Raw genomic sequence first — 56,482 nt, 5'->3', positions numbered from 1 at the left:
GGCTTCGAGACTTTCGCCGAGCGGCTGGCGCTTTTCCTGGCCGGACGCGGCTGGAAGGTCGGCGTCTACTGCCAAAAGGAGGTCGAGCGCGTCGGCCGAAGGGTGACGAGCGAGACCTGGCGCGGCATCGAGCTCATCACCATCGAGGTCGCCTCCAAGGGTCCGCGCGCAACGCTGGAATTCGACTGGCAATGCGTGCTCGACGCCGCCAGGCGGCCGGGCGTGTGCCTTGTGCTGGGCTATAATGGCGCGGTGTTCCTGACCTGGCTCCGGCTCATGCGGCGCAGGATCATCACCAACATGGACGGGATCGAGTGGCGGCGGCCGAAATGGGGACCGGCGGCGCGCAGCTGGTTCTGGCTCAACGAATGGATCGGCGCCTGGCTTTCGCACAGGCTCGTGGCCGACCACCCGGCGATCGCCGATCACCTGGCGACCAGGCGGCCGCGCAGCGCCATCGCCACGATTGCTTACGGCGCGGACCCGGTGACCTCGGCGCCGGAGGAACCCATTCGCGCGCTCGGGCTCGAACCCGGCAGATACCTGGTCTCGATTGCGCGGATCGAACCCGACAACAACATCCTGCCGATCGTCGAAGCCTTCCGCCGCCGCGATCGCGGCGACATGAAGCTGGTGGTGCTCGGCACGCTCAACGACGAGATCCCCTATCATCGCGCGGTGCGCGAAGCGGCAGGTTCGGTGGTGATGCTGCCGGGCGCGATCTACGACCAGGCGGTGGTAAAGGCTCTGCGCTATCATGCGCGCGCCTATATGCACGGCCACACGGTGGGCGGCACCAACCCCTCGCTAGTCGAGGCGCTGGCCGCCGGCAACATGGTGATCGCGCATGACAACCGCTACAACCGCTGGGTCGCCGGCGATGCGGCAATCTATTTCAGCGACACCGACAACCTGAGCCAACGGATCGATGAGGCGCTGGCCGACGACGCATTGGTGGCGCGCTGCAGCCAAGCGGCGCGGGCACGCGCCCGCGAGGCTTTCCGCTGGGAAGACGTGCTTAGCGCCTATGAAAAGGAAGCGCTGCGGCAGCTCGGCGTTGCCAGCGCCGCGCCTGCGCAAGCCGATCGCGCCAAGCACGCATGACCGGCCCACGCATGACCGGTTGGTCGCGCCGGCGGATCCTCGGCGCGGCGCTGGTCGCGGCAACAGCACCACTGGCGACTACGGTTCCACCGCTCGAATCTCGAGCGCGAGCCGCCGGTGCATGGCCTTTCAGGCGCGGCGTCAACACCTGGCCATGGTTTGCCCTGACGCGCGAATTTCCCGCGCCCCGCACCGACTATGACTGGCCGCCCTTCCAATCGCAGCGGCCCGTGCCGACGCCGGCCGACCTTGCCCGGCTGCGCGCCAGCGGGCTCGATTTCATTCGCCTGCCTGTCGATCCGGGGCCGTTCCTTGCCGCCGACGCGGGCCAGCGCGCCGAGCTGATGGACATGCTCGACGCAGCCGTCGATGCGGCTCTCGCTGCCGATCTGGGCGTCATCGTCAATGTCCAGGCCAATGGCGCTACGCATTATTGGAATCCCGACCGCATGTATTCCAGCACCGCGGCGCCGGAATTCGAAACCTATCGGGCGCTGGTGAGTGAAATCGCCGGGAGGCTGCAGACAAAGACGTCCGGCATGGTGGCGCTGGAGCCTGTCAACGAGCCGCCGCAGGACTGTTCTTCCGAGGCATGGCGGGCCGTGCAGGCCTCGCTGCTGACGGCCGCCAGGGTTTTGGGGCCGAGCGTCCCGCTCGTCGTCACCGGTGGCTGCGGCTCCATGGTGCGCGGCTTGACGGCGCTCGATCCCGCGCCATTGGCGGATTTCGAGCCGATCCTGTTCACCTTCCACTTCTACGAGCCCTATCTGTTCAGCCATCAGGGCGCCCCATGGATGCGAGAGCCGGTATACCGCGCGCTGAACAACGTGCCGTGGCCGGCCTCCGCCGGGACGCTGGAAAGAACACTGGCCTCGGTCAGGGCAAGGATAGCGCAGGATTCCGAGAGGTCCGACGAGGAGAAGAAAACCGCCTACCAAGAAACCGAAAAGGTGCTCAAAGTCTATTTCGATGCGCAACCCGATCGCCGCTTCATCGATGGCTATCTCAAGCAGGTGAGCGACTGGGCGCAGACCCGTGGCATCGCGCGCGAGCGCATCATCATGGGCGAGTTCGGCGCGTTGCGCACCGATGCTCGCTACACCGCAGCACCCAATCCCGACCGGGCCCGCTACATCGCCGATGTCCGGCAAAGCGCCGAGGCCTTCGGCTTTCCCTGGGCGTTCTGGGACCTGTTCGATGGCATGGGCATGATGGACGACACCACGCGCGCGCTCGATCCGGCGATGGTCGAGGCGCTCGGGCTGAGGATGCCGCGCGCTTGATTGTTGAATCAGCAAGCCGCGCTAAGGGTTTGGTTTCCATCTGGCGGCGGCTGCTTAGCGGGAATCGCTGGGATCCTTCGCGCCCCTTTTCCTGCAGGACAGAGGGGCGCCGTAGAGCGCTACGCCCGTGTGCTTTGACGCACCATCGTCCTCACCGGCCGGTAAAGCGCCAGCGCGATCACCACGAATTTGGTCATCAGCGTCGTCTTGGAGGCGATGCTTTCGGAGGTGTTGAGCAGGATGAGCCAGCCCAGCATCGGCAGCCAGATGCCCGGATGGCAGCGGCGCGCGACCTCATGCATGAACAGCGCGAAGCCGAAGAAGATCAGAAGCGTGAAGAAGGCGCCCTGGTAGAGCGTCAGGCGCAGGATCGGATTCTCGATGCCCTGCTCCAGGCCGCTGATGCGGCGCATGCTGTCGAGCAGGTCGACATCGGGCCCAACGATCAGGTCGCGCAGTTCCAGATGCTTGAAAAGATCGAACATCTCGACGCGGGCATTGGCGCTGCCGCTGTCGGAGACGAAACGTTCGAGCAGCGCGTCGAAGAAGCCGTAATAACCGGCAAGCGCGATCGCCAGCGGCAGCAGCGCGGCGAGCATGATCATCAAGGCCGCGCCCAGAAGGTTGACGCGCCCGGTCCTGAGCTGCGCCAGACCCTGGATGAGCAGATAGACGCCGCCGAGCAGAACCGTCAGCACCATGCCAGAGCGGCCGCCGAAGGCGACCAGTGCGCAAAACTGCAGGCCGACGAGCGCCAGCCTGAGCAGCGTCGGCAAGGCGCGCGAGCCCGACAGCAGCGACAGCACATAGATCGAGGTGACCGTGGCGTTGGAGAGCGGGTGCCCCTGCAGCGCCGTCGAGCGCAGATCGTTGACGAACACCGCGCCGTCGAACCTGTAGGGGAACACCAGATGCTTGGTGCCGAACTCGAACAGCGCCAGCAGCGCATTCGCGGTCATGACGACATGGATGACGAGCTGCAGCCAGGCAAAGGTCTTCTCGTCGTCCTCGCTGAGCAGCAGCACGGCCAGCGCCGGGGCGACGAACGTGTCGATCATGCCGGCCATGCCGGGGCGCTGCCTGAGGATGACGACGAAGAGAAGCACCGTCGAGATCACCGCCATCAGCATCGTCGCCGGCCGCTTGTTGGTGACATGGACGACATAGCCGACTGGATTGCCGAAGGTGCAGGAGCGCCAGACGAACACCAGAACGAAGAGATAGGTGGACGGGTGGATCTTGCTCAGCGGACTGCCCTGCAGGCCGTCGTAGTTGTAGCCGGCCAGCCAGAGCATGCCGCCGGAGACGGAAAACAGGAGCAGCACTGCGCCAGTGATGCCGAGGCGGGTCAGGGTGTCTACCGGGACAGTGCGTGGGCCCGCCATGCCGTAGCCCGGAGCCGGGACAGCCCGGGCCGGGCCAGCCAGGATCGAGGCCATGTCAGGCCGCCTCGTCGACCAGCATGGCGCCGGTCGGCAGCCGCCCCATGACGGAGACCGCTTCGGAGGTCGAGGCGACGTCGCGCATCGGCGTCGCATTCAGCCTGGCGACGAGCAGTATCTCGTCGGCCATGGCGACCAGCGGCAGGACGTTGAGGTCGTCGGCCAGCGCGCCGCCGTCGACTACGACGAGCTCGAAATTGCGGTTGGCTTCGGCCAGCATGCGGTGGGCAAAATAGAGCGCCTGCGCTTCCTGGAACACCGCCGTCGGCCGGCCCCGTCCGACAAGCGCCACGGAACTGCCCGGCGCGTAGCGGCTGACCGCGTCGAGCGCATATTCGCCGCGCAGCACGTCGAGCACGCCGGGCTGCGGGTCCTTCTGGCCCTTGCCGGCATTGATGTCGATGAACAGCACGCGACGGCCCCTGGCGGCCGCCGCGTTGGCGAGCTGCCATGCAACCCTCGAGCGCTGCGCCTTGTCCTCAGGCGGCGACGCCACCAGGATCGAGGGCACCAGCGGCCAGTCGGCCGGGCGCCTGGTGGCGGCGGCGATGCGCTGCAGCGCAAGGCCCGCCACGGCGTCGGTCTTCTGGGCCGCGGCGCCTGAGCGGCCCCAGCGGCGGCGCGGCGCCTTGCCCGGCAACACGCCCAGAACCGGCGCCTCGATGGCCGACTGCATCTGATTGGCGGAAAGCACGGTCGGCGAAATATATTCGGCGATCAGCGCCATTCCGATGCCCAGCGCCAGGCCACCGAAAATGGCGCCGAACACAAGCAGCCCCTTCGGCGGCCAGCTCTTCTTCAGCGCCGGCATGGCATATGAGATGATGCGGGCATTGGTGCTGTTGACGTTGGTCTGCTCGCGCGTTTCCTGGGCGCGCTGCAGGTAGTTGGCATAGACGGTGCGCACGGCATCGAGGTCGCGCTGCAGCTCGCGCAGCCTGACCGATGCCTGGTCGGTGTCGAGCGACTTGCCCTTCAGCGACGCCACCTTGGCCTCCAGTTCCTTCTGGTTGGCCAAGGCGCGCTGGTAGTCCGTCTCCGCTGCGGTGACGAGGCGGCCGAGTTCGCGCGAAATCAGCTTGCGCAGATCGCTCAGTTGCTGCTGCGCCGAGATCATCGAAGGGTGGCGCGGCCCAAGCGCGGTGCCGAACTGCGAGATCTGATCGACGAGCGTTGCCTCCTGCGCCCTGAGGCTGGCGATCACCGGCGAGCGCATCGCCTCCGACGTCGCATCCGGCGCGCTGCCCTGACGGCGCAGCTGGTCGACTTGCGCCTTGAGCTGCGCGGTGCGGGTCTGGGCGGCGGTCAATTGGGTGTTGAGGTCGGTTAATTCCTGGTCGCTGACCAGGTTGCCGGCGGCCATCACCATGTTGTGCTCGGCCTTGTAGGCCTCGACGGCATTGGCGGCCTGCTCGACGCGCTTGCGCTGGTCCTCCAGCCGGGCGCTGATCGCGTCGGATGCGGCGGCGGCCGCCTTCGACCGCGCTTCCGCTTGGTCGTCGAGATAGGCCTGCGCAATGGCGTTGGCGAGCTCGGCCGCCAGATCGGCGCTCTTGGCGGTGATGATGATGTTGAGGACCAGCACCTTGTCGTCGCGCTTCACCGCCAGGCGGCGGCGCAGCGAATCGAGCGTCTGCGCCGTCCTGTCGCCGTCGTCGGAGCCGAACAACAAGCCGAGCCAGCGGCCGAGCCCGCCCTGCCCGTTGAAGTCCGGGTTCTCGGTCAGGTTGGTGGCCTTGATAGCACGCAGCAGGACCCCGTTCGACTGGGCCACGCTCACCTGGCTTTCGACCTGGGTGATACCGCCATCGGGCGAAATGCGGCTTGGATTGACGTCGTTGTTGATGACTTGAAGGTCCTGCGGATCGATGATGATCTGCGCCGTCGAGGAGTAGAGCGCCGGCGTCAGCATGGCATAGACAAGCGTCACGGCGGTGAGCAGCGCGGTGACGGCAAGGATCAGGAAGCGGCGCCGTAGCAGGATGCGGCCGAGATCGCCAAGCTCGACCGTGGCTTGCGCAGGCGCGTGCGCGTAATAGGCCGGCGCCGGCGCAATCGCCTCCGGAGCGTTCTGCTGAGGCACCATGAGCAGGGGTGGTTGCAAAGGTCGCTCCGACAACGCTCCATCGGCCGGCAAAGATGAGAATGCGGCGTTGGCCTAGCTATTCCCGGCAACGATTAAAACACTGTTAATTATGTTCATAAATTGATGCCGCGCTGGCACGAAGTTTGCACCTACACAGTGGAATTTGAGTGCAGCCTAAATTGGAGACATCGCGCGCATGCGGCGGAAGCTTGACCTGGCCAGCCGGGCCGCCGACACCCGATATGAGTCGCCCGGGGATCGGTCATGCGCCTGACGCTGCGCCTCAACGGGGATTGCGTGCGCGCTTTCCATGTGGCGCTGGCCGAACGGCTGTCGCGGCTGCCCCGCGTGGAGCTTGCCGTGGACGCCAGTCCGGCGCCCGGCGGCGTGCCGCGCAGTGCCGAAGCGCTGTTCCAGCTTGAAACGCTCATCCATCGCCTGCCCGCCAATGGGACGGCAAAGCGTGTGCCAGTTTCGACACTGACCAGCCATGCGAGACCATCCGCGCCGGCCGATCTCACGATCGATCTCGTCGGCGATGTCGAGCTGCAGGGCCGGCGGGTCTGGCGCCTTGCGTATGACGGCGTCTGCGGCGAAGAGGCCCTGCTGGCGCTCATCCTTGCCGGCCGCACGCCGCTCGTCCGTCTGGAACAGCACGGCGCGACGGTCTCCGAAGGACGGCTCGGCACCGAATATCACGGTATCGCGCTGGCCTCCTTCCAGGACATGCTGGCCCGCACCGCCAGCCTGATCGTCGCGGCGGTCGGCGGCGCGGCGCGCTCGTCGCTTCCGGTGCTGCCCGAACCGTCATCCGAGGCGCCGGCCCCGGCCATGCCGTCGGCCACGAAGCTCGGTGTGCGGGCGGCCAAGGCAACGGCGCGCCGCATCGTCCAGCAGATATACCATCTGTGCTACAACGCCCCGCATTGGCGGGTCGGCTGGCGCGAGGCCGGAGGCAAGGACCTCTACGAGTTGCGCGCCCATCCGCAATCCGGCTGGCGCGACCTGCCCGACGACGGCAGCCGCTTTTACGCCGACCCTTTCCCGGTGCTTTATCGCGGCCAGGTGACGCTGTTCGTCGAGGACTACATCCATCGCACCGGTAAGGCGATCCTGTCGGCGGTGGCCTTCGGGCCGGACGGACCGATCAGCCGGCCGAAGCCGGTGCTGGAGCTGCCCTATCACCTCTCCTATCCCTGCGTGTTCGAGCGCGACGGCGAGATGTGGATGGTGCCGGAAAGCTCCGCCAACCGGACTGTCGACCTCTACCGCGCCACCGCGTTCCCGGGCGGCTGGGTCAAGGAAGCGACGCTCCTGGCGGATATCGTCGCCAGCGACGCCACGCTCGTGGAGCATGGCGGGCGCTGGTGGATGTTCGCCACCGTGCGCGATGGCGGCGGCGCCTTCTCGGATCAGTTGCATCTGTGGTCGGCGCCGGACTTCCGCGGGCCGTGGACGCCGCATCCGAAGAATCCGCTGCTGATCGACATCGCGTCGGCGCGGCCGGCGGGCCGCATGGTCAGCCGCGGCGGCCAGCTTTTGCGCCCGGTGCAGGACTGCCGCAGGAGCTACGGCGCCGCGCTTGGGATTGCGCGCGTCACACAGCTTGACGACAGCGGCTTCGAGCAGGTCGTCGAAACGATCCTCAACCCCGGCGCGGGCTGGGCCGGCCGCAAGCTGCACACGCTCAACGAGGCGGGCGGACTGGAATTCATAGATGGTTCGGCAATGGCGCCCCGCTGGAAGCAGACCCAGCGGCGTGACGCTATGCCTGCCGACCATGGAGACAAGACATGAGCATCGCAGAAGATCGCGAAACGCCTGCCGTGCCGGCCAGCCGCACCGAAGTCGAAGTGGCGATCGTCGGTGCCGGCCTCGCCGGAACCGTTCTGGCGATAACGCTCGCCAATGCGGGCCGCAAAATAGCGCTGGTCGATCCGCATCGCATCCACCACAACGAATTCCGGGCCGAGAAAACCCGCGCGGAGCAGATGAGGCTGTTCGAGAAGCTCGGGCTCGGCCCGGTTTTCAGGTCGCTCGTCACGCCGATGACCGATCTCCATGTCTTCCGCTTCGGCCAGTTGTTCGAGCGCAAGCAGGCCTGGGAATACGCGTTTTCCTACACGCCGCTGGTCAATGGCCTGCGCGCGGCGCTGCCGCCGCAAGCGCCGCTGACGGTGGGCAAGGTCGCCGAGGTCTCGACCGGACCGGACCGGCAGCGCCTGGTGCTCACCGACGGCTCCGTCATCGAGGCCCGGCTCTTGGTGGTGGCCACCGGCTACAGCGAGGCTGTGCGGCGCGCCATCGGCGTCGAGCGCATCGAGGAATCGAAGGCGCATTCGCTGTCGATGGGATTCGATTTCGCGATCTCTCCGCAGGAATTCGGCTTGCAGTCCCTCACCTTCTACGCAAGGAGGGTCGTCGATCGCATTGCCTTTCTTACCATCTTCCGGATCGGCGAGCGGATGCGGGCCAACATGTTCGTCTACCGGACCGTCGCCGATCCGTGGGTGCGGGCGTTCCGCGAAAACCCGCAAAAAATCCTGCTCGAGCTGATGCCGGAGATTGCCGCGCGATGCGGCAACTTCGCGATCGCCAGCGAGGTGGACGTGAGGCAGGTCAGCCTGACGACGACGCAGGGTCACCGCCGCGACGGCGTCGTCTTCATCGGCGATGCGTTCGCCACGACCTGCCCGGCGCAAGGCGACGGCATCCACCGCGTGCTTACCGATGTCGATCGCCTCAGCTCGACGCACATACCCGTCTGGCTCGCAACGCCCGGCATGGCGGCCGACAAGATCTGCGCCTTCTACGACGATCCGATCAAGATCGCCGCCGACGAAAGAGCCATGCGCGCCAGCATATATGCCAGGCGGATTACCACCGAGACCGGGCTGGAGTGGCGCCTACGCCGCCTGCGCAACAACACCGCGCGTCATTTGATGATCTTTGCCCGCCGGTTCCGCGAGGCGGGAAAGCCGAGTGACGCCGGGGGCGCAACAGGAGTTGCTTTCGACCACACCGACAAGGCAGGTCAGGAATTGCCCGCCGGGCCTGGGAACATAATCGTGAGTGAGCTTACGAATCCGTAAGTCGTGATTCCCGGCGAAGCCGGTTTAGATCGCCTTGAGCAGTGTCTCCTGCTCGGCGGGACAGCACTCCCGTCGCATCAATGGCCCGCTGCCGCCTCTATCGGCTCGGCAGCGGGCTATCGAGTGGCGGCTCTCACAAGCGGATTAACCTAATTTTTCATTGCTACCCGGCTCGCGCCTGGGTTGCTTGAGATTGTTCCTACCACCCGGGATATTCATAGCGTAAGCTATGGAGCACAAAGATGAACACCGCGCAGGGCCACGAAACACCTGCTTTCCAGGCTGGTCCGGCCGAAGTCGACGTGGCGATCGTTGGCGCCGGGCTGGCGGGCACGAGCCTGGCCACGGTGCTGGGGAAGGCCGGCCGCAAGGTGGCGCTGATTGATCCGCATCTGGTCCATCACGAGGAGTTTCGCGCAGAGAAGATCGGCATGCATGAGATGCAGGCATTCGAGAAGCTTGGCCTCGGGCCTGCTGTCAGGCCTTTGGTCACGCCGGTGACCGGCACCCATGTGTTCCGCCTCGGCCAGCTTTTCGAGCGCGAACGGAAATGGGAATTCGGCTTCTCCTACGGCGCGCTGGTCAATGGGATGAGGCAAGCCCTGCCGGCCCAAGTTCCGCTGACCGTGGGCAAGGTTGCCGAGGTCTCGACCGGGCCGGACCGGCAGCGCCTGGTTCTTGCCGGCGGCGCCGTGATAGAAGCTCGCCTGCTGGTGGTGGCGACCGGTTACAGCGAGGCTGTGCGGCGCGCCATCGGCATGGAGCGCGTCGAGGAATCGAAGGCGCATTCGATGTCGATCGGGTTCGACCTTGCGATCACGCCGCGGGAATCCCCCTATCCGGCGATCATCTGCTACGCCAGGAACCCGGCGCATCGGATTGCTTATCTCAGCGTCTTCCCGATCTGCAACCGCATGCGGGCAAACCTCTTCCTCTACCGCACCGTGGCGGAAGAGTGGACGCGAGCGTTCCGCGAAAATCCGCAAGCCGTGCTTTGCGAGGTCATGCCGGAGGTGGCCGCGCAATGCGGAAATTTCGCCGTCGCCGGCCCGGTCGAGGTGAGACAGGTCAGCCTGACGACGACCAGGGCGCATCGCCGCGCCGGCGTCGTGGCCATCGGCGATGCGTTCTGGACGACATGCCCGACGCCCGGCGTCGGCATCAACCGCGTGGTAACCGATGTCGACCGACTTGTTTCGACCTATATTCCCGCCTGGCTCTCGACGCCAGGCATGGGCGCCGAAAAGATCTGCGCCTTCTACGACGACCCGGTGAAGGTCGCGACCGACACAGCCGGCATGCGTTCCAGCATCTACGCCAAGCGCATCACCACCGAGACGGGACTCGAATGGCGGCTGCGCCGCTTGCGCAACAACACCGCCCGCCAGCTGATGATCCTCGGCCGCAAGATAAGCCGCCGCAAAGAGCTGCCGACGCCGAGCGCCGCCTGAGGAAACGCCCTGCGAAGTCCCCCTCTCCGGCCGCTTCGCAGCCACCTCTCTCCCCGCCTCTGGCGGGCGAGGACCCAGGTCTGCGAGCGCCGAGATTGGCTATATCGGTCGCGTCGCCCTATTTTCGAGATTCCAACGAGGGTGACGACCATGACCCGCATCCGGGCGATGACGAGGAACGACCTTGCCGACGTGTCACGGCTGCTCGGCCAATCCTGGCGGCGGACCTATGCACCGATCATGGGCGACGAGACGGTGGCCAGGCTCTCCGACGAAAGGCACGCGCCGGAACGGCTCGCGGCCGAGCTCGACGACGAGGACAAGATGTCCTTTGTCGCCGAACGCGCCGACGGCTCGATCGCCGGCTATGCCATGGCGGCGATGGACGAGAAAGGCGACGTGATGCTGGAGCGGCTGCATATCGAGCCGCAGGCTTTCGGCAGCGGCCTCGCGGTCGACCTTCTGCATGCGGTGCTTGCCGCCCATGCCGGCGTTCCGAGCATCGCGCTGGAGGTGATCGAGGGCAACGACCGCGCGATCGCCTTCTATCGCAAGCACGGCTTCGAGGTGGTCGAACGTCGGGAAGCGGCCCATGGCGTCGGCGGCCACGCCTCGCTGATCATGCGCCGCCTGCTGCCGATGGCATAGGGCTTTGTTTTTGCCGCAACTCCAGGCGGAAAACCGCTCACACCTTTCCTGGAATTGCTCTAGATCAGGCGGCGGCGCGAATGCGCAACGCCTGCATGACGCTTTCCTCAAACGCCCCAGCCGTCCGGCCTGCTTCGGCCAATTGGGCCGCATCCCAGCTCCGGCTCAGGCTCCCCTCGGCCATCAGCACCGCGCGGTTGCAGAGCACCGGGACGGCCTCCACCACATGGGTCGAGATGATGGCGGCGTGCCGCCCGCTTGCGCAGAGCGCGGTGATGACGCGCTTCACCTCCCAGGCGGCGACCGGATCGAGGCCGTTCAACGTCTCGTCGAAGATCAGAAGCGGCGGCCGGCCGAGAAGCGCTGCGACGATCGCGGCCTTGGCTCGCGTGCCAAGCGAATATTCGGCGATCGGGCGGTCGATCCAGCGCCCGAGCTCGAGCCGCTCCAGGAGATCGCCGCTCGGCAGCTCGTCCGGCGCGCAGCCACGGATCGAGGCGACGAGCTCGATATACTGGCGTCCCGAAAGCGACGCCGGCAGTTCGTGCGGCTCGATGGCGAGGCCGAAGCCGGCCTTGGCGCGCTCCGGCGCGGCGGCGAGGTCGATTCCGTCTATCGCCACGCTGCCGCCGATCAAGGGGATTTGGCCGGTGATCGCCCTGATCAGCGTCGACTTGCCCGAACCGTTGGCGCCGAGCAGGCCGAGGATGTCGCCCCGGCGGAGCGAAAGATCGATGCCGCGAACGACAATGCGTCCGCGATAGCCGGCGCTGAGCTCTTCGATGCTGAGGACTTCAGCCATTGCGATACCTTTGTCGGGTTCGATGCCACAAGAAGAACACGAGCGCTGCCAGACCAATGAGGACGGTGCGGCCATATTCCAGCGTCTCATAGCTGGCATAGGCAAGCGCGCCGGCAAAGCTCAGCATGGCGACGAAGGGCGCGTTGAGGAAATAGGCGCCGAACACCGCATAGGCGCCGTTCAGCACCAGCAGCCAGAGCCCGCTCGCGACCGGCACCGACCAGGCCGACGGCTCTGCCGCGAGTGCCGCGCCGGCCGGCAGCAGGAAGAAGGCGAGCGACAGCTGCAGCGGCAATCGCACCAGCCGCAGCCATACGCGAACAAAGCCGATGGGCGCCGTGCGCAGCACCGGCGAGCCGAGCGGCTGGCAGCGCAGGCTGAGCATGAAAACAAGAATGCCGCCCGCCAGGCCAGCGACCGCCGCCGGCGCGGCCGAGCGGCCGGCCAGGCTGGCCCAAGCGCCGAGGATGGCGCCAAGCGCAAGGAGCAAGCCGGCGGCGGTCAGCTTCCATGAAGGCCGCACATGACCGGCCGGCAGCTTCCAGGCCCAGCTGGTTAACCAGCGCGGCCGCGCGCGGTCGAGGCAGCGCAGCCAGGGCTTTCCGACCGGAGCCACCTCCCTTGCCGCCTCATCAAGGAGAAGGCGTGGCCGCCGCCGCAGGCGCCATAGGGCTGCTGTGCCGAAGCCGAGGGCAAACAAGATCGCCGCGCTCAAGCCCCAGGTCGGCGCCAGCGGCTTTCCAATGACGGCGCAGGCGAAGCCGACCGAAAGAGCAACCAGCAGCACAAGCGGTCCGGCAAGCACGAGGGTCGCCTCGCCGGCCAGTCGGCGGCGCCGTCCAGCAGCGAGCGGCAGCGCCTTGAGGAAGGGCGCGAAGGCGCGTCGAAGGCAGAGCCCCGAGACCGCGTTTCCGGCGAGCGCTCCGAGCACCGCCAAGACCAATGGCAGCCCAAGCATCCACAGAAGCTGGTCGTTCCGCAGTTTCGGCGCCGCGGCATGCAGCGCGACGATGACATCGGCGATCGCATAGGCCAGAAGGCCGCCGCCGCCGAGCGCAATCCAGGCGAGGTCGCGGCGCCGCATCGCGCGCAAGCCGGCGACCAGCTCACGCCAGAGCAATATCAGGACAAGCCTGTCGTGCCGCATCGATCCGTCATCATGGTTCCGACACCAAATTAGTCATGGCAATTGTGCCGTGAGTTAGGCGACAACCGTTCTGACGCAAGCCAGAAAGGAGATCATCCGTCCAGATTTGCGCAGCGAGCGCCCTCAAGCCGAACGGCGCAGCATCAGTTCGGCGTTGAGCAGGACGCGCGCGTTGTCGCGCTTGGCCGCCGGTGCATTCTCGTCCAGTCGCCGCAGCAGGAGCTCGATCGCCAGGCGGCCGATCTCGTTGTAGTTCTGTGCCACGGTGGTGATCGGCGGACAGGCATAGCGCGACAAAGGATGGTCGTCATGGCCGGCGACGCGCAGATCGCAGTCGGCCCCATGCCCCACCTTCAGGCCGAGCTCATAGGCGGCGCTGATGACGCCGAAGGCGATGCGGTCGTTGGCGCAAAGCACGGTCCTTGTGGGGAAGCCCTGCCCTTTCAGGATGCGCAGTGCCTCGTCATGGCCGAATTTCTCGAAGTCCCAGGACCCGACATCCTCGACCGCTACGATCGAGGGCGTCATCTTGAACCCATGCATGGCCTCGACATAGGCCTGCTGCCGGGCGGAAGCGTTGTTGTTGACCAGCGGCATGGCGAAGTAACAGGGCGGCTCGCCGGAACGGCAGAGATAGTCGACGATCAGCCGGAAGCTCTGCCGGTTGTCGGTGCCGACGAAGGACGAGGTCTCGTCGAGCGGGGAATCGACATAGATCAGCGGGATCGAAGCGCCGAGCTCGGCAAGCACGCGGTGGTGCGAGCGCACGCCGAGCGGCGCGATGATGGCGCCAGCGATATTCATCGAGCGGAACGTCTGGATCGCCTGGTCCTCCATCTCGGCGCGGCCGTCGGAAGACAGCACGAAGGCGAGGAAGCCGGCCTCGTTGGCGATCGTCTCTATGCGTCGCGTCAGCGCCATGTAGAACGGATCGGTCGAATTGGGGATGATGACGCCGAGGATGTTGGAGCGGCGGCGGTTCAGATTGACCGCGAACATGCTGGGGCGGAAGTCGGACTTCTTCAGCGCCGCCTCGATGGTGCTGCGCGTGTTCTGCCGCACCGAAGCGGGATCGTTGAAGTATTTCGAGACCGTGGTGCGGGACAGGCCGACAAAGGCGGAAAAATCCTCCATCGTCCTGATCGTCTTTGCCATCCTTCTGCCCCTGTCGGTACCGCCGTCACGACTGTCTATTTGAGTCACTCCGCGACGCAAAGGCAAGCAATCGTGCTCTCCCGTTCAAGCCTCGGCTGAGAACTGGACCTTCATCATCGCCGGATTGCCGCTCTTGGCGAAGAAAGGCAGCACTTCGCCGAGCGGCAGGCGGTGGCTGACCAGCTTTGCCATGGTGCCGTCGTCGCGGCTTAAGATCTCCAGCGCCTGCGGAATGTTGCGGTTCAGCGAATGCGAGCCGGCCAGCCTTATCTGGCGGCGGAAGATCTCGAACGGGGCGACCGCAATCCTGGCATCGGGCGCGCAGACGCCGAAGACCAGCGCCGTGCCGCCCTCGGCGGTGAGGCCGATTATGCCTTCGACGACCTTGGCGATACCGGTGGCGTCGGCGACGAAGTCGAAACCTCTCGCCCGCGCCGCAAGGTCTTGCGAGCCGGACACCAGCGGCTCCAGCCCGAGCGAGGCGGCGAAGGCGAGACGCGGCTCACTTATATCGGCCACCGCCACTTTCGTCACGCCTCTCGCCTTGAGCGACAAGGCCATTAGAAGCCCGATCGGCCCCGCGCCGAAGACGAGCGCGTTGCCGGGCACGTGACCGCCGGTCCCTACCCCGGCCGCGCCGAGGCCGTTGAGCACGCAGGCGAGCGGCTCGGCGAGCGCCGCCGTCTCGAAAGCGAGATGGCCGATGGGGTGGAGATGATCGACGGCAACAAGGCTGTATTCGGCAAAGCCGCCATTCTCCGTCACGCCATAGGCCTTCAGCGTGGCGCAGAGATTGGTGAGACCCTTGGCGCAGGACGGGCAGTGGCCGCAGGGGATGTTGGGATCGACGGCGACGCGGTCGCCAGGCTTCACCGCCGTCACGTCCTCGGCGACGGCCTCGACCGTGCCGGCATATTCATGGCCGGGCACCAGCGGAAACGCGCCCGACCCATAACGACCATGCAGCACGTCGATATCGGTGTGGCAGAGCCCTGCCGCGTGCACCCGCAGCAGAGCGTGGCCGGGCCTGATTGCGGGCATTTCGAGCTCCGCCATGCAGGCATCGCCGGCCGCGGCAAATCGGATGGCCTTCATTGTCATCTCCCTCGAAACCAGATGATTGCCCTCAGCTCATCCAGTTGCCGCCGTCGACATTGTAGGTCTGGGCCAGGATGTAGTCGCTGTCGGACGAGGCGAGAAAAACGGCGAGTCCGGCAATGTCTTCGGGCCGCGCGAAACGGCCGATCGGCACCGACTTCGCCACCGCCGCCTTCTTCTCGCCCGGCTTCAAGCCTTCCCATTTGGCGAAATGCGCATCGACCGCGTCCCAATGCTCGCCGTCGACGACGCCAGGCGCAATCGCGTTGACATTGATGCCGTGCTTGACCAGCGCAAGCGCGGCCGACTGCGTGGCCGAGATGATCGCCGCCTTGGAGGCGCAGTAGAGCGTCACCAGTGCCTCGCCGCGGCGGCCGGCCTGGCTCGCCATGTTGATGATCTTGCCGCCACGGCCACGCGCGATCATGACGTTGGCCACCGCCTTCATCACGAAGAGCGGGCCCTTGAGATTGATGCCGAAGACGCGCTCATAGCTTTGTTCGGTGATGTCGGTGATCGGCGCCATGTCGAAGATGGCCGCATTGTTGACGAGAATGTCGATGCCGCCGAATTCGCGGTCGATTTCGGCGACGACATTTTCGATCGCGGCAAGGTCCGTGACGTCGAGCTTCCTTGCGCTTGCCGCCGGACCGATTTCCCTGGCCGCCCGCGTTGCGCGTTCGATGTCGATGTCGGCGATCACCACTTTGGCGCCTTCACGCGCAAAGGCCTGCGCGAAGCCGAGGCCGATACCGCGCGCGCCGCCGGTGATCAGGGCGATTTTGTCCTTCAGCTTCATTGCAGTTCCCAATTCTTCCGCGTTTCGAAAATGTTTGCCGGGCGCGGGGGGCAGTTTGTCTGATCCGCTATCGAGGAAGGCACGGATCCACCTTTGTTCAGGCAATTCCGAACAAAGAAACGCCACGCGCTTCTCCTCGAATTGCCCAGGCGGATCCGCGCATCCTCCGGCCAGCCGCAGGGGAGTTCCGCGGCGGGCCGGATGGCCGGAGGCGGCGCACGTTCCGCTTCCCGGCTTGAGCGGCTGCGCCTATTTGATGTAGCCCGCCTCCTCCATCGTCTTCTCGACGGAAGCCTGGGCCTCGTTCAGCGCGTCGTCCACCGACTGCTCGCCGGTGACGGCCGCCGCGATCGCCTGGCCTACCTGCGTGCCGATGCCCTGGAACTCGGGTATGGCGACGAACTGGATGCCCGTATAGGGCACCGGATCCTTGGTCTGCTTGGTCGGATCGGCGGATTCAATCGCGGCAAGCACGGTTGCGGCAAAGGGCGCCGCCTTCTGGTAATCCGCGCTGGCATAGGTGGATTTGCGCGTTCCCGGCGGTGCCGCAACCCAGCCCTCGGTCTCGCCGACGCGCTGGACATAGGCCTTCGAAGTCGCCCATTTGACGAAGGATTTCGCCGTGTCCGCCTTCTTGGTCGAGGTCGGGATGGCCAGGCTCCAGGCCCAGCCCCAGGCCGAACCGTTTGGCGTGACCGCGACCGGGGCCTTGGCGAAGGCGACCTTGTCGGCGACCTTGCTCTGCTTCGGATCATAGACCCGGCCGGCGGCGGACGTGGCGTCGATCCACATCGCGCAATGACCCGAGGCAAACAGCGTCTGGTTCTCGTTGAAGCCGTTGGAGCTGATGCCCGGAGGGCCATCCTTCTTCATCGTGTCGACATACCAGCCGATCGCCTTCTTCCACGCTTCGGAATTGAGCTGCGGCTTCCAATCCATGTCGAACCAGCGGCCGCCGAAGGTGTTCACCAGCGTGCCGATATAAGCCATGTTCTCGCCCCAGCCCGGCTTGCCGCGCAGGCACAGCCCATACTGTTCCTTCGACTTGTCAGTGAGCTTATTGGCGAATTCAGTGATTTGGTCGTAGGTCGGCTGCTCGGGCATCTTGAGGCCGGCGGCGTCGAACAGGTCCTTGCGGTAGAGCGTGAAAGAGCTCTCGGCATAGAACGGCACCGCATAGAGATTGCCGTCGACGGTCAAACCACTGCGCACCGGCGCGATGAGATCGTCATAGTCGTAATCGGCGCCGAGATCATTGAGCGGCGTCAGCCAGCCGGCCTTGCCCCAGATCGGCGTCTCGTAGCCGCCGATGGTCATCACGTCAAACTGGCCGCCCTTGGTGGCGATATCGGTGGTGACGCGCTCGCGCAGCACGTTCTCTTCGAGCACCACCCAGTTGATCTTGTTGCCGGTCGCCTTTTCCCACTCCGGCGCCAGTTTCTGCATGATGATCATGTCGCCGTTGTTGACCGTGGCGACCGTGATTTCCTCCGACAGGGCAGCGCCTGCCATCAGCGCCGAGGCCGCAGTAGCCGCGGCGAGAGTTCCCATAAGCCTACGCATTGGCATTCCGTCTCCTCCTTTACGAATGCGCATGCAAAACTGAACATGCGTTCATATTCTATCGCGCTACAGGATCATATAGTCAAGCCCCGTGATCCTAGCTTTCGCAAGAAGTCCCTATACGACGGGGCTTCTCGTTCAGATGAGCAATGCACCTCACGTGACACGAAAGTGAACACGCGTATAGTTTTTATTGACATCATCGCTGCCACGTTTTACCTCGATCGAGTCCGGCGCAATCGTGGACCGCTGGCGCCGGTCCGGCTGGGGAGAAGGAATTGCATCGATGAGCCGAGGGGAGATTGCCGCCGAAGCGACCGGGCCCACCATCGTCGCCGGCGAAATCCTGGTCGAGATCATGGCGAGCGAGCGCGGCCAAGGCTTCCTCGAGCCGCTGGCGCTGACCGGCCCCTACCCCAGCGGCGCGCCAGCCATCTTCATCGACCAGGTGGCGAAACTCGGTGGCGGCGCCGGCATCATCGCCTGCGTCGGCCGCGATGATTTCGGCACCATCAACCTGGAACGGCTGCGGCGCGACGGTGTCGACGTCTCGGCCGTGTCGATCAGCGAGCGCTATCCGACGGGAAGCGCCTTCGTGCGTTACAGACCCGACGGCGGCCGCGACTTCGTCTATAACATCGCCGAATCCGCCGCCGGGCGCATTGGCCTGACGGAAGAAGCGCGGCGGCTGGCCGACGGCGCCGGTCACCTTCACGTCATGGGCTCGGCCCTGTCGATCGCCGGGCTGAAGGAGATCGTCGCCTATGCCGCGAAGGCCGTGCGCGCCCGCGGCGGCTCGACCTCCTTCGATCCGAATGTGCGCAAGGAATTGATCGACGGCGCAGACGGCGCGCAGTTTTCCGCGCTGGTCGACGACGCCGACCTGCTCTTGCCCTCCGGCGACGAACTGCTCGCGGCGGGCGGCGTCGCGGACGAGCGGCAGGCGGTGGCAGCGCTGATTGCGCGCGGTGTCGGTGAGATCGTGCTGAAGCGCGGCGCTGCAGGCTCTACCCGCTTCGGCGCCGATGGCAGCCGCACCGACTGCGCCGGCTTCCTGGTCGAGGAGATCGACCCGACCGGCGCCGGGGACTGTTTCGGCGCAACCTATCTCACCTGCCGCCGCAAAGGTATCGAGCCCGGCAAGGCGCTGCTTTACGCCAATGCCGCCGGCGCGCTCAACGTGACGCGGCTCGGGCCGATGGAAGGGCTGGCCGGCTTCGACGCGCTCGATCGGTTCATAGCCGGGACGGACCGGGCCAAATGACGATGACGGCCAACCCGCTTCAAGGCCTGGCGACTGCCCGCCGCAACGGCAGGCCCTACGGCATCACCTCGGTCTGCTCGGCGCATCCGCTGGTGATCCAGGCAGCGATCCGGCGCGCCGTCGCCGACAAGGACGCCATGCTCCTGATCGAGGCCACCTGCAATCAGGTCAACCAGTTCGGCGGCTATACCGGCATGACGCCCGATCTGTTCGTCGCCTTCGTGCAGGAGATCGCAGGCCGCGAAGGACTCTCCGCCTCGCGCGTCATCTTCGGCGGCGACCATCTGGGGCCGAACCCCTGGAAGGCCGAGCCGGCGGCGCAGGCGATGAGCAAGGCCGAAGCGATGGTTACGGCCTATGTCTGGGCCGGTTTCAGCAAGATCCATCTCGATGCCTCGATGGGCTGTGCAGGCGAACCAGCGGCGCTCGACGACGAGACCATCGCGACGCGCGCCGCGCGGCTTGCCAAGGCGGCGGAAAAGGCGGCGCGCTCGCGTGGCGGTGCTGCGCCGCTCTACATCATCGGCACCGAGGTGCCGGTGCCGGGCGGCGCCGATCATGCCATCAGCGACCTGAAGCCGACGGAGGCGACCGCCGCGCGCCGCACCATCGACATCCATCGCGAGATCTTTTCCCGTGAGGGGCTGGAGGAAGCATTCGGCCGTGTCATCGCCGTGGTCGTGCAGCCGGGCGTCGAATTCGGCAGCGAAAATGTCGTCGCCTACAGGCCAGAGGCATCCGCTCCGCTGACCGCCCTCCTCGACCTTGAAACCGCTCTCGTCTACGAAGCGCATTCGACAGATTACCAGAGCCGTTCGGCGCTGACGGCGCTGGTCGCCAATGGTTTCCCGATCCTCAAAGTGGGGCCCGGCTTGACCTTCGCACTGCGCGAGGCGCTTTACGGGCTGGATCTCGTCGCCTCCGAAATGGTCTGCGGCTATGGTGAGCGCTCGCTTGCCAAGGCGATGGAAACGCTGATGCTGTCCGCGCCGGGCAACTGGCGCAGCCACTACCATGGTAACGACAGGCGCCTCTATCTGCAGCGGCATTACAGCTACAGCGACCGCATCCGCTATTATTGGAGCAACCCCGCGGCAAGCGTCGCGGTCGCGCGCCTGCGCGAAGCGCTGAGCGGCGTCGCGATTCCCGAGACGCTGATGGGGCAGTTCCTGCCGACGCTGCCAGCGAAGGTCGGCGCCGCCGGCGATCCCGAGGCGATCCTGCTCGCGGCCGTCGACCTGGTGCTTGCCGATTACGACGCCGCCTGCCGCCAGGCCTGACGCTGGACGCTTCCTCCCCCAGCCCTATAATTTAGCCGGATTTAAAATTCGGCTGGAGAAAAGAGCATGAGCCTCGGCAAACGGAAACTCGGCAGCCAGGGGCTCGAAGTCTCTGCCATCGGCCTCGGCTGCATGGGCATGAGCCAGGCTTATGGTCCGGCCGATGAGGCGGAGTCGATCGCGACGATCCACCGGGCGATCGAACTCGGCTGCACCTTTCTCGACACGGCCGAGGTCTACGGGCCCTTCGCCAACGAGGAGTTGCTTGGGCGCGCGCTGAAAGGCCGGCGCGACGAGGTGACGATCGCGACGAAATTCGGCTTCCGCATTGTCGACGGCAAGCAGGCCGGCCTCGACAGCCGGCCCGAGCATATACGCGAGGTGGTCGACGCCTCGCTCTCGCGGCTCGGCACCGACCGCATCGATCTGCTCTATCAGCACCGGGTCGATCCCGCCGTGCCGATGGAGGACGTCGCGGGCACGGTCGGCGAACTGGTGGCCGAGGGCAAGGTGCGCTTCTTCGGCCTGTCGGAAGCGGGCATTGCCAACATTCGTCGCGCGCATTCCGCGCATCCCGTTTCGGCGCTGCAGAGCGAATATTCGCTGTGGGAACGCAACCTCGAGCCAGAGATCATCCCGGCGCTGAAGGAGCTCGGCATCGGTCTGGTCCCGTTCGCGCCGCTCGGCCGCGGCTTCCTCGCCGGCGACGTCAAGCGCGCGGAAGACTATCCGGAGGGCGATTTCCGGCGCGGCGACCCGCGCTACCAGGGCGAGAATTTCGACCTGAATGTCGCGGCAGCGGCCGCGGTGCGCGACATTGCCGACGCCAAGGGTGTCAAGCCCGGCCAGATCGCGATCGCCTGGCTGCTCGCCAAGGGCCCGGATTTCGGCATCGACATCGTGCCGATCCCCGGCACCAAACGCCGGGCCTATCTGGAGGAGAATGTCGCGGCGGCCGACGTCACGCTGGACGCCACCGAGATGCTGGGGCTCGACATGGCGCTGACGCCCGACAAGGTGTCGGGGCCGCGCTACAACGAACGGACGATGTCGTTGGTGGACCGGTAGGCGTTATCCAGCGCCTACTTCTTCTTGCAATCCGCCATCGCCTCCATCGCTTTCCTGGCCTCTCCCTCGCTGGCGTATTTCTTCTTCCCAAGGTCGACGACAAGCGTGCCGTCGGGCTTCTTGGGCACGATCTCGCACTGCTTCGATACCGCGTCCCGGGCGACCCAGTATTGCTCGGCCGCCATGGCAGGCATGCTCATCATGCCGGTGGCGAGGATTGCGACGGTGACGGTGCGAACCATTGCGGACCTCCATGCCTTTGAGTGGAAGGCAACGCAAAACGGCGGGCGCCGATCGAGGCGACGCCCGACACACTGCTATTTGGAGAACGCCCTGTCCGCCGCTGTGTTCCGGCGGCTCAAGCGTGCGAGTGCAGATCGATGCTGTAAGGATGCACCGGATAGTCCGGCCCGATCGCCTCGCCGACCCTCTCCACCCAGGCTTCTACCGCCGGATAGTCGGCAAGCGAGAAACCGCAATCCTCGGCCCGGTGACCGTAGGCGTATACCGCGATGTCGGCGATGGTGAGCGTATCGCCGACCAGGAAAGGCGCGTCCTGAAGGCTGCGCTCCAGCGCGCCAAGTGCCCGCACGCCCGCGTCGCGCTTGCCGGCAACCAGGGCCTGGTTGCGCTCCAGACGGCCGGTCAGCGTCCAGAAGCGCAGCGAACCGATGACCGGCTCGACATAATACTGCTCGAAAAACAGCCACTGCATCACCTTGGCCCGAGCAAGCCGGTCCGCAGGCAGATAGGGCGTTCCTTCCGCGACAAGCACAAGGATCGCGTTCGACTCGGCTATCGCCTGGCCATTCTCGACGGCAAGCACCGGGACCGCGCCGGCCGGATTGAGCTTCAGGAAAGCCTCGGTGCGGCTCTCGCCCTCGAAGATCGAGACGATGCGGGTTTCGTAGGCGATGCCGAGCAAGCCGAGCAGGACGCGAATTTTCCAGGCATTTTGCGACGGGAGATAATCGTAGAGCGTGAGCATGGCGCATCCCTCCTTTGGTCAGCAATGGCTTCGCATCCGGTGCCGAGATGCGCCACCCGATTCAGGCATTCGAGGCATCAAGCAAGCGGGCGGTCAGCGCTAGGCACCTTCCTCTGTCCCGCCGTCATTCGCCAGAACGCGATTGCAGCTCGTGCAATTGCTACGCCCGCGCCGCAATATCCTTCGCCACCGCCTGCGCCTCGATGCCGATCTCGCGCAGCAGGCCGGTGACCGGATTGTAGAAGCCGACGAGATAGACGCCGAGCTCCGTCGCGCGAGCGTTCACCCCGCTTTTATCCGGGCTAAGCTCCGCCGGCAGGAAGGCGCCGTAGTCGGGACGGTAGCCGGTGGCGAAAATCGCCGCATCGAATTTCTTCTCCACCCCGTCGGCGAATTTCACGCCGTCCCCGGTGAAGTTTGCGATATCCGGGCCGATGCCGATCCGGCCCTGCTTGATCGCCGCCACCGTGCCGACGTCGATCACCGGAATGCGGCCGGCCTCGATCCCTTGCAGGATGCCCTGTTTCGGCCGCACGATGCCGTATTTCTCCAGCCGGCCTAGCGCCAGGTCGAGGATCTTGGGAAACATCCAGTCGTTCAACGCCTGCGGCATAGGCCGGCTGGCGATGCCCACCATCTGGATCGGTACGCCGAACAACTGGCGCGGCACAATGTGGACACCCTTGCGCACCGAGATGGTCGGGCGGGCGCCGCTCTCGGCAAGATCGAGCGCAATCTCCGCGCCCGTGTTGCCCATGCCGACGACCAGCACGTTTTTGCCGATATAGGGTGCTGCCTCCGTGTAGGCGGCGCTGTGCAGCACCTGGCCCCTGAAAGCTTCGACGCCCGGGAAGCCCGGCATGACCGGTTGGGCATTGTTGCCGGTGGCGACGACAATTTTGCGGGCATTGAAGAGCCCGGCATCGGTCTGGACCAGCAGCCGATCGCCTTCGCGGCGGATGGATTTCACCGTTACGCCGAAGCGCGGCTCGAGGCTGAAACGCTCGGCATAGGCATCGAGGTAGGCCACGACCTTCTCGCGCGGCACATAGCGCGGATGGCTTTTCGGAAACGGCACGAAGGGCAGCGACGAGAAGGATTTCACCGTATGCAGATGCAGCCGCCGGTAATGCCGGCGCCAGGAGGGCGCAACCTCATCGGCCTTTTCAAGGATGATAAAATCCTGCCCCGCCTGTTTCAGGCAGGCTGCGACCGCGAGCCCGGCAGGGCCGGCGCCGACAATGACGACATTGGTATCCAAAGACCTCTCCTCCCGCCCACGCGGCAAAAGCTATGACGGGAGGTGGGCGGGCGACAAGTAGGGAGAAGCACCTAGAGGGCGGCGCCGGCTTCTCTCCTCCGTTGCGGAAAGACAAAGCGCCGGCCTACTCCATCGCGGGCTCGTCCTCGGGGGGATCGAGGATCTCGATCAGCTTCGCCACGCGGGCGCCGGGCATCGCGCGGCCTTCATTGACCAGCGCCTCGTCGGCGCCGATCCAGGCCAAGGCCTCGCGCAGTTCCTCGACGCTGGCGCCGGTGAGCGCGATGTCGGCGATGACGGCCTCGTCGACCGGTCCAAGCACGGAAATGATCTCGTTGCGGGTCATCTTGTCCTCCCCCACGGGTCGGGATGATTGCCCAGAGAAACGAGCGGCGGGTGGAGCGGGTTCCGGCGCGGTTGGAAAAGCCGGTGCGTGGAAATCCCCTCTTGCGATCTCTAACACTTAGCTTCGCCAAGCAGTTGAAATCGCTTTCTCGCCCGCAAGGGGGAAGATAGAACCGCACGTCTCGCTTGCAATCCCACAGGGCATCATGAAGTTCGCCATCCTGCTTGCCGCTCTGTCAATTTCATCTCCGGCGCTTGCCGACTGGGAGCCCATCGAGAAGATCGAGACCTATGCCGTCTCAGGCGAAAGCGCGGAGCAACTCTATCTGTCGATCGGCGAGAAGGGACCGGTGATCGGCAAGGATTCGGCCGGCAAGGCGCGGCGTGTTATCGCGCACACTTTCTTCAAGCTGACCTGGCAGCGCGACTACCAGCCGCAAGGCAATGCCTGCGTGCTGAAATCAGCGCGGCCGAGGCTCATCATCACCTACACGCTGCCCAAGCCGGCGGGAAAACTTCCGCCCGCTTTGCAGGCGCGCTGGGATGTCTTCGCCGCCGGGCTGATCGCGCATGAGAAGGTGCACGGCGCCGGCATCGTCGACATGGTGGACAAGATCGTCGCCTTCAGCACGGGTCTCACCGCCGAAAACGACCCCGGCTGCAAGAAGGTCAGGGCGGAGCTGACGGCCTATCTCGACCAACTCTCCAAGGCGCAGCGCCAGGGCAGCCACGACTTCGACAGGATAGAGTTCGGCCGGGACGGCAACATGCTGAAGCTGATCGCGGCGTTTTTGGACGCTCCGCCTAAAAACTGATCTCCACCGCCGCGGCGCTTCGCTTGGCCTCGCCGTGGAACACCGCCTCGATATTGTTGCCGTCGGGGTCGAGCAGGAAGCAAGCGTAGTAGCCCGGGTGATAGCGGCGCTCGCCCGGCGCGCCATTGTCCTTGCCACCGGCGGCGAGGCCGGCGTGGTAGAAGGCGTCGACCATGGCGCGGTCCTTCGCCTGGAAGGCGAGATGGTGGCGGCCGGTGAGCACGCCGAGCGCGGCGCGGCTGTCGGCGCTGGAGATGAACAATTCGTCGGCCCAGAAATAATCCTGCGCCTCGCCGCCGATCGGGATGCCCAGCACCCCGAACAAGGCGCCGTAGAAACGCCGGCTGGCCTGAAGGTCGCGCACCACGAGCTGGATGTGGTCGATGAGCCTGCCGCGATAGAGTTCCATGTATGGCGCTCCTCCTGAATGTTGCGGCTCAATCTAGAAGGCTCCCCAGCCCGGTCAATGTGGGGCTCGCAGGCTGCTGACAACTGGAGACGCTGGCGCAATAGCGTCCGCCTCAGGCGATCGACGATCGCTGCTCTCAAAAAATCCGGATAAAAAATGCAACCGGATTTGTAGGATCGGTTCCCGCCCCAGCGTCCTTCGGACGCAAACGGCCGGTGGACTGGAAAAACCGTGCCGCATCAAACAGGATGCCTTACGGCATGGGAGCAGAACCATGAACCATTCCTATCGTTGGGTCATCGTCGCGGCCGGCGCGCTGATGACCTGCGTGGCGCTCGGCGCCATGTTTTCGCTGGCGATCTTCCTGGAGCCGATGTCGCTCGACACCAATTGGTCGCGTACCGGCATTTCCAGCGCCATGACCTTGAACTTCCTGGTGATGGGCCTCGGCGGTTTCGCCTGGGGGGCAATCTATGACCGCGTCGGCGCGCGGCCGGTCGTGCTTGCCGGTGCCGTGTTGCTCGGCCTGTCGCTGGTGGTGGCGAGCCGCGCCACCTCGCTCATCGTCTTCCAGCTGAGCTACGGAGTCATCGTCGGCCTTGCTGCCAGCGCCTTCTTCGCGCCGATGATCGCGCTCACCACCGCATGGTTCGACACCAACCGAAGCCTCGCCGTCTCGCTGGTCTCGGCCGGCATGGGCGTCGCGCCGATGACGATCTCGCCTTTCGCCCGTTGGCTGATCACCGCCTATGACTGGCGCACCGCCATGTTCGACATTGGCGTGATGGCCGGGGTGCTGCTGCTGCCCGCCGTGCTGCTGGTGCGCCAGCCGGCGGCGGCGGTCGCGGCAAGGGACGGCGCGCCGGCGCCCGTCACCGACGATCCCGGCATGAGCGTCGGCCAGGCATTGCGCTCGCCGCAATTCATCGTGCTGGGCCTCACCTTCTTTGCCTGCTGTGCGGCGCATTCAGGCCCGATCTTCCACATGGTGAGCTACGCCATGTCCTGCGGCGTCGCTCCGATGGCAGCCGTATCGATCTACAGCGTCGAGGGCTTGGCCGGCCTTGGCGGGCGTGTTCTTTATGGCGTGCTCGGCGACCGGCTGGGCGTCAAGCCGGTTCTGGTCGCCGGCCTCGCCATCCAGGGACTGGTGATCGCCGCCTACCTCACCGTCGGCCAGCTCGAGCAGTTCTACCTTCTAGCCGTCATCTTCGGCGCCACCTATGGCGGCGTCATGCCGCTTTACGCCGTGCTGGCGCGCGAATATTTCGGCCTGCGCATCATCGGCACCGTCCTTGGCGCGGCCACGATGCTTTCAAGCCTCGGCATGTCGCTCGGGCCGCTCGCCGGGGGCATGATCTACGACGCCACCGCCAGCTATCATTGGCTGTTCATCGGCTCGGCGCTGATCGGACTGGGCGCGGCCGGCATCGCCATCGCCTTCCCGCCGCAGCCAAGCCGGCAGAAGCTGCAGATGGCGTGAAAAACTGCTGATCTCCCCCTGGGAGATCAGCCGCTCACCCGGTGCCTGTGCCCGTGCGCACGGCCTCGCGGTCGCTCTCGTCGCGTTTCACCCGTTCGTCAGAGATCAGCACAACCGGGCATGGGCTGCGGCGCAGGACGCCCGTCGTCGTCTCGCCGAAGATCAGTTCTTCGCCCTGGCGCCGCGCCACGCCCATGACGATCAGCGCCACGTTTCGGCCGGCCTGGCGAGCGATGGCATCGGCGGCGGCGGCCCTCGAGCGGATCGCCGTCTCGATCTCGACGCCATAGCGGTCGGCGAGCGCGACGATATCCTTCAGCACGGCCTCCCTGCGGCGATGCGAGACGATGTCGCGCGGTTCCTCGCGGCCGGCGCGCGCGACATAGAGCATCTTGACCGGCGCGCCGGTGACGGCGGCGATGGCCAGGGCCAGCTCGGCGCCGCGGCGGGCAACCGCCGTGCCGTTGACAGGCACCAGTATCTTGCCTGAATCCGGGCCGAGCTGCGGGATCTGGCGGCCTGCCGTCGCCGGCTTCAGGACAAGACAGAGCGGACCGTCGAAGGAGCCCGTCACCTCGTTCATCCGATGCGAGAAAGCACCCTTGGAGGTGACCGCGCGGCCGAGGCCGACGAGCAGCATGCCGTAGCCCTTGCGCGCCTCCTTCGCGACCGCCTCGGCGGAAAGCACTTCGTGTTGGCGGCGCGTGACCGGCGCTTCGCGCACCGGCGTCTCGTCGGATTTCTTAGCCGCCTCGCGGCTGTCCTCCGCACCTTTCTCCATTTCTTCCAGATGCAGGCCTTCCGTCGGCTCGGCATCGATCTCGCCGCTGGAATGCAGCACCGTCGTCGGCTTGCCGGCGCCGATGACGCCGGCGAGATAGGCGGCGAAGCGGCCGACCACACCCTCGTCGACCACTACCAGCAGCCGCTCCAGATTGGCGACGAAGCCCCGCTGGTCGATCTCCTCGCGCTCCAGCCGCTTCTTTTCCCGCTCGCCGATCGGCAGCCGCCGCAGCGCCCAGCGCAATGTCGGCGGCATGGCCAAGGTGGTGATGACGGCCATGGTGACGATCATGGTGAAGAGGTTGTGCGAGAGCACGCCCATCGACAAGCCGATCGAAGCGACGATGACCTCCGTCGATCCTCGCGCATTCATGCCGCAGCCGACCGCGATGCCCTCGGCGCGGCTCATGCCGGCGACCTCGGCGCCAACGAAGGCGCCGCCGAACTTGCCGATCGAGGCGATCACCACCAGGGCAGCCGTAAGCATTGCAAGCTGCGGGTCGACCAGCACGGTGAGATCGGCCGACAGCCCGGCGACGCCGAAGAACACCGGCATGAACAGAGCTGTGATGATGCCCCGCAACTGTCCTTCGATGTGGCGCGACAGGATCGGCGACTCGCCGACCAATATGCCGGCGACGAAGGCGCCAAGCACGGTGTGTACGCCGATCAGGTCGGTGATCAGGGCCATCACGCCCATAATGGCGAGGATGACGGTGACCACCGCATATTCGGAGCGGAACGTGTCGTTGGTCCAGCGGATGGCGTCGAAAACGATGCGGCGTCCGAGCGTGAAGGAAAACGCCATGAAGAGGGCGACGCCGGCGATGGTGAAGGCCAGGCTGCCGAGCTCGATGCGCCCATTGGTGGCGATGCCGATGGTGATGGCGATGATCACCCAGCCGATGGTGTCCTCGATGATCGCCGAGGAGACGATGACCTGGCCGAGGTCGCGGCGCATGAAGTTCATGTCGCGCACCACCATGGCGACGATCTTGACCGACGAAATGGAGAGCGCGGTGCCGAGGAACAGCCCGGCGACGATGCGCTCGCTGCCGGCGGCCAGCAGCGTGTCGGGCATGAACTGCGCGGCTATGAAGCCGAGCGCGAATGGAAGCGCGACGCCCGTGGCCGAGATGGAAAAGCAGGCGCGGCCGACACGGCGAACAAGCCGCAGATCCGTCTCCATGCCGGTGAGCAACAGCAGCATCAAGACGCCGAGCTGGGCGATGGCGTTGATCATCGATTTCTGCGAGGGGTCGCCGGCAAAGATCAGCCGCTCGGCCGCCGGCCAGATCCAGCCGAGCAGCGAGGGTCCGAGCAGGATGCCGCCGATCAACTGCCCCATCACCGCCGGCTGTCCAAGCGCCTCCAGGATTTCGCCGATGCCGCGGCCGACGACCAGAAGCAAGACCAGCTCGGCGACGAAAATGCCCTCCGACGACACGCCGGTCTTCTCGGCGGCGAAGGCGACAGCGGGCATCAGTGTGAGCGCCGCGGAACCAAGCGCGACCCAGACCCACAGCGACCGCCGCCGATTGAGCATGTTGGACAAATTATGCACCCCTCATTCCTTGCATCGGCACAACGGTCTGGCCAGAGGATCGGTTGCACGGGTGCCTGCCAGCCGTTTTCCTCGCCTCTCTCCGCCCGGTTCGCGGAGACCTCCCCCCACTTTGCGGGGCGAGGAAACGCTCCCTACAATTCTAATCAAATGCCACTGCCGATCTTTGCTTCCCGGTAAAGCGACTCGACGATCTTGGCCGCTAAGGCGGGGCAATAAGGAGAAGCTAATGAAAAGCGACTTTGCCGCCGCCCACCTGCACCTCGACCGGGCGTGCCACTATCTGCGTGGCGACGACGAAACGAGCCGCGCGGCGATTGCGGCGCTCGACCTTGTGATCGAGGCTGTGGCGGCGGCCCAGCATGCCAGGCCGATAGCCGACGTGCTGCCCTTTCCGCGACGCGCGAATGGCGATCTTCCCCCACTTGCATCCTGACTTATCCGTCTGAAAAGGCGGGAACATTCTGGCCGGCCGCGCGTTATGACAACCGGGGTGTGGCCGGTCGATGTTAAGACGAGGACGACCGGCCATGGCGGCGGGAGGCGCATGGCAGGATGTCCCGGACGAAGGCCGCAAATTCCACTGGCGCGGCTGTGGTGAAGTCGACAGAAGCGGCTGCACCGGCGAAATCCACCGAGAAAGCCGCACCGCCAAGAGCATCCGATACGCTGGCGCTGAAGCTGAGCTCCTCCGAATTCACCACGACGCTGTCGCATTTCCACCGCGCCGAGATCGCGCGCATGGCCGGGTGGCGCGACCGTCTCGACCGCACCAGCAACTGGGCGATCACCGTGGTGGCGGCGATGCTGTCGGTATCGCTTTCGACGCCCAGCGCGCATCACGGCGTGCTTTTGTTCGCCATGCTGCTGATCACGCTGTTGTTATGGATCGAAGCGCGACGCTACCGTTTTTTCGACGTCTACCGCGCCCGCGTGCGGCAGTTCGAACGCTATTATTTCGCGCAGATCTTTTCGCCGCAGCCGGATTACGCTTCCAACTGGCTTGCCATCCTCGGCGAAGGGCTGCGCTCGCCACGCTTCCTGATCTCGCAGCGTGCGGCGCTGATCCGCCGTCTGCGCCGCAACTACATCTTCATGTACACGATCCTGCTGCTTGCCTGGATCCTCAAGATCACCACGCCGAGTCTGTCGCGCGAAGGCTCGCCCATCGGCTTCGGCGCCTCGCTCATCGATACGTTCCGGGTGGCGACGCTGGGGCCTATCCCCGGCGTCATCGTGGTAAGCAGCGTGGCCGCCTGCTATCTCGCGCTGCTTGCCGCCGCCTTCCTGATCCACGCCGATGACGGGGAACTGTCCTTCGGCAACGTGCATGTGTGAGGGAGTAAGGAGGGGAGTAGGGCAGTAAGGGAGTAAGGGAGTAAGAAAATCAGATTGCGCGAACGCCGCGACTTCCATCCCCTATTCCCCTATTCCCCTATTCCCCTACTGCCCTACTCCCTTCACTGAAGCGACAGCGCCGTCCGAAACTCCCGGGTCGAGTTGCGGCTCGGATAGGGTTCGTCCGGGACGGGGACGCCCAGATGGGCACAGAGCGGTGCCCAGCCGTCGCCGAGCTTGTGAACCAGCAGTCGCTCCGTCGGCACGGTGCTCAGCACCGCTTCGACATTGTCGCGGTACACGGCGATCGCATGGGCGCGATCCTGCGGACGGCCGCCGAAGACCTGCTTGGCAACAAGCGCGATGCCCAGCGACTCCTGGTCCGTGCTGCCAGCGATCGCTGGCAGGATGGTCTTTTCGAACCTCTCCCACCAGCTTTCGGGCGAACGCCAGGTGAGAATGACGCGCGCCTGCGGATAAACCTTGATCAGCTCCCGCCAATAGTGCGCCGACGGCCAGTCAACGCAGGATTTGTATCCGGCAAAGAGCTGGTCCCAGTCGGGCGCCTCGCCCCCGGCCAGTGCGCGCCACAACCGCTTCTGCTCCGCATGAGCCATCACTTCCGACATATGATGGCAAGGACCGAAGCCGAGCATGGTCAGTGCCTCGCGCATCGAATCCGTACCGGTCCGGCCGAAACCGGTTCCAATCACCATCAGCGACATCGCCATCCTCCTGCACGAATGTTAGCTGTTAATGAAACGACTGTCGCGGCCCAAGTTCGGGTTGACCCCTCCCCGGCGGGCGGCGACTATTGCGACGACCGGGTTTTCTGGAGTTGCTTGAGGCAGGAGGAGATCGCATGGACGAGACCGAACAGTGGCGCAACATGGCGAGCGCGCCGCGGGACGGCAGCCGCATCCTGGTGACGGTGCGTTCCTCCGAGCAGGGACCGGCCGAGGTCGACATGGCCTACTGGTCGCGCGCCGATCAGTACGGCGATGAAGGCTGGCGGGCGTCGGATTCCTCGCCCGGCCGTATCGTCGAATATGCAGAACCGGAGCTCAGATGCTGGATGCCGCTGCCGACCGCGGGGCGCGGTTCGATGCCCAGCCCCTGGGAGGGCGACGACGTGCCGCTGGTGGATGGCGAGGGGATTTAGGCGCAGCTTCCCCTTCTCTCCCTTGTGGGCCAAAGTGGGACAAGGGGAGCCTAGGCCCTCAGAACATAAACGCCGCCGTCGCCGGATTCGGTCCGGTTCGGCCGTCGGCGGAGTCCATGCGGCGGATGGTCTGCATGTCGTCCGCGTCCAGCTCGAAATCGAAGACGTCGAAATTACCGGCGATGCGTTCCTGGTGGATCGACTTCGGAATGACGATCAGCCCTTCCTGCAGATGCCAGCGGATGATCACCTGCGCGACCGACTTGCCGTGCTTTGCGGCGATCTTTTCCAACGTCGGGTCGGCAAGCAGCCGGCCGCTGCCCAGTGGGCTCCAGCTTTCGATATGGATGTTGTGCTTCTTGTGGAAGTCGCGCTTGTCGCGTTGCTGGAAGCGCGGGTGCAATTCGATCTGATTGACGACCGGCGTCACGCCGGTCTCGCCGATGATGTGCTCCAGATGGTCCTGGTTGAAGTTCGAGACGCCGACCGACTTGATGCGCCCGGCCTTCTGCAGTTCGACCAGCGCCTTCCAGGCTTCGACATATTTGTTCTGGCTGGGCACGGGCCAGTGGATGAGGAAAAGATCGATCTGGTCGATGCCGAGCTTCTGCATCGTGTCGTCGAAGGCGCGCAGCGCAGCATCGCGCTGATGCCCGCCGTTGCGCAGCTTGGAGGTGATGAAGAGTTCGGATCGCGGCACGCCGGCCGAACGGATCGCCTCGCCGACGCCCTCCTCGTTGCGGTAGCCCTCGGCGGTGTCGATCAGCCGGTAGCCGGCCTCGATCCCCCAGCGCACGACCTTGACGGTGATGTCCGGATCGACCTGCCACACACCGAGCCCGATCTGCGGGATGGTCGAGCCGTCGTTGAGCTTGAGCTGTTCAGGCATGGGAGGTTCCTTTTGGGAGGGAGGGAGGATGGTGCCGACTATGTAGGCCGCGGGTCGGGGAATGCCAGTCGTGGAAATGTCGGCGGGACAGCACCCCTCTGTCCTGCCGGACATCTCCCCCGCAAGCGGGGAGATTGGCAGCTTCGGCGCCTCAGCCCTTCGCCCCGAACCGCAACCCGTCCATCAGCAGCTTCACCAGCCGCCCCGACCGCTCGCGCCAGTCGGGCGTGTTCGGCGCGGAATAGATGCCGCCGAGTGCATGCATGACATCGGAAGCGTCGACATCGGCGCGGATTTTTCCATCAGCGGCGGCGGCCTCGATCAGGCCTCGCATGGCGCCGGAGACACGGCCGGAGGTGTCGGAGAACAGCGTCGAGTTTGTGGCGAGCAACAAACGCAGGCTGGTGGCCAGCCCGCGCTTGGTGGCGATGTAGTCGACGAAACGCTGCATCCAGAGTTCCAGCGCGACATCGGCCGGATGCAGCCGAGCAAGTTCGGCGGCGGCGTGGCAGAGCCCTTCCACTTCGCGGCGATAGACCACCTCGACCAGGTGCTCACGCGTCGGGAAATGCCGGTAGAGCGTGCCGATGCCGACCCCTGCCCGCCTGGCGATCTCCTCGAGCGAGGCGTCGACGCCGTCGCTCGCAAACATTTGCGCCGCCACCTCGACAAGCTTGTCGCGGTTGCGTTGCGCATCGGCGCGCAACGGCTTTTGCGCCGGCGCGTCGCGGGTCGCTTCGGTGGTCATTTCCTGCTCGGGCACTTTTTTCTCCACCAACGCAATATGGGGGTTGAACCATGACCGGCCAGACCCCAGTTAAATAAACGGAGGCACCTCCGCTTTAGTGGAGTGCTTTTATCATATAACCAGGGGAAGCGGTATGTCACGTGTCGATGAGAGCGTGATCTCCCCATGAGGGAGATTAGCAGCTTCTATGTCTTGCCCCTCCCCTCCCAAGTCCCATTTCCATCCTAGCGTCCAGCAATCGGAGCCCGACGCCCCATGACCAGCCAGATCATCATCGATCCTCCCGAAGACGGCCATTTCAGGAATGGCGTTGCCACCAAGGGCTTAACCCCCAGTCCCACCACGCTTTCCCTCCGTCTCACCATCAACGGCCGCGACCACGCGCTCGAGATCGAGCCGCGCGTGACACTGCTCGACGCATTGCGCGAACGGCTCCATCTCACCGGCACCAAGAAAGGTTGCGATCATGGCCAGTGCGGCGCCTGCACCGTCCATGTCGACGGCGAGCGGGTGCTGGCCTGCCTGACGCTGGCGGCCCAGGTCGAAGGCCGCACGATCACCACCATTGAGGGGCTCGCGGACGAGGACGGCACGCTGCACGCCGTGCAGGCGGCTTTCCTCGAGCAGGACGCCTTCCAGTGCGGCTATTGCACGCCGGGCCAGATCATGTCGGCGGTGGCCTGCATCCGCGAGGGCCATGCCGGCTCCGACGAGGAAATCCGCGAATACATGGCCGGCAATCTCTGCCGCTGCGGCGCCTATCCAAATATCGTCGCCGCTGTCCGCCAGGCGGCACAGGAGCTGCGCTGATGAGAGATTTTTCCTACCTCCGCGCCGACAATATCGAGGCTGCGCGCAACGCGGCCGCCCTTCCCGGTGCCATGCTGCTCGCCGGCGGCACGACGCTCATCGACCTCGCTAAATGTGGCGTCGTGGAACCCGCCACCGTCATCGACATCAGCCATATCGAAGGGCTCAACGCTATCGACGTCACCGCCGACCGCGCTTTGATCGGCGCGCTGGCGAAGATGAGCCACGTCGCCGACCATGCCGAAGTGAAGAGCTTGTTTCCGGCGGTCTCGGAAGCGCTTTGGCAGGCGGCGTCGGCGCAATTGCGCAACATGGCGACGATCGGCGGCAACCTGATGCAGCGCACGCGCTGTCCCTACTTCCGCGATCCCGCCAATTTCCCGGCGTGCAACAAGCGTGAGCCGGGCAGCGGCTGCTCGGCGATCGGCGGCGTGACGCGCGGCCATGCGGTGCTCGGCGTGAGCGAGGCGTGCATCGCCACCTATCCGGGGGATCTCGCCGTAGCGCTCGTCGCCTTCGACGCCGAGGTCGATCTCGGCGAGCGGCGGCTCAAGGTCGAGGACTTCTTCCTTGCCCCCGGCGCGACGGCCGAGCAGGAGCACGATATCCGTCCGGGCGAGGTGATCACGGCCATCGAGATTCCTGGCTCGGCCGCGGCCAGACGCTCGACCTACATCAAGGTACGCGACCGCCAGTCCTATGAGTTCGCGGCGGCAAGTGCAGCGGTCGGACTGGAACTTGAAGGCGACGGACGCACCATCCGAGACATCCGTGTCGCGCTTGGCGGCGTCGCCACCAAGCCGTGGCGGGCGCGCGCCGTCGAGGACGCGCTGAAAGGCAAAGCGCTCGACGAAGCGACGATCCGCGAGGCGAGCGAGCTCGCCATGCAGGGCGCCGTCGACCATGGCGCCAACCACTACAAGATCGCATTGGCGCCGCGTGTGATCGCGCGCGCCATCCTCAAATTGGGAGAGACGGCATGACCGTTCATGACATGAAACACGCCGCGTCCGACAGCGCGCGCCTCGAAGCGGTCGGCGGACGCCTGTCGCGCGTCGACGGCCCGGCCAAGATCACCGGCGCGGCCCACTACGCCTTCGAGCAGCAGCTCGAAGGGTTGGCGCATGCGGTGCTGGTCGGCGCAACGATTGCCGCCGGCAAGGTCACGGCGATTGACGCCCGCGCGGCCGAGACCGCGCCCGGCGTGCTCGCCGTGCTGACGCCCGACACCATCATGGAACTGAAGGGCGCGTCGGACTGGTTCGGCAATCCGCCGGCATTGTCGGCCTACTGTCCCCTCGCCCGCGAGATCACCTTCTCCGGCCAGCATGTCGCGGCCGTGGTGGCCGAGACCTTCGAGCAAGCAGTGGCAGCGGCCGCGCTCGTCAAGGTCTGGTATGACGAGGCGCCGGCCATCGTCGACCTGAGCGACGGCAACGCAGGCGACGGCATCCCGATCGACGCCATGACCAAGGAATGGGGCGACGCCCAGGCCGCCTTCGCCGCCGCCCCGGTGCGCATCTGCGCGGCCTACAACACGCCGCGCGAGTTCCAGGCGGCGATGGAGCCGCACGGGCTGATCGCGCGCTGGGAAGGCGACGAGCTGACCGTCTGGGAGCCGAGCCAGTGGCTCGACGGCATGGCGCGCACCTATGCCGAATGGTTCGACATACCATTCGAGAAGGTACGGCTGGTGTCGCCCTATATCGGCGGCGGCTTCGGCTCCAAGGCGCTGGCGCTGGCGCACAGCGCGGTGGCGGCTGCAGCGGCCAAGATGCTCGGACGGCCGGTGAAGCTGGTGCTTAACCGCCCGCAGAATTTCACCTCCTATGGCGGCCGCGCCGCGACGCGCCAGACGGTGGCGATCGGTGCCGACAAGACGGGCCGCATCCAGTCTATCGTGCATCGCGGCGTAAACGAGACGGCGGTCGACGGCATGTGGGTCGAGCCGCTCGGCTCCGTCACCTCGATCATGTACGCCACGCCGAATTTCTCCTCGAAGCAGAATGTCGTGCGGGTGAATACGGTGGTGCCGGGAGCAAAACGCGCGCCGGGCGAGAATCCGAGCGCCTTCGGCATCGAATGCGCCATCGACGAGCTTGCCCATGAGCTTGGGCTGGATCCGCTGGAGATGCGGCTGATCAACTATGCCGAACAGGATCCGCATGCGAAAAAGGCGTGGTCGACACGGCAGTTGCGCGAAGCCTTTGCCGCCGGCGCTGAAGCCTTTGGCTGGGCGAAACGTTCGCCGCAGCCGCGCTCGATGCGCGAAGGCCGCCAGCTCATCGGCTGGGGCGTGGCGGCCGGCACCTATCCGGTGCGGCGCGCCCATGGCGAGGCTGTGGTGAAGCTCCTGGCCGACGGTTCCGTCGAGGTCGAAAGCTCTTCCATCGACATGGGCCAGGGCACCTATACGATCCTGGCGCAGACCGCCGCCGAAACGCTCGGCGTGCCGGTAAGCCAAGTCTGGGTGAAGCTCGGTGACTCGCATTTCGCCCGCGCCGGCGTCACTGGCGGCTCGCGCCTAGCCGGCGTCATGACCGGGGCCGTCTACAAGGCGGCAGGCCAGGCGCTGGACGAACTGATCGGGCTGGCGCTCTCCGATCCGCGCTCGCCCTTCCATGGGTTGCAGGCGAACACGCTGGTGATGCGGAACGGCCGCATCGCCTCGCCGCGCGGCGACGGGCCGGAGCTGGCGATCGCCGAGTTGATGAGCATGCTCGGCCGCGAGCGGATCGAGGCCAAGGGCGACACCGTTCCGCCGAGCTTCACGCCGGAGCAGCGCTACAACAACTACACCACCATCGCCATGGCGCTGCCGCACACTGAGGGCGACTATTCGCGCTATTCCTGGTGCGCGCATTTCGTCGAGGTGCGGGTCGACGAGGATTTCGGCACGGTACGCGTCTCGCGCGTGGTGTCGGCCCTGGATTCGGGCCGGCTCTACAACCCGAAGCTGGCGGAGAGCCAGTGGAATGGTGGCATCATCATGGGCATCGGCCAGGCGCTGCTCGAGGAAGGCATCGTCGATCGCCGACACGGCCGCATCGTCAACTCCAATTTCGCCGACTACATGCTGCCGACCAATGCCGACATTCCCGACATCCAGACGATCTCGGTCGGCATCCCCGACCCGCACTCCTCCGCCCTCGGCGGCAAGGGCGTTGGCGAGCTCGGCATTGTCGGGGTGGCGCCGGCAATCGCGAATGCAGTGTTCCACGCCACGGGGAAGCGGGTAAGGGATCTGCCGATCACGCTGGAGAAGTTGATTTAAGAGAAGTGCCGTCGGCGGAGTGCGTGACCTCCCCCCTTGCGGGGGAGATGCCTGGGCAAGGCGGGGGGGGGGGTCAACCTTACACATACCGATAACTTGCAAGAGTACGTGACTGCGGTCCGCTATACGCCGGCGGGACAGCACCCGCCTCTGTCCTGCGGACATCTCCCCCGCATGGGGGAAGATTGGCAGTTCCGGCGACCGCATCACGCACTCGTCACTCAGCCGCCTGCGCTTCCGCCCCCACCCTCCCCGTGCAAAAACTGCCTGAGCAAATCCACCGGCAGCGGGAAGACCACCGTGGAGGAGCGCTCGCCGGCGATGTCGTGCAGGGCCTCGAAATAGCGCAGCTGCATGGCCTGTGGCTCCTCGGCCAGCATGCGGCCGGCCTCGACCAGCTTGGCCGCGGCCTGCTGCTCGCCGTCGGCGTTGATGACCTTGGCGCGCCGCAGCCGCTCGGCCTCGGCCTGCTTGGCGATGGCGCGGATCATGCTCTCGTTCAGATCGACATGCTTGATCTCGACATTGGAGACCTTGATGCCCCAGGCGTCGGTGCGCTGGTCGAGGATCTCCTGGATGTCGTTGTTGAGCTTGTCGCGCTCGGCCAACATCTCGTCGAGGTCGTGCTTGCCGAGCACCGAGCGCAGCGTGGTCTGCGCCAGCTGATTGGTGGCGGTCAGGAAATTCTCGACCTGGATGATCGCCCGCTCGGCGTCGACGATGCGGAAATAGAGCACCGCGTTGACCTTCACCGAGACGTTGTCGCGCGAGATCACGTCCTGCGGCGGCACGTCCTGCACGATCACGCGCAGATCCACACGCACCATCTGCTGGATGAAGGGAACAAGGATGATGAGGCCCGGCCCCTTGACCCCGGTGAAACGGCCAAGCGTGAAGACCACGCCGCGCTCATATTCCCTGAGGATGCGGATTGCCGCCGACAGGAACATGATCACCAGCAGCGCAAGGATCAGATAGGCCACATAACCGACTGTCATTGTTTTGCTCCGTCCTTTGCCGCCCTTCGGGTGCCGGCCCCGTCTTTCGCCGCGCCGCGCCGCCGCACCGTCAGCACGAGATCGCTGACGGCAGTCACCTCGACGCTGTCGCCGGGCGCTACCGGTTCATCCGCCTTTGCCCGCCAGCGCTCGCCGAGCGCCAGCACATGGCCCTCGCGGCCTTCCCAGTCGAGGACTTCGGCGGGCTGGCCGCGCATGGCATCGCCGCCGGTGCGCGGCGGATTGCGCCGCGCCGCCCAGAGGTAGCTGCCGGCAAACAGCGCGAGCCCCAGCGTCAGCGCGGCGGCAGGGCCAATGATGGCCCACGATATGGCGAAGCCCGGTCCCTCGACCTTGAGCAGCATGGCTGCGCCGAGCAGGAAGGCAATGGCGCCGCCGAGCCCCAGCACGACCGTTGGATTGAAGGCCTCGACGATGAGGAAGGCGACGCCGAGCAGCATCAGAACCAGCCCGGTATAGTTGATCGGCAAGAGATCCAGCGCGTAGAGCGCGAGCACGAGGCAGGTGGCGCCGATCACGCCGGGCGCCACCGCTCCGGGGCTCGTCACCTCGAAGACGAGGCCATAGAAGCCGAGCAGCATCAGGATGACGGCGACGTTGGGATCGGTGATGACCGCGAGAAGCCGGATGAACCAGTCGGGATCGAGCGTCTCGACGGCAAGACTCTTCGTCGCCAGTACCTGCTTCTTGCCAGCCACGTCGACGGTGCGGCCATCGGCTAGTTGCAGGAGCTCGGCCGTGTCGCGCGCGACGAAGTCGATGACATGTTCCTGCAATGCCGCACTTGCCGAAAGGCTTGCCGCCTGGCGCACGGCCTTCTCGCCCCAATCGCCGTTGCGCCCGCGCAACTCGGCGAGCGAACGGATCAGCGCCACCGCGTCATTGGTCACCTTGGCCATCATCGGGTCGGTGCCTTTCTCGTCCTTCTCGCCGCCGGGAAACGAGGGCAGCCCGCCGATCTCGACCGGTGTCGCCGCTCCCAGATTGGTGCCGGGCGCCATCGCCGCGACGTGGGTGGCGTAGAGGATATAGGTTCCGGCGCTTGCCGCATGGCCGCCGGCCGGCGCGACGTAGCCGATCACGGGAACGGGAGAGGCCAGGATATCGGCGATCATCTCGCGCATCGAGGTGACCAGGCCGCCCGGCGTGTCGAGCTGCAGGACGAGCACCGCAGCCTTGCGCTCGGTCGCCGCCTTGAGCGCCTCTTTCAGCTGGCGCGCGCTCGCCGGACCGATGGCGCCGTCTATGGCGATATTCAAGGCGACCTTCTCCCCCGCCGGTGCGGCCGAGGAGGCGGGGAAAAAAGCCGCGGCGGCCACGAAGGCCGCTGCAAGAAGGGCTGCCCGCGCGAGTCTCACGCTCAAAGCTCCTTCGATTCAATATGGGGTTGTAGCGGAGCGAAGTCCAATGAGCTGCAGATCACCCCTCTGCGGGTCCTTCGAGGGGGCGAGACACGCGCGTCAACGCTTTCGCAAACCTCCTGCCACCGCAATCGCCATCGCGACAACGACCAACCCAGCCGCCACCGCGAACGCAAACCGCATGCCGCCGGCGACGGCTTCCGGCGCGGCGCCGGCAATGTCCTGCGCGCCGACGGCAAACGCAAACACCGCGCCCATAACCGCCGTGCCGGTGATCAGCCCCAGATTGCGCGAGAGGCCGAGCATGGCCGACACCACGCCGCGGTCGGCTCCCTCGATACCGGCCATGACCGCCGTGTTGTTGGCCGCCTGGAAGAGCTGATACCCGGGCGTCAAAAGCATGATCGCCGCCGCGTAGCCGGCAATGCCGAAGAGGCTGGGCAACGCGGCGAGCGCAACGCAACCGGCTGCCATCAGCGCCAGCCCGGCAACCACCATCGCCGCCGCGCCGAGGCGGTCGACGATGCGCCCGGCAATGACGCCGCATAGTGCCGAGACCACTGGACCGATCGACAGTACAGCACCGGTCGCCGCTTCGCTTAAATCCAGCGCCCGCGACAGGAAGAACGGGCCGACGACCAACGTCGCCATCATCACCGTCGAGACCAGCGCGTTCATGGCGAGGCTGGGCGCCAGGACCGGACTAAACAGCAACGCAAGCTTGACCAGCGGCGACGCCACCTTGGCCTCGGCAACAACGAACAGCGCCGCACCGGCTATGGCCATGCCGAGCAGCGCCATGTTCAGGCCGCCGAAATGGCTCCGCCCCATGGTCATGGATAACGCGTAAGCGACAAGTGTGGCGGCGAGCAGCAGCGTGCCAAGCATATCGAAGCGGGTCCTTGCGGTTGCCGCCCGACGGACGGTCTCCGCCGCTTCGTCGGCGGGCATCGCCGCTGGCAGAAAGCGCCAGGCGGCAAGCAGCGCGACGGCGCCGAGCCCGGTATTGAGGAGGAAGATCGAGCGCCAGCCCAGAGCAGTGATCAGCATGCCGCCGAGCGAAGGCCCGAGTGCGGTGCCGATCGCCGACATGGTGCCGAGCAGGCCCATGGCGCTGCCGGTGCGCTGCTGCGGCACCGTCTCGCCGACGAAAGCGACGGTCAGCGCCATCATCACTGCAGCGCCCAGCCCTTGCGCGGCACGCGCGGCAATCAGCAGCGGCAGCGCCGGCGAGAGCGCTGCGGCGAGCGAAGCAGCGCTGAACAGCGCGAGACCCGCGACCAGCAGCGGCCGGCGACCGACGAGATCGCCGAGACGCCCGACGCTGACGATCAGCGCGGTAATGGCGAGCAGATAGGCGAGCACCACCCATTGCACCGCCGCGAAGGACGCCGCGAAGGCCACGCTCAGCGTCGGCAGCGCGACATTGGCGATGCTGGTGGCGAGCGAAGAGACGAGCATGGCAAGCGACAGGCTGGCCAGCGCCCACGCCGTCGAATGGCTTCCGGTCGCGGCGCGGTTTTCGGCGATGTCGGCCATGATTTCTTCTCCTTCGGCTGAACTCGCCGGGAAGATAAGCGGGCGGGTGATATGGCGGAACGCGCAGCATTTACACTTGAACAGTGCGTCGGACGCCATGCCTCTTTGGATTATCCATGCTATGGTCGCGCCATGCCGCGACCCGATCTCAACCTGCTTGTCACGCTGGATGTGCTGCTTGCCGAAGGCAGCGTCGCCCGAGCCGCGCGGCGCCTGAAGCTCAGCCCCTCGGCGATGAGCCGGGCTCTGGCGAGGCTGCGCGCCGCGACCGGCGACCCGCTACTGGTGCGCGCCGGGCGCGGCCTAGTGCCGACGCCGCGCGCTGTCGAACTCGGCGCTGAGGTCGGCCGGCTGGTGAAGGAGGCGGAAGCGGTGCTGCGGCCCGCCGAGCGGCTCGACCTTACGCGGCTCACCCGCAGCTTCACGCTCCGCAACAGCGACGGCTTCGTGGAGAATTTCGGCCCGGCGCTGCTTGCCCGCGTGGCTGAGGAAGCGCCGGGCGTGCAGTTGCGCTTCGTGCCCAAGCCCGACAAGGACAGCGGCCCGATGCGCGAGGGCACGGTCGATCTGGAGACCGGCGTGGTCGGCGGCTCGACCGGGCCGGAGGTGCGCGCGCAGGCGCTGTTCCGCGACCGCTTCGTCGGCGTCGTACGCGCCGGCCATCCGTTAAGCGAAGGCCGCATTACCGCCGCCCGCTTCGCCGCCGGCCGGCATATAATGATCTCGCGTCGCGGCTTGGATCGCGGCCCGGCGGACGACGCACTGGAACTTGCCGGACTGACGCGGACAGTCGTCACCGTCGTCGGCGGCTTTGCCGAGGCGCTGGCATTGGCGCGCAGCTCCGACCTCATCGCCACCGTGCCGGAGCGCTATACCGGCACATTGCGCGACGGGCTGTTCACCTTCACGCTGCCGGTGAAGCTCGCTGCGCTGACGATCTCGCTTCTTTGGCATCCGAGGCTCGAGGCCGATCCGGCGCATCGCTGGCTGCGCGGGCTGGTGAGAGAGGTGTGCCGCCTTTCCCCTCCCTCATCTCACAGTGGTGGGAAACCCATGTCCTGATACGCCACCGCAACACCAGGAGCCAACCGTGCGTTGCAGGCGATACCTCCATCACAGTAGCGATTACTAACCTACATCGCCGTACGCAGGACAAACCGTGTCTGTCATGGAACCCGCGGCACGGTCAGCGCGGTGCCGGGCGCCTGTGAAACAGCCGGAGGCTCTCCTTGAGCGAATTCAGGAAGTTCACCTGCCCCCGGTGCCTGGGCGCCGGCAAGGTGTTCGAGTGCGAGAAACAGGTAGCATCGAACGGCACGTGTTGCCCCGCCGGCGCGTTGCGCGACAATTGCCCGGGACAACGGGTTTCCTGCCAGGGCTGCAGCGGAACGGGCCTGCGCGGCTACAGCGCGCCCATCAATAAATAGGCTAAACTCTGGCTTCCTCGATCAGACGATGCCGGGTCTGGTCGCCTTGCCTTTTATTCAATATTTCTAATATCTAACGCGCTCGCGCAGGAAGCGAAACGGCGGACGCCCTGGAGACGCGCATGAAAACCTACCGCGTCAAGGAAATGGACGGCGAAGCCGTCGTCGCGGTCCATTCGGCAGAGGCCAAGACACCTTTCGAGGCGGCCGAGAAGGCGCTTGGCCAGAAAATCACCCTGCGCGCCGGCGCCGACAAGTGGGTCCGTGTCGTCGACCTCACCGAGCGGCCGCGGCCAGTGAGGCTCAGGCCCGCGATCTTCGAATTCAAGGCGATCGGACACAGGAAATAGGGCGACCGCTTTGCCGCGTCGCAGTTTAGGCGCTGGCGCCGCCCATCAGCGCCGCGACTAAGGTCGCCAGGAAGACAAGCAGCCCCAATGCGACCCGATCCAGCCATGACCGCCGTCTGGCAAGAACGTCGAACAACCGATTGGCCATCGCAACTTCCCCCACTCGCTGGCGACACTCTATCACGTCTTTCATGGGCGGATCATGAAAACGGCTCACAGATGCCTCCGGTGCCGTCTCTGGGGGAACCCCGCCGCCAAGGGCGCCGATGCTGCGCTGCCGAATTGCACCCAAAAAAAGTCGGGGTCGAAGAGACATGCCGGCCGGCGAAAAATCAGCCTATTCAAGTGGATAAGCATATATGTGCGGCGCGGCCTGCCGGACATCGGAAAGCCCAGAATTCCGCCATTTCGCGGCTCTTCGCCTTGGTTCCGGCATGGCTGCAAAGCGTGTTTCGGGCACGAAAAGGCGGCTAAAAAGACGCTCCCGGGCCGCTCGCCGGCGGGCGTTGACAGGCCCCCTCGCCAATGGCACTCCGCAACCACTGGTCACGCCATGACCGTTGCTGTTGGGGACGGACGGGGTTTCAGCAGCTTGGCGGCGGCGCCGGACGGGCGGGCACCTGCGCAGTGTACCGCCCGCTCCTGGCCGGCAAGGCTTCCAGCTTAAGAACAGCTTGCCTTAAATCAATCGAGCCAAATCTCAGAACGTGAAGCCGGAGGACGGCACGGCTGCGGTCGCCGCCGAAAGCCTGTTACGTCTGGCCAGCGTCGGTTTGCAATATGGCTTCTTCATCAACTGCCTCGATCCGGTTGACGATGAGATCGGGACAGCAACTATGCTCCGCACCCGCCGCGTCAAGCGACAAGAATCTGGCGATGAAAATCAGGCGGGGAGAAATCTGGCCGGCGAGGCTCTCGGCGCCGGCCGGTTAGGAGCCGAAGCGTCAGATCGGGCCCGGGCCTTGGACTGCCACGACGGTCCCGGGTTAGCCGGCGTGCCGCAGCCAGTGGCGGTCGAACCTGTCGAGGATGGCGCGGAACTCAGCCGGCGGGATTTGGCCGACGTCGCCCTCGCCGTCGGCGCCCAGAAACCGGCTGACCAGCCGGTCGACGGCCTCCGGATTTTCGATGGCTATGCCGAGCGCGGCCAGGTCGGCGGCGATCGATCCCTGCGGAAGCAGATATCCTCCCCATGCGGGGGCGCCGGGCACCGGATCGCGCAGGCGCACCATGAGGATCCTGGTAAACGAGGGCTGCGCCTCCGGGCCAATGATGGCCGTACCGCACATATAGCCGCCGAGCACGCTGCCCGGTTGTGACTGGGGGAACAGGCTGAAGAAGAACTGGGCATCGCCGCCGACCTCCCTGACATGGACGTACAGGCCGCGCTTCGCGGGCGTCACGGGGCCGCCCAGAACGAGCTGGCCGGTCGGCAAGGCCTCACGGTAATGGGCGGTAAGGCCGTGCACGCCCGGCCCCCCTTCGATCGACAGGCTGCCCTTGATAAGCTGACCGCGATAGTAGGGCGACCAGGCACGCGAATAGCAGGCATAGCTCCCGATCAATGCGATGCTCTGGGCGCGGTCGTCATGTGCGGAAGTCTCGAACTGCTGCGCGGCGAGCCGTTCGAGCGCGCCCCGGTCCATACCGTGACGGGCGCAGACGGCGGCGGTGAAGCTCGGCAGATCGCTCTCGGCGATCCACACGCCGGGCTGCTCCAGTTGCAGCAGCTTTGCCCAGTCCTCGTAGACACTGAGCTCGCGCGGATGAGCCCGACCCTGCAGCCACTTGTCGGCGCGGCCGAGGTCGAATGCCGTTCTGGGATTGACGGCGCGGAACGCCGCCGCGAGATCCTTGCGGGTCACCGTACCCAGCAAGGCCGAAGTCAGCCTTAATTTTTGCGCGACGTGCTGCGCCATGCCACAAGTCCCTCGACGCCTTTCGCCGCCAGAGCATTTCGGCATCTGGCGGGAACAGACGAATTGCCCACGATTTCGCTCAGCGCCGGCAAACGGCCTGCATTGCCGGCTACTCTTATTTCCACTCCCTAATGTTACAGGAAATCCAAAGAATTCCACTGCATTCCACGCGCGCCGTCTTTGCGACCCGGTGACCACCGCTAGGGTCGCTTCGGGATGAATGCATTCGGGATGAATACAGGGGAGCCGTCATGAAACTCGTTCTATCCGCGCTTGTCATGGCGCTTGCGCTGTCGCAAGCCGCCGAGGCCAAAACAAAAATCCGGCAGACCGAGACAAAGATCGGCCACGAGAAAAGCCGGCCGCCGCTCGATCAGACGGCCACCGGCGGCATCGCGCCCTCGGCGGGCCCGACGGCGAAGGACGCCGACCCGGGCCAAGCCTATCCGCAACCGCTGGATCTTCACTTCTAGAGCAATTGCGGGAGCCGCGCTCGGCGATTTTGGTCCGTAACCGCGTAAGACAAAGCCATCCCGGCGGCCCCATAGCCGGTTCACCATCCGGGATCGACGGGGAAGAGCAGCCGCCGGAGGGCCAAACCACCCGGCCAGCCCGAGGGCTGGGGCTGGGCGCCGCCGGCGGGGCGGCGTTTCCCGCGCGGATCCAAGGCCACGGTCCGCGCGGGCAAGGCTTCCGGCAGTAACCTCAGATCATTGTTCTGCAAATCCCGGCCATTCTCGGCGAATGGTCAATCCACCTCCCCTTATGTTGCACTGCGTTAGATTTGTTGCATTGCGATATCGGACCATAGGGACGAGGCTTTGTAGCAGGCGGGATACGAACGGACATTACGAGGTTCGTGTTCGTGTCAGCATCGGCGCAGGATTTTCGACCCGACATAGAAGGGTTGCGGGCGCTAGCCGTGGCGGGCGTGGTCGCCTTCCATTTCGGCCTGACCGCGCTGCCCGGCGGCTTTGCCGGGGTCGACATCTTCTTCGTCATCTCGGGCTACCTGATCACCCGCCATCTTGTCGCCGAGATTTCCGATACCGGCCGGCTCGATCTGTTGCGTTTCTATGCCCGGCGCGCGCGGCGCCTGCTGCCGGCGGCGCTTCTCGTTATCGCGGCGACGCTTGCCGCGGGCGCAGTCATCCTGTCGCCGGAAGAACAGGCGCTCTATTCCAAGGGCGCGATGTTCGCCTCGGCCTATATGATCAATCTGTGGCTGATCCGCTGGTCGTTCGACTATTTCGCCAATGACGCCACCAGCAATCCGTTCATCCACTACTGGTCGCTGTCGGTCGAGGAGCAATTCTATCTCGCCTGGCCGGCGCTCCTGATGCTGGCCTGGTGGATGAAGCCCGGCAAACGCGCCATCGTGGTCGCGATCGCCGCTGTCGGCCTCGCTTCCTTTGTTCTCTGCGCCTGGCTGACGAGCGTCTCGCAGCCCTGGGCCTTCTACTTTTCGCCGCTGCGCGCATGGGAATTTGCCGCCGGCGGCCTCGCATCGATGGTGCCGACGCGGCTATTGCAGGAGCGCCCGCGGCTGGGGCGGGCGTTAAGCCTGACCGGACTGGCGATGATCGGGGCCGCTTATCTCACCTTCAGCGAGGACGCTCCCTTCCCCGGCTTTCTGGCGCTTCTGCCTGTGGTCGGTACGGTCCTTCTGCTCAAGGCGGGAGCGGCCGGCGCCAGGGACGGCACTCCTCGTCCACGCAATTCCGAACGGAACTACGTGAACGCCGCCCTGGCGCTGCCGCCTTTGCAATGGATCGGCAAGCTCTCCTATTCGCTCTATCTCTGGCATTGGCCGGTCATCGTCTATGCCGGCATGCTGGTGCCGGAACTGACGCCCGCCGAGCGGCTCTACTGCCTTGCGCTGACGCTGGCGCTGTCCGCGCTTAGCTACCACCTCGTCGAAAACCCGATCCGTCGCAACGGCTGGCTGATGGCCAATGCGGCGCGGGCGCTGGTGCCGGCCCTCCTCCTGACCGGCACCGGCGTCGCAGCCGCCTACGGCAATGCTAGGCTCGCCGTGCACGACCTCGATCCGGAACAACGCATCATCGCGGCGAGTGCCGCGGAACCGTCCACAGCCCGGGCCAAAGCGGGCTGCGTGCAGGACTATCAGAGCGTGACGCCGACCCCTTGCGTGTTCGGCGACGGGCCGCGCGTCATCGCTCTCTTCGGCGATTCCCACGCCGACCACTGGTCGACGCCGCTGATCGAGGCGGGTCGAAAAAACGGCTACCGGGTGGTGACCTGGCTGAAGAACTCCTGCCGCGCCTCGCGCATCAGCGTGTGGTCGTCCGAGCTCAAGCGTCCCTATAGCGAGTGCGACCGCTGGCGCGAGCAGGCGATCAACGAAATCATCCAGGCGAGGCCGGCGCTGGTGGTCATCTCGGAGCTAGCGCTGACCAGCGGGCGCAAAATGGCGGGGCGCGCAGGCGACACGGACAGCCAGGACGCCGACTGGCGTGCGGGCCTGCGCTCAACGCTCACCAGCCTGAGCCGGGCCGGCCTCAAGGTAGCCTTCATCCGCGACGTGCCGTTCAACAACGCCAATGTCGACACCTGCGTGGCGCGGGCGCTTTGGCGAAACGAAACGCCCTCGCGCTGCGACCAGACGCGGGCCTATGCCGCCAACGATGCCATGGCCGCGGTAGAACGCGACATCGTCGACAGCATCCCCAACGCGGCTTACGTCGACCTCACCGACCGTTTCTGCAGCGCCACCATTTGCCATGTCTTCATCGACGGCAAGCTCGCCTTCCGCGATCAGCACCATCTGGCCACGCCCTTCGCGGAATCGCTGGAGCCGGAGGTGGAGAAAAGGGTGATTTCGAAAGTGGGGCGGTGAAGCTGCCAATCTCGCACCTGTAGGGGAGATCAGCAGCTTCAGCGCCGGCGCCCTCATCCAATCACAACGACGAAATGCTTGGTCACCGGCTCGAGGATCTTCCATGTCCCCTTGAAATCGGCCTCGACCACGAAAGCGTCGCCGGGGCCGACCTCGACCGGCTCGCCCCCATCGGGCGTAATGATGATGCGGCCGGCGATCATGTGGACGAACTCATAGTCGGTGTAGGTGGCGTGGTAAGTGCCGGGCGACGCGCGCCAGGTGCCGGACATCACCTTGCCGTCGTCGGTGGCGTGCTGCACGGCGGTCTGCATGGTGGGGGAACCCTCGACCGCGATCCAGCCTGGTAGGTCGCCGCCATCGGCCTGCTCGACGGGGCCGAATTTGAGAATGGTTTTCTTGGTCATGGAGGCTCCTGTGCTTGGCATTTGGGTCAGATGTGGCATAGCCGACGGCGCCAACGGTCGCGAGCGGTGCTGCGACATCGCGCGGCGCTATCCTCCCCTGGTCCATACACCTTTTGCAGGGGAGAGAGCGTTTTTCTGCATTTGCGAACGGGCTCGCCCCGAGCACGTGGAAGATAGGGCCCCATTTTCCTCGGAACACCGGCTGCCTCGAAACCGTTTACTCCTCGAAGGGGCGTCCTCGAAACTCAAGGAGGCAGCGATGAAAAAGCTTCTGCTTGCTTCGATGATCGCCATCGCCTCGGCGTTCGCGATCGCGCCGGCCAACGCCGGCGGCGTGCAGCTCGGTATCGGCATCGGTCCTGGCTATGACGACGACTATTACGGCGATTATGGCGGATACTACCCTCACCGCTATTACCGGCACGTCTACGATGACGACTACTACGCCCCCGCTCGTGAGCGTTATGTGGTTCGCTATCATAACCGGTATTATCGCGATAATTGCCGGGTCAAGATCGTGAAGCACTGGCGCCATCACCACCGCGTCATTGAAAAAATCCGCATTTGCGAACGCTGATTAGTGCCCGCAATTGGCTGATCTCCGCCGCGAGGGGAGATGACGACCCGCCCATCCTCATCGATGGGCGGGCGAATATTAGCGATTCGGAACATACGCTGCTTCCCGGGCGTTTATGGTGTGATCAACCCCAGGGAGGTGGTTATGAAAAAGCTCCTGCTCGCCTCCGTTATAGCCGTTGCGTCGGCGTCCGCCGTAATCGGCCCGGCCAATGCCGGACGCCTCGAATTCGGGATCGGCATCGGCGACGGCTATTACGATGATGATTATGATGATTATGGACCGTACTACGGTGACTATTACGGCGACCGCTACACATATCGGCCGTACTACGGCCAATATTACAGCTACAGGCCGCACTACTACCGGAATTACTATTTCCGGCACCACAGGCGTTGCCAAGTCGAATATGTGAGACACTGGCGTCATCACCACCGGGTGTACGAGGCAATCCGCGTCTGCAGGTACTGAGTCCGGTTGGCAAGCTGACTTCCTAGCCGCTCTTGCGACCATTCTCGAGGGTGAGCGCCACGCTCAGCGGCCGTCAGCGATTGGGAACACACGCTTCCTGCAGCGCGTTTATCCGGGGATCAGCCTTCAGGAGGAGGTTGCCATGAGAAAACTGTTACTTGCTTCGGTGATTGCCATTGCCTCTGCCGCAGCCACGGTCGCGCCTGCCGATGCGCAGTTCTTCGGTCCGGGCGGTTTTTTCGGTCCTTTCGGCGGCTTCGGCCCGTTCTACGGCGGCCCGTTCTACGGAGGCCCCTTCTACGGCGGCGGCCCGTTCTACGGCGGCGGCCCGTTCTACGACTATGGCGGCCGCTATTACGGCCCGCGCTATTACCGCGGTTATTATCCCGACTACATGGCCCGCTACCCGCATCGCTACTACCACCGGCACCGCCACTACCACCGTTGCCACGTGAAGTGGGTGAGGCACTGGCACCATCACCGCCGGGTGCTGGAACGGGTTCGGGTTTGCCGTTACTGACAAGGCGGAACATTGGCCGCTGCGTCGCCTTGCAAATTCCCGCCAAAGGGCCATCTAAAAGCCGGCATTCATAAGGGAAAGCAAAGTGACGCAGCGAAGCGGCAGCGCCGACCTGCCGCTGCATGGCGGGCGGGTTCCGAAATGGCTGGGCGAGCGCATGACGAAGCTCGGCGCGGTGCTGTGCGAAGCAATCGTCCACCATTACGGCCGCGACGAGCTTTTGCGGCGGCTCGCCCATCCCTTCTGGTTCCAGTCCTTCGGCGCCGTAATGGGCATGGACTGGCATTCGTCCGGTATCACCACTTCCGTCATCGGCGCGCTGAAGCGCGGGCTCAATCCGCTCAGCAACGAACTCGGCATCCATGTCTGCGGCGGGCGCGGCGCGCATTCGCGCAAGACGCCGGGCGAGTTGCTGGCGATCGGCGACCGCGTCGGCCTGGACGGCGAAGCGTTAGCCACCGCCAGCCGGCTCGTCGCCAAGGTCGACAGCGCCGCCGTGCAGGACGGCTACGACCTCTACCTGCATGGCTTCATCGTCGCCGATGACGGGCGCTGGGTGGTAGTGCAGCAGGGCATGAACGGCGACGCTCGCCAGGCGCGCCGCTACCACTGGCTGTCGGAGGGACTCAAAAGCTTCGTCAACCAGCCGCATGCAGCCATCGAAGGCGAGAGCCAGGGAGAGATCGTCAACCTCACCGACCGTCGCGCGGAAAAGGCCCGCAGCGGGCAGGTCGAGCTTCTGAAGACCATGAGCCCGGAAAAGATCCTGACCGAGCTTGCCGTACTGGAGCCGCAACCCGAACCCGAGCCTGTCGCGCAGCCGCTCTTGCCCAACCTCGTCATGCCCGCGCATCACGATGTGCGCGAGAGCGACATCGTCATGCGCCGCCTGCACGGCAATATCGCGTCCGCCATCGAAAGCGGCCCGAAGGATTTTCCCGAACTGCTGCTGGTCCCCGGCGTCGGCCCGCGCACGGTGCGGGCTCTGGCGATGGTCTCGGAAGTGGTGCATGGCGCGCCCTACCGCTTCTCCGACCCGGCCCGCTTCTCGCTCGCCCATGGCGGCAAGGACCGCCACCCCTTCCCCGTGCCGCTGAAGGTCTATGACGAGACGATCTCAGTGCTGAAATCGGCGGTGGGCAAGGCCAAGCTCGGGCGCGGTGAGGAATTGGAGGCGCTGAGGCGGCTGGATGGCGAGTCACGCCGGATGGAGCGCTATGTGACGGGGCCGAGCCTGAAGGAGATCGTGGCGGGGGAAATGGACCAGTCGCATCTGCTGGGCGGGCGGAGTGTGTTTGGGTGGGAACCACCACCTGAGGGTGGCGAGGAGCCAACCTCCAAAACTCATACCGGACTCCGCAAATAACGTCGAAGGTCAGCGCGCCCCCACTGCTCTGCCGGGCATTTCTCCCCGTAAACGAGGAGAAAGCGGCTGCGCCGGCGTCGCGCCTCTCCTTCGCTCCGGCGGGAGCGTCCCGAGGGGCGGATGAAGGGCAACGTCATATCTCTGCAAGTTCACGTCAGCCACCTCACATCGTGAGTCACTTTTCTTTGCCAAGCCCTTGATTTGGCCACGTCCATGCCGCCCCTACCCAGCTTTCCTCCCCATCATCCCATAATGCACCGCCAGCAGATCCAGCCCCACCTTCAGCAACTTCACCACCACGTCGCGCCCATCGCCGCTACGCTCAGCGATCGCCTTCACTGACTGTCCCTCCAGGCAGATCTTGCGCACCACCTCCGCCACCTCCCAGTGGGCGAGCGCTGCCGCGGCATGGGCGTGCGCGCGGCCGGCTGAGAGCACCCGATCGGGGATGCCGCCGCCGACGCGTCCGCTATCGACGCGCTCGCTCCAGGATTGCGGCTGCAGGCCCTCACGCTGGCTGCGCTCGAAATCGTCGCGAAAACGTTGGCCGGCCTCGCGCTGCTGGCGGCTGAGCGAGGTGATGCCGGTGAGCGGATCGACATTGCGCAGGCGCACCACGCCGCCGGTGGAGGTGTAGCCGCCGTTCGACACTTCGTAGACGCGCCGCGCCTCGGCCGTGCCGGACGCGAGCCGCTGGCGGCCGAAGGCGTCTTGCTTCAGCGCGAAGTCGTGGCCGATCTCGCGGCGGATGCGCACCTGCTCCGCCTCGCCCTTGGGGAGTTTCGGAGGCTGCGGTTTTTTGGCGGATTTGCGGGGCATGGATGCGGGTCCTTGTTTTGGCGAGAATGGAAATTGGAAAGGCCGGCGGGACAGCCCCCCTCTGTCCTGCCGGACATCTCCCTCGGAATGGGAGATCAGCGGTTCCGGCGACGGCACGTTCGTCGCCTCGCCCTCACATCCCCTTCCCCCGATGGCCATGGAACCTTGCATGGTGATGCGTGCAGTAGGAGCGCGTAGCCGACGTCGGCAGGCCGCAGCAGAGCATGTCCGGTCCCGGGCGCGCGCCGGCGGGATCGGCTTCGGCATCCTCGCGCAGCGCGAGGTCGAGCGGCGCGCGGCAGCGGCCGAACAGGCAGTCGAGAAAGCGCATCGCGGCGACATGCGGCTGGCGGCCGGGGTTTACCGGAGGCGGCGGCGCCGGGAGCTTGTAGAGATGTGCTTCGGATTTCTCGCGGGCGCTGGGTGCGAGCCAGGCGGGTGGCAGCGTGCGTGCGGGTTCGCGGGCTTTGGGCTTTCTGGGCTTGGGGGTGCAGGCGGTGACGTTGCTCGGCTCAGAGGGAACTTCATAGACCGGGGTGTAGGCGGGACAGCACTCCCCTCTGCCCTCCGGGTCATCTCCCGCGCAAGGGGGGAGATTGGCAGCTTCCCCGCTGGCGCCTTCCAGCAATTCGACATGCCTGGAAAGTGCTGCCGGTTCGGAGAGCGCCACGCCTCCGACCGTCACCCTGGCCCGCCGGCCAGGACGATCGGGCCGGGCATGCTTCCTGGGTCTGCCGCCGGCGCGGCCGCCCTTGGGATTGGCGAAGCCGATAGCGCGCAAGCCGGCATTGCGGTGTACGATGCCGATGATGGCGTTGCGCGAGACCGGACTGCCGCGCAGTGCGCTGAAGCGGCCGGCGATGCGCGAGGCCGAAAGCCCCTCCTTCAACCAGGCGGCGATCTCGTCGATTTCCTTTTCGGTATAGGCGGCGGTCATCGTCTCATTCCATTTGCTTGTCGAAGGCGCGGACGAGCGCCAGGGTTCGGCCGCGAGGCCGCAGTCAGGTCAGCGATCGGTTGAAGTCAGGCGGCGCCGGTCAGCCGAAGCAGGGTCGCTTCGGCGGCGGCTCGGGTCAGGCCCGATACCGCAAGGCCCGTCGTACGGTCGAACAGGATGACGGTGCCGTCCTCGGTGCGGATGCATGATGCGCCCCCACAAGCGGCGGCCGGAGCCGGGGGAGGAACGGCTCCGGCCGTTCCGGTGAACCGGGGTGCGGGCGGTTCGACCGGATCCGGGGCAAGCGCCCCGGAATGCGCCCGGACCGGGGAGGAAGACGGTCCGGACGATTGGAATTCGACAGGCGATTCGAATGGGGAAGACGGTTCGAACTGGAAAGATACGGGCGCGTTCATGCCGCCTCCCCTTGCGGGACGGCGAAAGCGCCCATGCTCAGCCGGGAAGCGACAAGCCCCGAGATGCTCATGGGCGGCGCGGGAATCACGGGCAGTGCGGAAATGCTTGCGGGATGCTCATTCATGCGCTAAGCGTACGTTATGTACGAAAGCCGCGCAAGCGAAATCGTACAGTTTGGACGATTATTTTCAGGCATTTTGTACGATGATGGATTCCCGGCATAGATTGCAGCAGGCGCGCGCCCAGGCCGGCTATGCTTCGCCCAGCGATGCGGCGCGGGCCTTGCGCGACATCAACAAGAATACCCTCATCAGCCATGAGAACGGCAACCGGCCGTTGTCCCGGAAAGCGGCCGAGAAATACGGCCGGCTGTTCGGCGTCGATCCCGGCTGGCTGCTGTTCAATGCCGATGGCACGGAAGCGGCGCCGGTCAGCCTCGCCTCGGCGCCCGTCACCGTCGACGTGCCGATCGTGTCCTGGATCAGCGCCGGCGAGCTCGGCAGTCAGGACAGCGTGGTCAACCTTTCCGACTATCCGACCATCCCCACCGCCGACCTCGAGGAAGGCGAATGGATTGCGCTGCGCGTCGACGGTCCATCGATGAACAAGATCTCGCCTCCGGATTCGATCATCTTTGTCAATTTGCGCGACAAGCGGCTGGTGACCAATGGCTGCTACGTGATTGCCGACGAGACGGGACGCGCCACCTACAAGCGCTACCGCCCGAACGACAATCCGCCCTTCCAGCCCGCGTCCTATCTGGATATCCCGCCGCCGGAGCTGGAGGGGGCGATCACCATCATCGGGCGGGTGAAGCGGTCGATGATCGACATGTGAGGATAGCCCAGAGGCCTCCGGCAAAGGCCGCGATCCTTCGCGCCGGCCTTCGGCGGCAAGTGTTCTGGGCGGTCCCGCTTAGCGCGGGCTGGGCGCCCCAATGCGGCCTTCACAATTTCTGCTTGCATTCCGGAACAAAAATAGAACTATAGGCAGCTATGGCCGCAGCCGCGGTAACTCCGGGGGGAGGATCCATCATGTTACGCCGCATCGGCGCGTTTTTGCGCGCGCTTGTTGGAGGGGTTTCGCGCGGGCCGCTGGTGGTCCTGGCGGTGATGCTGGTGCTTGGCGGGCTAAGCGAACCGGCGGCCGCTGTTGTCAAAGATCCTGCCCTTTGTTTCGGCGATGAAAAAAGCCCCGGCGATGCCAAAGCCGCAGCCGACCGCCGCATTGCCGCCTGCACCGCGATTGCCGAGGACGTCACCGAGGCATCGCCTTTGCGCGCCAAGGCCTATTTCTACAGGGCCAGGGCTCGGGACGACATGCAAGACTGGGATGGCGCGATCGCCGATTATGGCGAGGCGATCGCGCTCGATCCCAAGCGGGCTTCGGCCTACTTCAACCGCGGCGCCGACTGGTTCGACAAAGGCGACGACGACCGCGCGATCGCGGACTTCAACATTGCGATCAGCCTTGAGCCGTCCGACAGCCAAGCCTATTCCAGCCGGGGCTCGGCCTTCCTGCACAAGGGTAAGGTTGACGCGGCCATCCTCGACTTCCAGCAGGCGATCGAGGCTGATCCGGGAAACGGCAGGGCGCATGCCGAACTCGGCTCCGCCTTGGCCGCGACGGGCGATCAGGAAAAGGCGATCGCCGCATATAACGAGGCGATCCGTATCGATCCGACGGACGTGACCGCCTTGGTCAACCGCGGCATCGCCCACGCCGCCAAGGGCGGATTCGACCGTGCTATTGCCGATTACGACACGGCCCTGGACATCGACCCCAGGAGCGCCGACGCCTATGCCAAACGCGGCGCCGCCTGGGCCAACAAAAAGGAGTGGGTTCGCGCGATCGCTGACGCCAACAAGGCGACCGAGCTCGATGCCGGAAACGTCGACGGCTATTACTACCGAGCCGTCGCTTGGGCGGGCAAAGGCAACGACGACCGCGCCATTGCCGATTTCGGCCAGGTGATCGCACTTGATCCGAACGATGCCGGAGCTTGGTTCGCCCGCTCGCTGGTACGAGCGCGGCGCGGCGACGCGGCCGGCGCGGCGGCCGATTGCAGGAAGGCCATCGCGCTCAAGCCGGAAAAGGCCGGTGATTGTGATGTGGGACCCGCCGACGCCGAGGCGCCGGCCGCGGAAACGACGACCAAGCCGGATCTTTCTGCTTTGACCAAGCAGTTGGAGGCCACTGGCAGGCAGATCCGTTCCAAAGATGCTGCCGCGCAAATCCGGGATGCATTGAAGCAGCAGGTCTCCGGCGACGTGCCGGGCGCAATCGCTTCCTTCGGCTATGCCATCTCGCTCGATCCGGACAACGCCGAGGCCTATTACGACCGAGCGGTCGCCGCGGCCTCGCAAGGAGACGATGCCCTCGCCACCAGCGACTGCCGGCGCGCCGTCGAACTGGATCCGAAACGCGCCGACGCGTGCGCCGCGCTCATGGCTCAAACCGTTCCGGCCGCCGCGACACAGGATCAGGCCGCTCAGGATCGGGCCGCCGCCAGGATACTGGTCGAACGCGCAGGAGCGCGTCTGGCAAAATATGGTGTCGACGGCGCGCTGCTCGATTTTGACAAGGCGATCAGCCTCGACCCCAAAAGTGCCGACGCCTATCTTGGCCGCAGCCGCGCAAGGACGCTCAAGGGCGACCAGGCCGGGGCAGCGGCGGATTGCCGGCGTGCCGTCGAACTGGATTCCGCACGGTCGGGAAGCTGCGACGAACAGGCCGTCGGTGATGAAGGCAACGCCAGGCCGGCACCGGACTTGGAGCAATCGAAGTCGGCAATCGCTGCTGCGCCGGCGCAAGCCGTCCGTCCGAATTTGACGGCTACCGACGACACACTGGCCTCAAAGACCTTGGAGACAAAAGACCAGCGCGCGCTGCAAGCGATCCTGGGCGGCGATGCCTGGCTGGACATGGGCAAATACGACAAGGCGATCGGCGCCTATGACGTGGTGATCGCGCTCGAACCCGACAACCGCTTCGGCTATTTCGGCCGCGGCAGGGCCAGGGCAGCCACACGCGACTATGGCCAGGCGATCGCCGATTTCGACAGGGTCATTCAGCTCGCCCCCAATTTTGCTCCGGCGTATTTTCGCCGCGGCCTCGCCAAGGTGACGTCCGGCGATGTCGAAGGCGCCCTTGCGGACTGCGACCAGGCTTCCAAGCTCGATCCGAAGGCGCGCGACGCCCACTATTGCAAAGGCATGGCGTGGCAGGCCAAGGGCGACGCAGGACGCGCGATCGCCGCCTATACGGTGGCGATCGGGATCGATGCGAAGCACGACGCCAGCTACTATGCGCGCGGCATGGCCCGGGCCGACCGGAAAGACT

53 protein-coding genes (2 of these 53 only partly in view) are annotated in these 56,482 nt (G+C 65.6%); 27 read left to right on the top strand and 26 right to left on the bottom strand.

Annotation, left to right across the window (positions count from 1 at the left end):
• A protein-coding gene (locus tag P9273_RS18570) for a DUF1972 domain-containing protein (RefSeq protein WP_278050199.1) crosses the window boundary here: on the top strand, positions 1–1,104 show its 3' portion. The gene continues 84 nt to the left of window position 1, outside the view; 1,104 of the gene's 1,188 nt are visible here — the last part of the coding sequence; the start codon falls outside the window, past its left edge; it ends in the stop codon at positions 1,102–1,104.
• 11 nt (positions 1,105–1,115) lie between these two features.
• Positions 1,116–2,387, top strand: a complete 1,272-nt coding sequence (locus tag P9273_RS18565; protein ID WP_278050254.1) for a glycoside hydrolase family 5 protein — start codon at positions 1,116–1,118, stop codon at positions 2,385–2,387.
• 119 nt (positions 2,388–2,506) lie between these two features.
• On the opposite strand, the gene P9273_RS18560 is transcribed toward P9273_RS18565, so the two are convergent.
• Together P9273_RS18560 and P9273_RS18555 are read right to left on the bottom strand one after the other, a co-directional pair.
• Complete coding sequence (locus P9273_RS18560; protein WP_442920239.1) at positions 2,507–3,826, bottom strand: VpsF family polysaccharide biosynthesis protein; 1,320 nt, start codon at positions 3,824–3,826, stop codon at positions 2,507–2,509.
• A 1-nt stretch (position 3,827) separates the two neighbouring features.
• Positions 3,828–5,933: a GumC family protein gene (locus P9273_RS18555; RefSeq protein ID WP_278050198.1), complete on the bottom strand. Its 2,106-nt coding sequence runs from the start codon at positions 5,931–5,933 to the stop codon at positions 3,828–3,830.
• A gap of 246 nt (positions 5,934–6,179) precedes the next feature.
• Here P9273_RS18555 and P9273_RS18550 point away from each other — a divergent pair, with 246 nt between their 5' ends.
• From P9273_RS18550 to P9273_RS18535, 4 genes are all read left to right on the top strand, one after another.
• The gene (locus P9273_RS18550) at positions 6,180–7,712 is read left to right on the top strand and encodes a glucosamine inositolphosphorylceramide transferase family protein (protein WP_278050197.1); all 1,533 of its coding nucleotides are present in this window, start codon (positions 6,180–6,182) and stop codon (positions 7,710–7,712) included.
• A complete protein-coding gene (locus P9273_RS18545; RefSeq protein ID WP_278050196.1) occupies positions 7,709–9,007 on the top strand; it encodes an FAD-dependent oxidoreductase in 1,299 nt (432 codons plus the stop codon). The genes P9273_RS18550 and P9273_RS18545 overlap by 4 nt, the downstream gene beginning before the upstream one ends.
• Positions 9,008–9,249: 242 nt before the next feature.
• Positions 9,250–10,458, top strand: coding sequence for an FAD-dependent oxidoreductase (locus tag P9273_RS18540; RefSeq protein ID WP_278050195.1), 1,209 nt, complete (start codon positions 9,250–9,252; stop codon positions 10,456–10,458).
• Between the two features lie 150 nt (positions 10,459–10,608).
• A complete protein-coding gene (locus P9273_RS18535) occupies positions 10,609–11,106 on the top strand; it encodes a GNAT family N-acetyltransferase (protein ID WP_278050194.1) in 498 nt (165 codons plus the stop codon).
• A gap of 64 nt (positions 11,107–11,170) precedes the next feature.
• On the opposite strand, the gene P9273_RS18530 is transcribed toward P9273_RS18535, so the two are convergent.
• The 6 genes from P9273_RS18530 to P9273_RS18505 form a co-directional block, all read right to left on the bottom strand.
• Positions 11,171–11,908, bottom strand: a complete 738-nt coding sequence (locus P9273_RS18530) for an ABC transporter ATP-binding protein (protein ID WP_278050193.1) — start codon at positions 11,906–11,908, stop codon at positions 11,171–11,173.
• A complete protein-coding gene (locus P9273_RS18525) occupies positions 11,901–13,055 on the bottom strand; it encodes a hypothetical protein (RefSeq protein WP_278050192.1) in 1,155 nt (384 codons plus the stop codon). Before P9273_RS18525 ends, P9273_RS18530 begins: the two co-directional genes overlap by 8 nt.
• Positions 13,056–13,178: 123 nt before the next feature.
• A complete protein-coding gene (locus tag P9273_RS18520; protein WP_278050252.1) occupies positions 13,179–14,189 on the bottom strand; it encodes a LacI family DNA-binding transcriptional regulator in 1,011 nt (336 codons plus the stop codon).
• Positions 14,190–14,294: 105 nt separating this feature from the next.
• A complete protein-coding gene (locus P9273_RS18515; protein WP_278050191.1) occupies positions 14,295–15,305 on the bottom strand; it encodes a zinc-dependent alcohol dehydrogenase family protein in 1,011 nt (336 codons plus the stop codon).
• Between the two features lie 31 nt (positions 15,306–15,336).
• Positions 15,337–16,107, bottom strand: coding sequence for an L-iditol 2-dehydrogenase (locus P9273_RS18510; RefSeq protein WP_278050190.1), 771 nt, complete (start codon positions 16,105–16,107; stop codon positions 15,337–15,339).
• A 249-nt stretch (positions 16,108–16,356) separates the two neighbouring features.
• Positions 16,357–17,676 carry an ABC transporter substrate-binding protein gene (locus tag P9273_RS18505; protein WP_442920238.1) on the bottom strand — a complete coding sequence of 440 codons (1,320 nt, stop codon included), beginning with the start codon at positions 17,674–17,676 and terminating at the stop codon, positions 16,357–16,359.
• 280 nt (positions 17,677–17,956) lie between these two features.
• Between P9273_RS18505 and P9273_RS18500 the strand changes: the two genes are divergently transcribed.
• The 3 genes from P9273_RS18500 to P9273_RS18490 all read left to right on the top strand — a co-directional run bounded on the left by P9273_RS18500 (position 17,957) and on the right by P9273_RS18490 (position 21,282).
• Positions 17,957–18,934, top strand: a complete 978-nt coding sequence (locus P9273_RS18500) for a tagatose kinase (protein WP_278050189.1) — start codon at positions 17,957–17,959, stop codon at positions 18,932–18,934.
• Positions 18,931–20,214, top strand: coding sequence for a D-tagatose-bisphosphate aldolase, class II, non-catalytic subunit (locus P9273_RS18495; protein WP_442920237.1), 1,284 nt, complete (start codon positions 18,931–18,933; stop codon positions 20,212–20,214). Before P9273_RS18500 ends, P9273_RS18495 begins: the two co-directional genes overlap by 4 nt.
• Before the next feature lie 66 nt (positions 20,215–20,280).
• Entirely contained in the window at positions 20,281–21,282 is a 1,002-nt protein-coding gene (locus P9273_RS18490; RefSeq protein WP_278050188.1) for an aldo/keto reductase, read from the top strand.
• 14 nt (positions 21,283–21,296) lie between these two features.
• Here the strand turns inward: P9273_RS18490 and P9273_RS18485 are convergent, their stop codons facing one another.
• From P9273_RS18485 to P9273_RS18470, 4 genes are all read right to left on the bottom strand, one after another.
• Entirely contained in the window at positions 21,297–21,524 is a 228-nt protein-coding gene (locus P9273_RS18485) for a hypothetical protein (protein WP_041001406.1), read from the bottom strand.
• Between the two features lie 116 nt (positions 21,525–21,640).
• Positions 21,641–22,270: a glutathione S-transferase family protein gene (locus P9273_RS18480; protein ID WP_278050187.1), complete on the bottom strand. Its 630-nt coding sequence runs from the start codon at positions 22,268–22,270 to the stop codon at positions 21,641–21,643.
• 160 nt (positions 22,271–22,430) lie between these two features.
• A complete protein-coding gene (locus P9273_RS18475) occupies positions 22,431–23,531 on the bottom strand; it encodes a flavin-containing monooxygenase (RefSeq protein ID WP_278050186.1) in 1,101 nt (366 codons plus the stop codon).
• Between the two features lie 124 nt (positions 23,532–23,655).
• A complete protein-coding gene (locus P9273_RS18470) occupies positions 23,656–23,877 on the bottom strand; it encodes a hypothetical protein (RefSeq protein ID WP_278050185.1) in 222 nt (73 codons plus the stop codon).
• 205 nt (positions 23,878–24,082) lie between these two features.
• Between P9273_RS18470 and P9273_RS18465 the strand changes: the two genes are divergently transcribed.
• Entirely contained in the window at positions 24,083–24,691 is a 609-nt protein-coding gene (locus P9273_RS18465; RefSeq protein ID WP_278050184.1) for a DUF922 domain-containing Zn-dependent protease, read from the top strand.
• Here the strand turns inward: P9273_RS18465 and P9273_RS18460 are convergent.
• A complete protein-coding gene (locus P9273_RS18460; RefSeq protein WP_278050183.1) occupies positions 24,681–25,100 on the bottom strand; it encodes a VOC family protein in 420 nt (139 codons plus the stop codon). The genes P9273_RS18465 and P9273_RS18460 overlap by 11 nt on opposite strands.
• A 274-nt stretch (positions 25,101–25,374) precedes the next feature.
• On the opposite strand from P9273_RS18460, the gene P9273_RS18455 reads away from it, so the two are divergent.
• Positions 25,375–26,583, top strand: a complete 1,209-nt coding sequence (locus tag P9273_RS18455) for an MFS transporter (protein WP_278050182.1) — start codon at positions 25,375–25,377, stop codon at positions 26,581–26,583.
• A gap of 34 nt (positions 26,584–26,617) precedes the next feature.
• On the opposite strand, the gene P9273_RS18450 is transcribed toward P9273_RS18455, so the two are convergent.
• Entirely contained in the window at positions 26,618–28,849 is a 2,232-nt protein-coding gene (locus P9273_RS18450; RefSeq protein WP_278050249.1) for a cation:proton antiporter domain-containing protein, read from the bottom strand.
• Positions 28,850–29,159: 310 nt separating this feature from the next.
• On the opposite strand from P9273_RS18450, the gene P9273_RS18445 reads away from it, so the two are divergent.
• Both P9273_RS18445 and P9273_RS18440 read left to right on the top strand, forming a co-directional pair.
• Complete coding sequence (locus tag P9273_RS18445) at positions 29,160–29,366, top strand: hypothetical protein (protein ID WP_278050181.1); 207 nt, start codon at positions 29,160–29,162, stop codon at positions 29,364–29,366.
• A gap of 119 nt (positions 29,367–29,485) precedes the next feature.
• The gene (locus P9273_RS18440) at positions 29,486–30,268 is read left to right on the top strand and encodes a DUF2270 domain-containing protein (RefSeq protein WP_278050180.1); all 783 of its coding nucleotides are present in this window, start codon (positions 29,486–29,488) and stop codon (positions 30,266–30,268) included.
• A gap of 122 nt (positions 30,269–30,390) precedes the next feature.
• Here the strand turns inward: P9273_RS18440 and P9273_RS18435 are convergent, their stop codons facing one another.
• Positions 30,391–30,993, bottom strand: a complete 603-nt coding sequence (locus P9273_RS18435; protein ID WP_278050179.1) for a sulfotransferase family protein — start codon at positions 30,991–30,993, stop codon at positions 30,391–30,393.
• Positions 30,994–31,130: 137 nt separating this feature from the next.
• Here P9273_RS18435 and P9273_RS18430 point away from each other — a divergent pair, with 137 nt between their 5' ends.
• Positions 31,131–31,430 carry a hypothetical protein gene (locus P9273_RS18430; protein WP_041001420.1) on the top strand — a complete coding sequence of 100 codons (300 nt, stop codon included), beginning with the start codon at positions 31,131–31,133 and terminating at the stop codon, positions 31,428–31,430.
• A 58-nt stretch (positions 31,431–31,488) separates the two neighbouring features.
• Here P9273_RS18430 and P9273_RS18425 read toward each other — a convergent pair whose 3' ends face one another.
• Together P9273_RS18425 and P9273_RS18420 are read right to left on the bottom strand one after the other, a co-directional pair.
• Positions 31,489–32,319, bottom strand: a complete 831-nt coding sequence (locus tag P9273_RS18425; protein ID WP_278050178.1) for an aldo/keto reductase — start codon at positions 32,317–32,319, stop codon at positions 31,489–31,491.
• 151 nt (positions 32,320–32,470) lie between these two features.
• On the bottom strand, positions 32,471–33,067 hold the full coding sequence (locus P9273_RS18420; protein ID WP_278050248.1) for a TetR/AcrR family transcriptional regulator: 597 nt from the start codon (positions 33,065–33,067) through the stop codon (positions 32,471–32,473).
• 363 nt (positions 33,068–33,430) lie between these two features.
• Between P9273_RS18420 and P9273_RS18415 the strand changes: the two genes are divergently transcribed.
• Genes P9273_RS18415 through P9273_RS18405 form a run of 3 tightly spaced genes read left to right on the top strand, consistent with a single transcriptional unit; the run spans position 33,431 to position 37,151 of the window.
• On the top strand, positions 33,431–33,877 hold the full coding sequence (locus tag P9273_RS18415; protein WP_336619395.1) for a (2Fe-2S)-binding protein: 447 nt from the start codon (positions 33,431–33,433) through the stop codon (positions 33,875–33,877).
• A complete protein-coding gene (locus P9273_RS18410) occupies positions 33,877–34,860 on the top strand; it encodes an FAD binding domain-containing protein (RefSeq protein WP_278050176.1) in 984 nt (327 codons plus the stop codon). The genes P9273_RS18415 and P9273_RS18410 overlap by 1 nt, the downstream gene beginning before the upstream one ends.
• Positions 34,857–37,151 (top strand): xanthine dehydrogenase family protein molybdopterin-binding subunit, encoded by a 2,295-nt coding sequence (locus P9273_RS18405; RefSeq protein ID WP_278050175.1) that lies wholly within the window; start codon positions 34,857–34,859, stop codon positions 37,149–37,151. The genes P9273_RS18410 and P9273_RS18405 overlap by 4 nt, the downstream gene beginning before the upstream one ends.
• A gap of 221 nt (positions 37,152–37,372) precedes the next feature.
• On the opposite strand, the gene P9273_RS18400 is transcribed toward P9273_RS18405, so the two are convergent.
• From P9273_RS18400 to P9273_RS18390, 3 genes are all read right to left on the bottom strand, one after another.
• Positions 37,373–38,149 carry a slipin family protein gene (locus P9273_RS18400; RefSeq protein ID WP_041001434.1) on the bottom strand — a complete coding sequence of 259 codons (777 nt, stop codon included), beginning with the start codon at positions 38,147–38,149 and terminating at the stop codon, positions 37,373–37,375.
• Entirely contained in the window at positions 38,146–39,528 is a 1,383-nt protein-coding gene (locus tag P9273_RS18395; protein ID WP_278050174.1) for an NfeD family protein, read from the bottom strand. Before P9273_RS18395 ends, P9273_RS18400 begins: the two co-directional genes overlap by 4 nt.
• Positions 39,529–39,630: 102 nt before the next feature.
• Complete coding sequence (locus tag P9273_RS18390) at positions 39,631–41,070, bottom strand: MFS transporter (RefSeq protein ID WP_278050173.1); 1,440 nt, start codon at positions 41,068–41,070, stop codon at positions 39,631–39,633.
• 132 nt (positions 41,071–41,202) lie between these two features.
• Between P9273_RS18390 and P9273_RS18385 the strand changes: the two genes are divergently transcribed.
• On the top strand, positions 41,203–42,132 hold the full coding sequence (locus P9273_RS18385; RefSeq protein ID WP_041001436.1) for a LysR family transcriptional regulator: 930 nt from the start codon (positions 41,203–41,205) through the stop codon (positions 42,130–42,132).
• A 487-nt stretch (positions 42,133–42,619) separates the two neighbouring features.
• On the top strand, positions 42,620–42,847 hold the full coding sequence (locus tag P9273_RS18380) for a hypothetical protein (RefSeq protein WP_278050172.1): 228 nt from the start codon (positions 42,620–42,622) through the stop codon (positions 42,845–42,847).
• 25 nt (positions 42,848–42,872) lie between these two features.
• On the opposite strand, the gene P9273_RS18375 is transcribed toward P9273_RS18380, so the two are convergent.
• The gene (locus P9273_RS18375; protein ID WP_278050171.1) at positions 42,873–42,995 is read right to left on the bottom strand and encodes a hypothetical protein; all 123 of its coding nucleotides are present in this window, start codon (positions 42,993–42,995) and stop codon (positions 42,873–42,875) included.
• A gap of 838 nt (positions 42,996–43,833) precedes the next feature.
• The gene (locus P9273_RS18370; RefSeq protein WP_278050170.1) at positions 43,834–44,766 is read right to left on the bottom strand and encodes a hypothetical protein; all 933 of its coding nucleotides are present in this window, start codon (positions 44,764–44,766) and stop codon (positions 43,834–43,836) included.
• 251 nt (positions 44,767–45,017) lie between these two features.
• On the opposite strand from P9273_RS18370, the gene P9273_RS18365 reads away from it, so the two are divergent.
• The gene (locus P9273_RS18365; RefSeq protein ID WP_278050169.1) at positions 45,018–45,239 is read left to right on the top strand and encodes a hypothetical protein; all 222 of its coding nucleotides are present in this window, start codon (positions 45,018–45,020) and stop codon (positions 45,237–45,239) included.
• A gap of 386 nt (positions 45,240–45,625) precedes the next feature.
• Positions 45,626–47,626: an acyltransferase family protein gene (locus tag P9273_RS18360; RefSeq protein WP_442920236.1), complete on the top strand. Its 2,001-nt coding sequence runs from the start codon at positions 45,626–45,628 to the stop codon at positions 47,624–47,626.
• 53 nt (positions 47,627–47,679) lie between these two features.
• On the opposite strand, the gene P9273_RS18355 is transcribed toward P9273_RS18360, so the two are convergent.
• Positions 47,680–48,033, bottom strand: coding sequence for a cupin domain-containing protein (locus P9273_RS18355; protein ID WP_041001446.1), 354 nt, complete (start codon positions 48,031–48,033; stop codon positions 47,680–47,682).
• A gap of 259 nt (positions 48,034–48,292) precedes the next feature.
• On the opposite strand from P9273_RS18355, the gene P9273_RS18350 reads away from it, so the two are divergent.
• From P9273_RS18350 to P9273_RS18335, 4 genes are all read left to right on the top strand, one after another.
• Complete coding sequence (locus P9273_RS18350) at positions 48,293–48,610, top strand: hypothetical protein (RefSeq protein WP_041001448.1); 318 nt, start codon at positions 48,293–48,295, stop codon at positions 48,608–48,610.
• 144 nt (positions 48,611–48,754) lie between these two features.
• Entirely contained in the window at positions 48,755–49,081 is a 327-nt protein-coding gene (locus tag P9273_RS18345; RefSeq protein ID WP_278050167.1) for a hypothetical protein, read from the top strand.
• Between the two features lie 142 nt (positions 49,082–49,223).
• A complete protein-coding gene (locus P9273_RS18340; protein ID WP_278050166.1) occupies positions 49,224–49,601 on the top strand; it encodes a hypothetical protein in 378 nt (125 codons plus the stop codon).
• Positions 49,602–49,686: 85 nt separating this feature from the next.
• Entirely contained in the window at positions 49,687–50,967 is a 1,281-nt protein-coding gene (locus tag P9273_RS18335) for a DUF763 domain-containing protein (RefSeq protein ID WP_278050165.1), read from the top strand.
• A 222-nt stretch (positions 50,968–51,189) separates the two neighbouring features.
• Here P9273_RS18335 and P9273_RS18330 read toward each other — a convergent pair whose 3' ends face one another.
• The 3 genes from P9273_RS18330 to P9273_RS18320 form a co-directional block, all read right to left on the bottom strand.
• Positions 51,190–51,786: a DUF6456 domain-containing protein gene (locus P9273_RS18330; RefSeq protein WP_278050164.1), complete on the bottom strand. Its 597-nt coding sequence runs from the start codon at positions 51,784–51,786 to the stop codon at positions 51,190–51,192.
• A 133-nt stretch (positions 51,787–51,919) separates the two neighbouring features.
• The gene (locus P9273_RS18325) at positions 51,920–52,723 is read right to left on the bottom strand and encodes a GcrA cell cycle regulator (RefSeq protein WP_278050163.1); all 804 of its coding nucleotides are present in this window, start codon (positions 52,721–52,723) and stop codon (positions 51,920–51,922) included.
• A gap of 86 nt (positions 52,724–52,809) precedes the next feature.
• On the bottom strand, positions 52,810–53,139 hold the full coding sequence (locus P9273_RS18320; RefSeq protein WP_278050162.1) for a hypothetical protein: 330 nt from the start codon (positions 53,137–53,139) through the stop codon (positions 52,810–52,812).
• A 205-nt stretch (positions 53,140–53,344) separates the two neighbouring features.
• Between P9273_RS18320 and P9273_RS18315 the strand changes: the two genes are divergently transcribed.
• Positions 53,345–53,977 (top strand): LexA family transcriptional regulator, encoded by a 633-nt coding sequence (locus P9273_RS18315; RefSeq protein ID WP_041001455.1) that lies wholly within the window; start codon positions 53,345–53,347, stop codon positions 53,975–53,977.
• Positions 53,978–54,174: 197 nt separating this feature from the next.
• On the top strand, positions 54,175–56,482 hold the 5' portion of the coding sequence (locus P9273_RS18310; protein ID WP_278050161.1) for a tetratricopeptide repeat protein. Its footprint extends 1,307 nt past the window's final position; only the first 2,308 of its 3,615 coding nucleotides appear in the window; the start codon lies at positions 54,175–54,177; its stop codon lies beyond the right edge, outside the window.

Source organism: Mesorhizobium sp. WSM4935 (assembly GCF_029625735.1).
Taxonomy (GTDB): Bacteria; Pseudomonadota; Alphaproteobacteria; order Rhizobiales; family Rhizobiaceae; genus Mesorhizobium.
Note: the sequence above shows the minus strand (reverse complement) of the source record. Positions and strands in the feature narration are given on the sequence as shown.

Coding starts and splice junctions, on each gene's coding strand:
- P9273_RS18490 (WP_278050188.1), top strand. CDS start 20,281: ATGAGCCTCGGCAAACGGAAACTCGGCAGCCAGGGGCTCGAAGTCTCT.
- P9273_RS18400 (WP_041001434.1), bottom strand. CDS start 38,149: ATGACAGTCGGTTATGTGGCCTATCTGATCCTTGCGCTGCTGGTGATC.
- P9273_RS18410 (WP_278050176.1), top strand. CDS start 33,877: ATGAGAGATTTTTCCTACCTCCGCGCCGACAATATCGAGGCTGCGCGC.
- P9273_RS18355 (WP_041001446.1), bottom strand. CDS start 48,033: ATGACCAAGAAAACCATTCTCAAATTCGGCCCCGTCGAGCAGGCCGAT.
- P9273_RS18455 (WP_278050182.1), top strand. CDS start 25,375: ATGAACCATTCCTATCGTTGGGTCATCGTCGCGGCCGGCGCGCTGATG.
- P9273_RS18430 (WP_041001420.1), top strand. CDS start 31,131: ATGGACGAGACCGAACAGTGGCGCAACATGGCGAGCGCGCCGCGGGAC.
- P9273_RS18340 (WP_278050166.1), top strand. CDS start 49,224: ATGAGAAAACTGTTACTTGCTTCGGTGATTGCCATTGCCTCTGCCGCA.
- P9273_RS18565 (WP_278050254.1), top strand. CDS start 1,116: ATGACCGGTTGGTCGCGCCGGCGGATCCTCGGCGCGGCGCTGGTCGCG.
- P9273_RS18375 (WP_278050171.1), bottom strand. CDS start 42,995: ATGGCCAATCGGTTGTTCGACGTTCTTGCCAGACGGCGGTCATGGCTG.
- P9273_RS18515 (WP_278050191.1), bottom strand. CDS start 15,305: ATGAAGGCCATCCGATTTGCCGCGGCCGGCGATGCCTGCATGGCGGAG.
- P9273_RS18535 (WP_278050194.1), top strand. CDS start 10,609: ATGACCCGCATCCGGGCGATGACGAGGAACGACCTTGCCGACGTGTCA.
- P9273_RS18510 (WP_278050190.1), bottom strand. CDS start 16,107: ATGAAGCTGAAGGACAAAATCGCCCTGATCACCGGCGGCGCGCGCGGT.
- P9273_RS18525 (WP_278050192.1), bottom strand. CDS start 13,055: ATGCGGCACGACAGGCTTGTCCTGATATTGCTCTGGCGTGAGCTGGTC.
- P9273_RS18445 (WP_278050181.1), top strand. CDS start 29,160: ATGAAAAGCGACTTTGCCGCCGCCCACCTGCACCTCGACCGGGCGTGC.
- P9273_RS18480 (WP_278050187.1), bottom strand. CDS start 22,270: ATGCTCACGCTCTACGATTATCTCCCGTCGCAAAATGCCTGGAAAATT.
- P9273_RS18460 (WP_278050183.1), bottom strand. CDS start 25,100: ATGGAACTCTATCGCGGCAGGCTCATCGACCACATCCAGCTCGTGGTG.
- P9273_RS18385 (WP_041001436.1), top strand. CDS start 41,203: ATGCCGCGACCCGATCTCAACCTGCTTGTCACGCTGGATGTGCTGCTT.
- P9273_RS18465 (WP_278050184.1), top strand. CDS start 24,083: ATGAAGTTCGCCATCCTGCTTGCCGCTCTGTCAATTTCATCTCCGGCG.
- P9273_RS18485 (WP_041001406.1), bottom strand. CDS start 21,524: ATGGTTCGCACCGTCACCGTCGCAATCCTCGCCACCGGCATGATGAGC.
- P9273_RS18500 (WP_278050189.1), top strand. CDS start 17,957: ATGAGCCGAGGGGAGATTGCCGCCGAAGCGACCGGGCCCACCATCGTC.
- P9273_RS18470 (WP_278050185.1), bottom strand. CDS start 23,877: ATGACCCGCAACGAGATCATTTCCGTGCTTGGACCGGTCGACGAGGCC.
- P9273_RS18435 (WP_278050179.1), bottom strand. CDS start 30,993: ATGTCGCTGATGGTGATTGGAACCGGTTTCGGCCGGACCGGTACGGAT.
- P9273_RS18425 (WP_278050178.1), bottom strand. CDS start 32,319: ATGCCTGAACAGCTCAAGCTCAACGACGGCTCGACCATCCCGCAGATC.
- P9273_RS18550 (WP_278050197.1), top strand. CDS start 6,180: ATGCGCCTGACGCTGCGCCTCAACGGGGATTGCGTGCGCGCTTTCCAT.
- P9273_RS18345 (WP_278050167.1), top strand. CDS start 48,755: ATGAAAAAGCTCCTGCTCGCCTCCGTTATAGCCGTTGCGTCGGCGTCC.
- P9273_RS18320 (WP_278050162.1), bottom strand. CDS start 53,139: ATGAACGCGCCCGTATCTTTCCAGTTCGAACCGTCTTCCCCATTCGAA.
- P9273_RS18370 (WP_278050170.1), bottom strand. CDS start 44,766: ATGGCGCAGCACGTCGCGCAAAAATTAAGGCTGACTTCGGCCTTGCTG.
- P9273_RS18325 (WP_278050163.1), bottom strand. CDS start 52,723: ATGACCGCCGCCTATACCGAAAAGGAAATCGACGAGATCGCCGCCTGG.
- P9273_RS18545 (WP_278050196.1), top strand. CDS start 7,709: ATGAGCATCGCAGAAGATCGCGAAACGCCTGCCGTGCCGGCCAGCCGC.
- P9273_RS18330 (WP_278050164.1), bottom strand. CDS start 51,786: ATGCCCCGCAAATCCGCCAAAAAACCGCAGCCTCCGAAACTCCCCAAG.
- P9273_RS18390 (WP_278050173.1), bottom strand. CDS start 41,070: ATGGCCGACATCGCCGAAAACCGCGCCGCGACCGGAAGCCATTCGACG.
- P9273_RS18520 (WP_278050252.1), bottom strand. CDS start 14,189: ATGGAGGATTTTTCCGCCTTTGTCGGCCTGTCCCGCACCACGGTCTCG.
- P9273_RS18440 (WP_278050180.1), top strand. CDS start 29,486: ATGTCCCGGACGAAGGCCGCAAATTCCACTGGCGCGGCTGTGGTGAAG.
- P9273_RS18405 (WP_278050175.1), top strand. CDS start 34,857: ATGACCGTTCATGACATGAAACACGCCGCGTCCGACAGCGCGCGCCTC.
- P9273_RS18420 (WP_278050248.1), bottom strand. CDS start 33,067: ATGACCACCGAAGCGACCCGCGACGCGCCGGCGCAAAAGCCGTTGCGC.
- P9273_RS18505 (WP_442920238.1), bottom strand. CDS start 17,676: ATGCCAATGCGTAGGCTTATGGGAACTCTCGCCGCGGCTACTGCGGCC.
- P9273_RS18540 (WP_278050195.1), top strand. CDS start 9,250: ATGAACACCGCGCAGGGCCACGAAACACCTGCTTTCCAGGCTGGTCCG.
- P9273_RS18380 (WP_278050172.1), top strand. CDS start 42,620: ATGAAAACCTACCGCGTCAAGGAAATGGACGGCGAAGCCGTCGTCGCG.
- P9273_RS18530 (WP_278050193.1), bottom strand. CDS start 11,908: ATGGCTGAAGTCCTCAGCATCGAAGAGCTCAGCGCCGGCTATCGCGGA.
- P9273_RS18315 (WP_041001455.1), top strand. CDS start 53,345: ATGATGGATTCCCGGCATAGATTGCAGCAGGCGCGCGCCCAGGCCGGC.
- P9273_RS18350 (WP_041001448.1), top strand. CDS start 48,293: ATGAAAAAGCTTCTGCTTGCTTCGATGATCGCCATCGCCTCGGCGTTC.
- P9273_RS18365 (WP_278050169.1), top strand. CDS start 45,018: ATGAAACTCGTTCTATCCGCGCTTGTCATGGCGCTTGCGCTGTCGCAA.
- P9273_RS18495 (WP_442920237.1), top strand. CDS start 18,931: ATGACGATGACGGCCAACCCGCTTCAAGGCCTGGCGACTGCCCGCCGC.
- P9273_RS18560 (WP_442920239.1), bottom strand. CDS start 3,826: ATGGCCTCGATCCTGGCTGGCCCGGCCCGGGCTGTCCCGGCTCCGGGC.
- P9273_RS18450 (WP_278050249.1), bottom strand. CDS start 28,849: ATGCCCGCTGTCGCCTTCGCCGCCGAGAAGACCGGCGTGTCGTCGGAG.